This is a genomic window from Candidatus Binatia bacterium, assembly GCA_029248525.1.
GTDB lineage: Bacteria > Desulfobacterota > Binatia > UBA12015 > UBA12015 > UBA12015.
Map to the genome: position 1 here is coordinate 1 of JAQWJE010000052.1, position 57,671 is coordinate 57,671.

Sequence of the window (57,671 nt, forward strand, 5' to 3'; positions counted from 1 at the left end):
CCGTCCTCGAGGAAAAAGGCGCGGCTGGTATCGCCGCTTGCGCCGTTGGCCTCAGCCCCGTTACTGGCCACGCTCACGCGTACGGTCGTCCCGGCCTGCAGATCCCGGATAAAGACATCGACTTGTCCGTTAGTGTCGCCCGCGACCAGATTGTCCGCGGCTGAGCGAAACGCCACCAGCTGGCCATCGTCGCTCAGCGCCACCAGATAGCTGTCGTCATGGGCCTGCTCGCCGCCGGTCGAAAAACTGATGCGCTCGGTGATGCCGGTGGTCCGGCTTACGGATGAAAATATCCCGACAACTGCGGCTCCCGCACGTCCAGGTATCGGTGCTATCAAAGTTATAGGCCTCGGAATCAAAGGCGATCCATGCGCCGTCAGGCGTAATGCGAATATTTGAGCTCTCGTCGTTCGCCGCGGCACCATCGGTGCCGACACTGCCTTGTTCGGTGGTGTCCAGAACGAAATCCTTCACCCAGACCTGATTGTTCTCGAAATAGGCCAGATAACGCCCATCCGGGGAAAGTTCCTGAATCAGGGGGTAGTAGCCCTGTCGCGCCTGCGAGACGCGCTCGACCGCATCGGCAGGCGCCGGGCTCGAGAGGTTCAGGAGCGCAAAAATGATGGCGCCGCACAGGGCGGACTTCGGGATTCGAGTGATTTCCATGGGCCTCTCCAGCTTTTGATGTGCAAGGGTGCACGACTTTGGGGAGTGAACTCCGGTCGAGTCGAGCGACGGTGGTCAGTCACAGGTGCTGGGGGCATCATCCTGTCATCTGTTTTTGCCTCTTAAAGGCAAATATAGCCCAGATGTCAAGATATTTCGGTGATTCCCGGAGTGTTTATTCGCTGGGTGACGGCCCTGTGACGGCCCTGTGACAGACCGACAAACTCGCCTATAATAAAAGTATGGCAACAATCTCCAAATCACTGGGCACGGAATTGGACCTGCAACAGGCTCGCGACAGCATCGACACCCTGTGGGAGGACTCGATCCTCCCGCAACTCGTGGAATATATCCGCATTCCGGCGAAATCAGTCGATTTCGACCCGGATTGGAAGGCCCACGGGCATATCGACGCGGCCATCGATCTGGCCGAAAAATGGTCTCGCGCGCACGCGCCGAAAGGCGCCAGCGTCGAGGTCGTACGCACCGGCGAGCGCTCGCCGATCCTGTTGATCGAGGCGCCGGCGACGATGGGACCGCCAGCAGGCGATCCTGCGGCCCCGACCGTCCTTCTCTACGGGCATCTCGACAAGCAACCCGAGATGGAAGGCTGGGAAGAAGACCTCGGCCCCTGGAAACCCGTTTTGCGCGACGGCAAGCTCTATGGTCGTGGCGGCGCGGATGACGGCTACGCGGTCTTTGCTTCGCTGGCCGCATTGCGCGCACTCGATGAGCAAGGCATCCCGCGCGGGCGGGCCGTCGTCCTGATCGAATGCAGCGAAGAAAGCGGCAGCCCGGATCTGCCCGCCTATGTCGAGGACCTGCAGGATCGCATCGGCCAGCCCGATCTGGTCGTCTGCCTCGATTCGGGTTGCGGAGATTACGACCGGCTTTGGCATACGACGTCGTTGCGTGGCGTGATGGTAGGCGAGCTCACCGTCGAGATCCTCCGCGAAGGCGTGCATTCCGGGGATGCCAGCGGCGTTGTGCCGTCGAGCTTCCGGATTGTTCGGGCTCTGCTCGATCGACTCGAAAATAGCGTCACGGGCGAGGTGAAGCCCGAGATCCTGCACGCGGAGATCCCGGCCCAGCGCCGCGAGCAGGCAGCCCGCGCAGCCGAAGTTCTGGGCGACGCGGTTTTTGATAAATTCCCCTGGGTCGACGGCGCAGGCCCGGCCCCGGTCGAGCGCGTGGACCTCGTGCTCGCGCGGACCTGGAAGCCGACGGTCTCGGTGACGGGCGCGTCCGGTTTGCCGCCGAGCAACAACGCGGGCAACGTCCTGCGGCCGCGCACCACGGTGAAGCTATCGCTGCGCCTGCCGCCCACGGTTGATCCGGTCGCGGCAACCCTGGCGGTGAAAGAGATTCTCGAAGCGGATCCGCCCTACGGCGCCAAGGTGAGCTTTACCGCCGGTGGCGAAGGCGGTTGGGAGGCCCCGGCGCTGGCTCCCTGGCTTGGCGAGGCTCTCGATCAGGTCTCGGACGATTGGTTCGGCCAGCCGTCAGTGGCGATGGGCGAGGGTGGTTCGATCCCGTTTATGGGCATGCTCGGTGAGCAGTTCCCCGACGCGCAATTTGTCATCACCGGTGTGCTCGGGCCGCATTCCAATGCGCATGGCCCCAACGAGTTTCTCGAGATTCATACGGCACGCCGGCTGACCGGTTGTGTGGCCCAGCTGTTGTCGATCCACGCCAGCCGCTGAAGATCCAGCGGACTTCCTGAACCCGGGCGAGGAAATCCGGCCTGCTGCGGCAGGCGCGGATTGCTTCCCGGGACCGAGATTTGGAACCTCGGATCGCTCGGGACAGCCTCGGACATCTTCGTGCAGCTTCGTACAGCCGCCGTCGGCTTGGGACAGCCCGTTTGCGCTCTCGCGAATGGATGCGCCCCTGGAGAGGGGAAGCACCGGACCGATCGGGGGCGAACGATCCGGTGCTCCGGAAAGGGATGGGGGTGAGCGAATTCTCGACCCCGCATCCCGGAACCACACGCACCATGTGGTGCAGCGGCGAGATTTCTCCCTCGCCGCTGCGAGCCCGGCCGGTTTACATGGCGGCCGTCTGGGCCCGGATCTGACGGAAGTCCTCAAGTCCGACCGGCGCGGGCTGTGTGACTGCGCGCCTCTGCTCCATCTCGATTCGCTCGAGGCTTTGCATGGCCAGCTTGCTGGGCTTCGTGTGCCCGTTTTCCCAACGATTCACGGTCGAGACCGTGACGCCGAGCTGGTGGGCCAACTCCTCCTGAGTCATGGTCATTTTGCGACGAAATTCTCGGATTTCTTCTCCTGATTTTTCTACCATTGTCTTGCCCTTTTCCTTTCTGCGGCTGAACCGCATGAGCGTGTTGGTCTCTTTCTATTGCAAAGGGCTTGCCAACCTTCGTGCCGTGGAAAGTGCTGTAAATACGGACACCCGACAACGCAGCCGCGCAGCGCACGTGACACAGCCTGTGCTTTCCGCGGAACACCTGTCGCGCCAGTGTGACGCTCAAGGCACAGTTTCACTGGCGGCAGTCGTCCGCACGCCGGACCCATGCCAGGCACGAGCAGTCATGGACGAGTCAGATCTCCATCGGCGGCAAGCGCGTCGCTCAAGCCGGTTGCCTGCGCGTGGGCAGAACTTGTGACCTGATAACCGCCGCAGGGCCCAGCATCGGTTGCGACCGGCGCAGAAAAGGCCGCGACGAGACGTCGCGGCCTTTTGCTCGGAGCCTCTCGCGCGATCGGCGAGAGATGTCGAAAATGCGATCCTCAGGCCGCCAGCAGCGACCGGGCGATCTGCGAGATCTGGATCTCGTCGGTGCCGGCATAGATCTGCAGGACCTTGGCGTCGCGGCAAAGCTGCTCGACATGGAACTCGGCCATATACCCGTTACCGCCGTAGAGCTGGACGGCTTCGAGGGCCACATTCATTGCGGCGCGGGCTGCATACAATTTGCAGGCCGATGCCTCAGCCATGCTCGAGGGCTTGCCGAGTGCGGCGCGCTCGATCTGCGAGAAGACCAGCTGCTGGAGGTTCATGCGTGCGACCTCCATCTCGGCGAGCTTGTTCTGGATCAACTGGAACTGCCCGATCGGTTGGCCGAACTGGACACGAGTCTTGGAGTACTCGATGCAGAGCTCGAGGCAGCGCTCGACGACCCCGAGCGCCATGGCGGCCACGCCGACACGTTCGGTATTGAAAGTCGCCTTGGCGCCGGCACGCCCGGTGCCGGATCCCTCGGTCTCGCCGATCAGGCGGTCACGACCGACGCGCACATCGTCGAGGAAGAGCTGGCCGGTCGGCGAGGAATGCATCCCCATCTTGCGCAGCGGTTTGGATTGCTCAAGCCCGTCCATGCCCTTGTCGAGAATGAAGTTCAGGATCTTGCGCTCCTTGGGGTCGTTGCCTTCATCGAGCTTGCAGATAAAGACCAGCGTATCGGCATAGGGGCCGTTGGTGATAAACGTCTTGGAGCCGTTGAGCACGTAGCCGTCGCCGTCGCGCTTGGCCGTCGATTGCATGCTGCCGAAGGCATCCGACCCCGAGCCCGGCTCGGTGATCGCCCAAGCGCCGACCTTTTCGAAGGTGAGCAACTCGGGCACAAAGCGTTCTTTTTGCTCGATGGTGCCCTTGGCGCGGATGGCACCGGCCGTCAGGCCGACGCTTACGCCCATGGCGGTCACCATGCCCGGGCAATAGCGGCAGAGCTCGATGATCGGCAGCAACTGCATGGCGGCGGAATCAAGCCCCTGCTCGAAGGAGACTTCGCGTTTCTCGCGGGCCTTGGGTTCCTCGCCGCGCTCACGAGCGGCGCGATCTTCCTTCTCGCGAGCCATCTGGCGCTCGAAGCGTTGCACGCCCATATCGCCAATCCCGAAGGTTTTGTACATTTTCCGCAGGACGTCGTAGGGCGGGGTATCGCCGTGTTCGAGTTCCTCGATATTCGGGGCAATCTCGGTTTCGATGAATTTCCGCAGGGCATCCCGCAGGACCAGGTGCTGTTCGTTCCATTCGATCATATCTGCGAGGAAACCGATTCGGGACGCTTTCTGCAATGTTGCGGAATCTGGTAGGTAGGCAGTCACATGGCAAGTGCTCCCCGACGTAAAGCGCGTATCGTTCTTGATGACAGCCTCACCGACTATGCGTATCGGTGCTGGCCCAATGGATGCCCACGGGGCTCGACTTGCTGCACGGGTCTGACCATCGAACTCTCGCGTCGCGAGATCCGCGCGGTCGATACGGTGATGGACGAGGTCGCCGTTCTGGTACCCTCGCTGCGGGCGGAAGAGGGCGGTTATGAAAATGTATTTGTCGATGATCCGCCAGAGATGATCATCGAGGCAGACGAGAACGGCACGTGTCCGTTTCTGCGCCGCACAAAGACCAATTCGCTCTGTTCGATTCATACCGTCGCGCTCGAAACGGGCCGCGACATCCCCAGCGTCAAGCCAGGTGCTTGTCGGCATTGGCCGGTGATGCTCGAGCAGGATGGCCCCGATATCCGTGTCCGCTTGCAGCCGACAGCCGAGAAGATCGGCTGCGTCGCTCCGGTGGCCGACCTGCCGGGTCATCCGACGGTTCTGGAAGCCTATCGCGAGGAAATCGAGGAGATGTGCGGGGACGAGGTCCTGCCCCAGCTCGGGCGCCGGCTGCGTCAGGTGCGCGCCGATAGCTAAACGGCCTTGCTGCGGGAACTAGGCTGCTGGTTCGCTCACAAACAGGACCGAGACCATGGCCCGCAGGCGGTCGCTGCTCCATGCCGCCGTCGGAACCGGGCTCATTCGCAAGCCGACCAGATCTTCGGCCGCGCCGCCATCGACAATACGCTCGACGCAGGCCTCGATCGCCGCGGTTTGGCCGGCGGCTGACGAGCATAGCTGTCGGTTGCGCAGCGTGAAGCCACGCTTTTTGGCGAGCAGGTTTTCAGCAGGCGGGTTGGCGGTGACAACCCGACCGCGCTCGTCGAGCAGAAGCCTGGCGGCGCCGGCCTCTTCGAGAGAGGTCTGCAGCTGGTCGCGTTCCGCCTCGATCAGCGCGTTGCGTTGGTAGAGTCTTGCGGCCCGGCGAAGGTGGTCCACCAGCGTCGCCAGAACCTGGCTTTCGTCCGGGCTGAAGGGCTGGTCTTTGCGGCCGCGGGTCACGCGGAGCGCTGCTTCAAGCCCATCGGGGGTGCGGACATCGAAGCCGAGGACGTGAAACGTATCGCTCGGCTCGAGGAATTCACGGTAAAAGTCGCTCTGCATGAGCGCCTCGCTTTGTACCAGGTCAATGAGGCTGGTGACTTTGCCCTCGGGCAGATCCGAGAAGGGGTCGAGGGCGAAAAAGCGCTCCGCGTAAGGATGCTCCCATCCCCGGAGATTGCCCTCGGTGAAGACCAGAGTTGCGGCGCTCCGTCCCGGAGGGCGCAGGATCAGGGTGGCATTGACCGATGCGACGGCTTCACAAAGGTGGGAGAGGAAGGCGTGAAAAGGGACTTTCTCCAGAGGTCCCTCATAAAGCGCGGCGATCAAAGTCTCCTGGTCGGGCGGATCCGAGGCAATCATGAGCCGATTCTACTGCGCGGAACCCGCTTGCGCCACTGCGACAGAAAGGGCGTGGGTGCCCGCTGGAAGTTCGCCAGAGCCTCGCGCAGGTTCCCGGGGAACTTTTTTTCCGGGGGGTATGAGATCGGTGTGTAGTTGACTCCGGCGACGGGATTGGCCACCCACACAGGAGCATGAAGAAATCTCATATGATCACGGTGATGAGCCTGCTGGCTCTGGCGGGCGTTTTGGTGCTGCTATCCATGCAGATCAGCCAGGTCGAATGTGACGTTTGCATGAACTTCAAGGGACGTCGTAATTGCGCGACCGCAGCAGCCCCGACCGAGGCCGAGGCCATTCGTAGTGGTCGGATGACGGCCTGCGGGACGATCGCGGCCGGAGTCCGTGATTCATTCGCTTGCGACGGCGCCAAGCCTGCTTCCATTACCTGCCGCTAGCGGGTCGCGTCCGTGGGGCCCGCGCCATCGGTTGGCAGATGTTGCCGGATACTGCGGCAAAGTATGCTGTGAGCAGGCGCGCCGCGGGGTCGCGCGACGTGGCGCAGATCAACTGCTTTCGTGAAGAGGCGGTCGGACCGGCAAGTTGATGCGGAAGGTACTGCCGGCACCGAGTTTGCTCTCGGCATCGACCTGCCCGCCAAGTCTTTTGGTCAGTTCCTGCACGATAAAGAGGCCGAGGCCCACGCCACCGCGCGCCCGACCGGTGTCGTTTTGCGTATAGGCGTTGAAGAGGTGCGAGATTTCCTCCGACGTCATTCCGACGCCGCTGTCCTGGACCTGGATGGAGATCCCGCCCACGTTCTGGCTGGCGACGATCCTGATCTCGCCCTTGTCGGTGAATTTGATCGCATTGTTGATCAGGTTGCGGACGACGACCTTGAGTTTGGCGACATCCGTTTCGATGACTGGCAGGTCCGCGGCGACCTCGAGCGAAATTTGCGACTCGCCCGAGTCGCGCAATCGTTGGGCGTCCCGGACCAGACCGCCGAGAAAGGTTTCGACCGCGACCGGTTCAATATGCAGGGCCTCACCTTCGCTCTCCAGCCGGCTCAGGCTGAGTGTGTTGGTGATCAGATCGTGCAGCTCATGGGCGCGCCGTTCGATACGTGTGAGCGGCTCATTGCAGCCCGGGGGGAGTTCGCCAAAGGCCCCCTCCTGCAACAAACCGGCGTAGCCGAGGATTGCATGAAGCGGGGTGCGCAGTTCGTGAGACATCGTGGCGAGGAAGTCCCCGCGCAAGCGACTGGTATCTCCCATCTGTGCGACGACCATTTCCGATAGTCGATCGAGGAAAGGCGACGCCCCCAGAATCTTCGAGACTTCGGCGGCCGCGACCCGGTCTTGCAGGACTTTTTCTCGCTTGGCCTGACGGGTAATTTGAACGGGATCAGGCAAGATCGGCTCGGGGAGGCTGGTTTCAGGGAGGCTGGTTTCCGGGAGCGGCCCTTCCTGAGACTCGACGACCGCCAGCACGCCATGGATCCAGTTGTTTTCGTCGCAGAGCGGGCTCAGGCGAAACAGGATCTTGAGAAGACTGCCATCCGCGCGACGCAGCATGCCCAGTTGTTCGCGAGATTCACCGTCCTGTGCGCGGCGGAGTTCGCGACTGGCATTTTCCTGAAGTCCGGGTGCCGCAAGCGCGGTGACGGCATCGCGGCCGACCAGTTCGGATTGTTTCCATCCGAAGGTCTCTACCGCGGCCCGGTTCATGAACGCGACCCGTCCTTCCTTGTCGATCCCGAAGAGGGGAAGGGGGAGCGATTGCATCGCCAGGTCCATCGAGATGCGGGCCGAATTCTGCTCGGCGGGCGCGGACGATTTTTTCTCGGCTTCAGTCATTGGATGGATGTCGGGAAGGGCGGGATACTTGCGCCGGATCGCCGGATCGCCCGATGCTATCCGGGATGACTTCTGGTGGAAAGAAGAAAGATAGGCCTCTGGAGATAGGGATGAAACCGCTTGCCGCGGGGCTTGCTGCCCATAAAAGACCTTGATTTGCTTGCGGTAGCGGTGGAAATCGCGCCCTCGATGTAGCGTCTGCGTTACTGGAGCAGGTCGGTCGTCTCAAAATAGACGATGCTGTACTCTTCGCATTCGTGGCAGAGGAGCCTTGCGGTTCGATACCGGTGGCCGGCTTCTTCGCGGCTGCCTTCGCCCCGGAGTTCCTGAAATCCGCCACAATGGCAGAACCGTCCCCGGAGGTGGTCGTCCATTTCATCGTAGGACCGGATATAGATGGCGTTTTCGAGACTGGCACCGGCGCGCTCGAGGGCCTCGCTTTTCGCTTGGGATTTTTGCCGGCGTTTCCAACCCATGGCAACGATCGCGGCGGCAATCGCTGCCACAAAAAGAAGATTGATCACGTGGGGGACGACTACCTCGGGTGGGTGTGATAGTCGAGACCTCCATGGCCGACGGCAAGACCGCAGATACCGACTTCAAGAACCTCGAGGATTACCTGCCTTATCTCTACCGGCGGCATCCGTGGCACGGGATTCCCATCGGAGACGAGGCGCCCGAGCGGATTACGGCGTTTATCGAGATCGTTCCGACAGATACGGTGAAATACGAGCTCGACAAGCGGACGGGATTCCTGAAGGTGGATCGGCCGCAGAAGTTCTCCAACGTATATCCGAGCCTCTACGGCTTTATTCCGCAGACATATTGCGGCGATGAAACTGGCGCCTATTGCGCCAGCCGGACCGGGCGCGACCGCGTCGAAGGGGATGGCGATCCTCTCGATATCTGCGTCTTGAGCGAGCGTGATATTTCGCATGGCGATATACTTTGTCAGGCAATTCCGATCGGCGGCCTTCGGATGATCGACGGCAAGGAAGCCGACGACAAGATCATCGCGGTCCTCGAGGGGGACGCGGTCTACGGCCACTGGCTCGATATCGAGGAGAGCCCGCACGAGTTGGTCGAGCGGCTGCAGCATTATTTTCTGACCTACAAGCAGGTGCCCGGGGAGGGCGAGGCGGAGGTCGAAATCACCGACGTCTACGGTCGCGAGGAAGCGCACGAGGTGATCCGTCGCAGCCAGAGGGACTACGAAAATAGCTACGGGCATATCAAGGCGGCCAAGGCCCGCCTCGCGCGCCTCTAGTCTCGAATTCGCAAGGTCCTCGAGATCGTCTGGGCCCTTGGCGTCGCGACGGTCGTGAGCTCTCGGGTGCCGGCCACCCGGCGCTCAGACCTCCAGCTTCGCCCGGATATTCGTGCCGTCGTAGAGGCCTTTGAGCTCCTCGGCCATCGCCTCGAGCGCTTCTCCGTTGGGTGGAAGCGTTGCCTGGAGGTGGACATAGAGATGGCCACGCTCCTTGGTGCCGCGGCGGGTGGCGCCCTTGCCGGGGAGTCGCAGTTTGCCGCCGTTGGCCGAGCCTTTGGGGATTTTCAGAGTCACCGGTCCATCGGGGGTGGGGGTGATCACCTCGGCACCCTGGATCAGTTCATGCAGAGCGACGGGCAGGTCGACGTGCAAATGGTCGCCCTCGCGACGAAAGAACGCGTGCGGTCGCACCTTGAGCTTGAGATAAAGGTCACCGGGAGGACCACCGTTGGCGCCCGGGCTGCCCTTGGCGCGCAGGCGAATCTTGGTGCCCTGGTCGGCTCCGGGCGGGATCGTGACCTGCAGCTCTCCCATGCCCTGCAGCTGCAAGCCGACTTTGCCGCCGCGCACGGCGTCGAGAAAATCAATCGTGACATTGCCTTCGGCATCCGAGCCCCGCGTCGGGCCCTGGCGACCGAAACCGAAACCACCGAAGCCACCACCGCCCCGTCCGGAGAGCCGTCCGAGGAGGTCGTCGAGATCGAAATCGCCGCCGAAATTGGAGAAACCACCGGGTCCGCCTGCAGGGCCGCCGGCGCCGGGATGACCACCGCCCCAACGTTGTTGCGCCCGAGCCTGATCTGGCTTGAAGTTGGGGTCGAGTCCCGCGACACCGAATTCGTCGTAGGTCTTGCGCTTGGCCTGGTCGGAAAGAACCTCATTCGCGAAGGAAATTTCCTTGAACTTGTCAGCCTTTTCCGGGTCGTTCTGGTTCACATCGGGGTGGTATTTCCGCGCCAGCTTGCGGAAGGCTTTGCGGATCGCGTCATCATCGGCGTCGCGCTCGACCCCGAGGGTCGCATAGAGGTCTGCTTTGGCCATCACGTGGGTTGTAACCACGAATCGGTCATCTGCAATGGGAAAGGGGCTTTCTGTGGGGTTTCGGACCATGCGCGGCTCTTGTAGGGAAAGCCGACAAAGCTGCTTTGGAGCGGCACCGGACAGGACCAGGAGAGCAGAGCATGGCAAGACTCGAGGGAAAGAAAGCGGTGGTAACCGGAGCGGCAAGCGGGATCGGTCGGGCGAGCGTCCTGCGGTTTGCGCAGGAGGGCGCCTCGGTTCTGGCGGTCGATGTCGCCGAGGAGGGTCTCCGGGAGACGGTAGCGATGGCGCAGGAGGCCGGCGGTGTGGCCGAGGCGCAGGTTGCCGATGGCGGCTCCGAGACCGACGTGGCCGGTATCGTCGAGCAATGTGTGGCGAAGTTCGGCCGCCTCGATGTCTTCTATGCGAATGCAGGCATCGGGGGCCCGATGAAGCCCTTCTGGGAGATGACGGCCGAGGAGTGGGAGCCCGTCGTGCGGGTCAATCTGATCGGCCCTTTTCTCGCGATCAAATACGCATCTCTCGCGATGCGCGACACCGGTGGTGGGTCGATTATTTGCACGGCATCGGTCGCCGGCTTGCGCTCGGGTGCAGGTCCGACTCCCTATAGCGCGACCAAGGCCGGCGTGATCAACCTGGTGCAGACCACAGCATCCCAACTCACCGGGCTCGGGATTCGGGTCAATGCGATCTGTCCGGGCCTGATCGAGACCGGCATGACCCAGCCGATGTTCGATATGGCTCGCGCGGTGGGCAAAGGCGACCGCATCGGTCAGCTCAACCCCTTGCAGCGAGCGGGAGAGCCCGTCGAGATGGCCAACGTCGCGCTATTCCTGGCCAGCGACGAGGCGAGCTACGTGAATGGCCAGGCCTATGCCGCGGATGCCGGGCTGTCCTGCTCGCATCCCTTCGTGCCGGGGCGTATGGCCTGAGCCCGTCGGGACGAAGCGCAGCTTTCCCCGAAGGGCGCGGGGCCGTGGAGACGGGAGTGCGGGCGAGGGACTGTGGTGCGGGACTGCGGTGCGGGACTGCGGGCGAAGGACCGCGGCCGCATGCCTCAGGAGTAGGGCTGGACTTTGCCGAGCTGTTCCCGAAAGACCTCGGGCGACGACGTGGGAAGCTCGCAGACGCGGTTCTCGCAGACGTAGGCGGTCACCTGCCCCGAGCGAGCGACTTTGCCTCGCAGAAGAGGGACGGTTTCGGCCAACTCATCGAGGTTTGCCCCCTCGGTGGCCCGAATCTGCACAGCATTCGGTTGGAAACTCGCGGCCAGAACCGCGTCGAAGGCGGCCGTGGACGCTTCCCGATCCGGTGCAATCAGAAGGATCTCGCGTGGGGTATCGAGTCGGAAGTCGAGAGCGGCAAGCATGCGCGGCGAGCCTGCGCCTCCTCGATTCAGTGTCACCGAAAAAGCCGCCAGGCTGCGTTCGGCCTCTTCGCGGTAGGCATCCTCGGTGAGAATCGTCGCCAGCCGCAGAAGGTTTTGGATCGTGACGGAATTTCCCGAGGGGCGAGCGCCATCGTAGCTTGGCTTCTTGCGCGTGAGGAGCGATTCACTATCCGAGGCGGTGAAATAATAGCCGCCCGCCGGGTCGAGGAACTTTTGGTCCTGGACTGCCTGTATTTCGACAGCGGCCGTCAGCCAGCGTGGCTCGCCGGTGGTTTCGAAGAGGTCGAGCAGACCGAAGATCAGATAAGCGTAATCGTCGAGGACGGCGACACCGCCGATCTGTCCGTTTCGCCAGCTGCGTCCCAGCGCGCCGCGGTTGACGAGGTTGTCGAGGATGAAGCCTGCTGCGTCGCGGGCACGTTGGGTAAGCTCGGGGTCTTGCAGGATGCGGCCTCCGCGCGCGAGCGCACTGATCATCAAACCGTTCCAGCCCGCCAGAATCTTGTCATCGAGCAGGGGAGCCGGCCGTGTCTGGCGATGGTCGTAGAGCACCTCACGGGCCCGAGCCAGACGGGTGCGCACCTCTTCGGGCGTCAACTCGGTCAGCGCAGCCACGCTCTCGAGTGACAGGGATGTATGGAAAATATTGCGGCCTTCGAAGTTGCCTCCCGCGGTGGTGCCGTAGTGAAGCTCGATCAGGCGCACGTCCTCGGGCGAGAGTAATTCGCCGAGTTCTTCAGGCGTCCAGGTAAAGAAATATCCCTCTTCCTGATGCCCGCCGGGCACCTCGCTGTCGGCATCGGTAGCCGAGAAGAACCCACCATCGATATGAGTCATTTCGCGACCGATATAGTCGAGGATCTCGGTGGCGACGTTGCGGTAGAGGGGTTTGCCCGTCACTTGAAATGCTTCGAGATAGGTTTGGGCCAAAAGCGCGTTGTCATAGAGCATCTTCTCGAAATGAGGGACCAGCCAGCGCTTGTCGACGGAGTAGCGATGAAAGCCCCCGCCGACATGGTCTCGAATCCCGCCCCCGGCCATCTTGTCGAGGGTGCGTGTGGCGGCCGCCAGCGAGTCCGGATCGCCGGTGCGACGATAATGACGCAACAAGAACTCGATATTCGAAGACCTCGGGAATTTGGGTGCACTGCCGAAGCCACCCCAGTCGGCATCGTGACGCGCTTGCAGTTGTTTGGCTGTCCGTTGCAGCGCCGCGGTGTCAGGGACGGCGGCGGGCGGTCGACCGCGCGACTGGGCTTGCAGGTCGGCGGTGATTTTTCGGGCTTCTTGCGCGACACCTGCCGGATCGGATTCATGGCGGTTGGCCAGCTCCAGAAGGATTTCGCGCAGACCGGCGCGACTTCCGCGGTCGCCGCGACGCGCCGGGAAATAGGTGCCGCCAAAAAATGGTTCACCCTCCGGCGTCAAAACCACCGTCATGGGCCAACCCCCGCCGCCCGAGAGCATCCGGACGGCATCCATATGCACCGCATCGATATCAGGCCGTTCTTCGCGGTCGACCTTGATGGGCACAAACCGTTCGTTGAGAATGCGGGCAATCTCCTCGTCCTCGAAAGATTCGCCCTCCATGACATGGCACCAATGACAGGTTGAGTATCCGACCGAGAGAAATACGGGTCGATTGCTTGCCTTGGCCTCCGCGAAGGCTTCCGGTCCCCAGGGATACCAGGACACGGGATTATGTGCGTGCTGCAGCAGGTAGGGGCTCGACGCGGTCATCAGACGGTTGGTGTATTTCGGGCCCCCATCCTTGCGTAAATGATGCGTGCGCGGTTCATAGCCGGCTGGTTGTGCGGCAAGGGCGCGCGTCAGAGCCGCTCGTGTTGTGGGGGCGAAGGAGGAAGCCCCGGGAAGCGCCTGCGGGACGCGCCAATGGAGGCGACGTGCCTGATCGGCCTGATTTACCTGACGCTCCGGATTCTCCTCGGGCTGCCCGGGCTCCCCGGGCGCACAGGCACTGCTCATGCAGGTCAGGCCGATCAGCCCGACAAGCCCGATGAGGATGCGAAAAGATTTCGCCGCGGTCGGGGATTCCCGGCGGATGTATTCAGACGGCATATCATCAGTGCTATCACCTTTTGGGTGACGGGAAATCCATCAAGTGCCAAGCGCAAAATGGCGTGGATTGCCGGCTTCTACTTTGCCGAGGGTTTGCCCTTCGGCATCGTGGTCGACAATCTGCCGGTCTATTTTCGCGTGCACGGGGTATCGCTCGCGGCCATCGGGCTGCTCAGCCTGCTCGGATTGCCGTGGACGCTGAAAGTGCTCTGGGCTCCGTTGGTCGATCGCTTTGGCGAGCGTCGGCATTGGATCACCGGTGCCCTGGTCTCGATGGGGGCGATTCTTCTGGTGCTCCCGTGGTTGGATCCGAGCAGTCCCGGTTTCTGGATATGGTCGCTTCTGTTGCTCTTTACGGTCGCGTCGGCGACGCAGGATGTCGCGATCGACGCCTGGACCATCGGAATCGTCTCCCCGGGCGAGGAGGGGATGGCCAACGGGATTCGAGTATCGGCATACCGCGTCGCCTTGATTCTGGCCGGTGGGGGCTTGGTGGTTCTGGCCGGGCAATTCGGATGGGCGGTCGTATTTCCCCTCGCATCGGCCATATTTTTTCTGCTGGCGCTGGGAGCGTGGCGGAGTCCGCGGCCGGAGATCGCGCCCCGAGAGACGACGCGCGGTTGGTATGCGCCGCTGCTGGCATGGGTGCGCCGGCCGGGCGCGCTCGCGGTGGTCGCCTTTATCCTTCTCTACAAATTGGGCGATGCGGCGATGGGGCCGATGGTCAAGCCGTTCTGGCTGGATCGAGGTCTGACTCTCGAGGAGATCGGCGTGGTCTCGACCGGATTTGGCGTCGGTGCGAGTGTGGCCGGGGCTCTGGCGGGCGGTTGGCTGACCTCACGCTACGGTATCCTCCGCGGGCTGATCTTTCTCGGGGCGCTGCAGGCATTCTCCAATTTGGGATACGCCGCGGTAGCCCTCGGGGACGGGGGCCGCCTGAGTATTTACGCCGCATCACTTTTCGAGAGTTTCACCGGGGGGCTGGGAACTGCGGCATTCCTCGCCTTTTTAATGCATATTTGTGATCCGGAGGAGGCCGCGACAGAATATGCGCTGCTGAGTGCCCTCTTTGGTCTGACGCGGACTCTCGCCGGAAGTATCAGCGGTTTTTCGGCGGCGTTTCTCGGATATGGGCCTTTCTTCGTGCTGACCTTTGTTTTGTCCTTTCCGGCATATCTTCTCTTTCCGCGGGTGCGCCGCTGGATTCATGACGCGCCTCTTGATTAGGTCGAGGAGATGGCATCGGTCACCACAGGAAATCCGGCAGGTCCGCGTTTGCGCGATCGGTTCGCGCCGGTGGACCCGCTCGCACCGCGTCGGCAGGACTATCTCGACAACCTGAGAGTCTGCCTCACGATGCTGGTCATCATGCATCATTGTGCGATTGCCTTTGGCGCGACCGGGGATTGGGTGTTCAAGATTGATCCGCGCGGCGCGAGCCTGAGCGTCCTGGCCATGACTCTTTTCACGGGGATCAATCAGGCATTTTTCATGAGTCTCTTTTTCGGGATTTCGGGTTACTTCACCCCGGCCGCTTTTGATCGCAACGGGTCGACCCGATTTCTGCGCAGTCGGCTCGTGCGGCTCGGGGTTCCCCTTCTCGCATATTTCTTCCTGATCAACCCGACGGTGAATTGGATGGCCTTGCGCTTCGAAGGCGTCACCGACACTTCGTATGCCTTTTTCATGGGTACCTATGGCTTCCGATTCTTCGGGTTGGGAGTGACCTGGTTTCTGTTTGCCCTGCTGCTCTTTGCTTACGGGTACGCCGTGATGCGGCGCCTGCGGGAGGCACCGATTCCGCCGCAACGACCGCGCCCCTTCCCCTCACATCTCGCAATCTTCAGTTTTATTTTCGGGCTGGGCGTTTTCACTTACTTCGTGCGGACCTGGTTCCCGGCGGGGCAAGTCATCCCCTATGTCAATTTGAACGTCGGAGAATTCCCGCTCTATCTCGCTGGTTGGATCGTCGGCATCCAGAGCTGGCGGTATGGCTGGATCGAGATGATTGACTACAGCCGGATGCGGGTCTGGGTGGGCGTGGCGGTCCTGGCGATCGTGCTGATGCCGCCCATGATCATTCTGGGTGTCGATGTCACGATGAATTTCGACGAATTTTTTGGTGGATGGGGCCCTCTCGCCTTCCTCTACAGCCTCTGGCAAACTACCGTTTTTGTCGGGGTGTCTTTGGGGCTGCTCTATTTGTTTCGGGTGCATCTGGCGGGCACAGGTCCGCTCCCACGGGGTCTGACACGCACCGCCTACGCCGCCTATATTGTTCATCCGCTCTTCGTTGTGCCCTTGACCGAGTTGGTCGTGCAATTCCCGACAATTCCACTGATACATTTCATGCTGCTCTTCCCGCTGGCGATTTGTGCAAGCTTTTTCGCCGGGGCCTTGCTCTGCCGCTTGCCCGTCCTGAAGCGAATCCTCTAGCCTTCGCTGTTGTTGCTCGAGAGGGAATCCAATGAACACGAAAATTTTCGATCTGAACGAAGCGGAGGCCTGCGCGGTTCTGCAGATTTTCAAAGCGGTTGCGACCGACGAGGGTAGGTTGCCCTTGCACGAGATTCATCAAAAGACTCTTGCTGCGATTGCCGAGCATGTCTTTCATGCCGATGTGGACTTGAGCGGTTTGCCCGCATCTTTTGCCGGGGCACTGGAATCAATCGTCGACGAAGCTCTGCGCCACGAGGTCGTTCATATGGCCTCGGTTCTGCCCTACCTCGAGACAGACGATCTGGCGGAGCGAGGCGAGGCCCTGGGCCGACTCGCCAAGGCCTGGGAAGTCTCCGACCTGACGGTCAAGGGAGCGCTCTCTCTTGCCAAGGGCCATAAAACACTTCTGTATCTGGACAGCTTCCGGACCAACAAACCCGAACTCGGACAGGGCGTGGCGGCGCTCTCCTGGGGGTTTCTGAAAAGCTCCCTGCATCTCGATGGCGACAAGAAGGAGCTGGCTCGGTACGAAAGTCTTCGCGAATTACCGGCCGATACCTTCGGCCGCACTCTGGTCGCGTATTACGAGGACAATCTCTTCCCGCTGCCCGGCAGCGTGGGTTCTCCGTTTTCGAATAATCTGACGGCGCATGATCGTCATCATGTGCTTGCCGGGTACGACACGACTCCGCTCGGCGAACTTTGCGTATTTTCCTTCGATGGTGCGTTGTCGAGGGCGAATTATAGCGGGGCGATGATCGGCGTCGTAGCGCAATTTCAACTCGGCTACGCCTATGACCCGACAGTGCGAGCCTGGCGTCACCAATTCGATCCGGACAGGGTGTACCGAGCGGCCGAGCGGGGACATGCATGCAAGGTCAATTACCTGGATGAGTCGATCGATCTCGATGCCTTGATGACCAAGCCGCTCAATGAGGTCCGCGAGCATTTCGGTATTCCGCTGGAGGGTGCGCTGGTGCGGGGCCCCGATGATCGCTGGTGTGGCGAGATGGGGCCGGTCGGGGAGCGCGAGAGCCCGGACATTGCCAAAGAAGGACTCCTGAAGTTCGATTGAACGCCAGGCGCTGGTGACCGCGGGTTCGGGCGGTTTGAAGCACTCTCGACAGGATGCCGAACCCCGGATCTGTGCTACTGTGGCCCAGCATGGATCGGGAGAGACTCATCCGTCTGGAGGAATCGGATTCCGGACAACTACAGCTTTGGGTCGGAGGTCAGTGGGCTCTGGCCGATGGTGTGCCTGAACTGGATGAGCTGCAGACGCGGATTGCCGGGGGCCGCCAGGCGGTCCTCAGCATGCATGTCGAGGAGCTCGAGGCGTGGGATTCCAGTCTGGTAGCTTTTCTGGTCGGCGCGGCCTCGCTTGCCGATCAGGGGCAATGCGCGGTCGATTACGACCAGTTGCCCTCGGGCCTGCAGCGCCTGCTCGCTTTGGCGCGTGCCGTTCCCGAGAAAGAAGACGCTCGAACAGCGCCGGTGCCTCCCTCCTTCCTCGAGAAGTTGGGCGACGGCTGGTTGGCCCTGGCCGCCGAGTTCCGCTCCGGCCTTGAGTTTGTCGGTGAAGCCGCATTGAGCCTGGTGCGGCTGGCTCGCGGTCAGGCGCGTTTCCGTCGCTCCGATTTACTCCTCTTGATTGAGGACTGCGGGGTCCGGGCCTTGCCTATCGTCACGCTGATCTCGTTTTTGGTGGGAATGATTCTGGCCTTCGTCGGCGCGATCCAGTTGCAGCAGTTTGGCGCCGAGATTTACGTCGCAAATCTGGTCGGGATCGCGATGCTGCGCGAGATGGGCGCGATGATGGCCGCGATTATCATGGCGGGGCGCACGGGCGCTGCCTTCGCGGCCCAGTTGGGAACCATGCGGGTCACGCAGGAGATTGATGCTCTCACCACGATGGGGATTTCTCCGATGGATTTCGTTGTTTTGCCGCGCATGGTGGCCTTGTGTTTGATGATGCCACTGCTGGCGCTTTTCGCGGACCTCGTGGGCGTTTTGGGCGGGGCCGTTGTCGGCGCCACAATGCTCGACCTTTCACCCTCTCTTTACCTGCGCCAGACGGTCGAGGCGGTCTCATTCTCGGACTTCTCTTCCGGGCTTCTCAAATCAGCTGTCTTCGGGGTGCTGATTGCCGTGGCGGGTTGCCTTCGCGGGATGCAATGCGGCAATAGTTCCTCGGCAGTCGGTGAGGCCGCAACGTCTGCGGTGGTCACCGGGATCGTCCTGATCATCGTAGCGGATGCCACCTTTACCGTCCTTTTCAATATTGTCGGGTTTTAAATGAACGAACCTAAAACAACAGATACGCGTGAGAGCGCCATCGAGGTGCGCGACCTCACAATGGCCTACGGCGATTTCGTGGTGATGCGGGATTTGAATTTCGAGATTCGCTCGGGCGATATCTTTATCATCATGGGCGGAAGTGGGTGCGGGAAGAGCACCTTGCTGCGCCACCTTGTCGGACTTGTCGAGCCGGCCCGCGGCGAAATTCGCTACAGCGGGGCCTCCTTCACCGAAGCGGATGCCGATGGACGAGCCGCATTCCTGCGACGGTTCGGCGTTCTCTACCAGAGCGGTGCTCTATGGAGTTCGATGACGCTCGCCGAAAATATCGGTCTGCCCCTGGGCGAGTACACGGACCTGACCGAGCGAGAGATTCGCGATGTTGCGGGCCTGAAATTATCACTGGTTGGCCTGTCCGGTTTCGAGGACTTCTATCCTTCCGAGATTTCAGGAGGAATGCAGAAACGCGCCGGCCTTGCGCGCGCCATGGCGCTGGACCCCGAGATTCTATTTTTCGACGAGCCGTCGGCGGGCCTCGACCCGCTCTCATCTGCGCGTCTCGACGAATTGATTCTGGAGATTCGCGACAGTCTTGGCTCGACTGTGGTGATCGTTACGCATGAATTGGCCAGTATTTTCGCTATCGGAGATGATTCCGTATACCTGGACCCGGAGACCCGAACGATGAAGGCACGAGGCAATCCCAAGCAGTTGAGGGACCACGGAGAAGACCCCGGTGTCCGCGAATTCCTTTCTCGGGGTCAGATTTCCGGAGGTGGTCGTCATGAGTAAGAAGGCGAACCCGACGAGGATCGGAGGATTTGTCCTTGCGTCGCTCATGCTGGCAGTTCTCGGCGTGGCTCTTTTCGGCTCGGGACGCTTCTTTGAGCGGACCGAGCCTTTTGTCTGTTATTTCGATGGGTCCATCAACGGGCTGGCGGTCGGTTCGAATGTGAAATTCAAAGGGGTGCCGATTGGCTCGGTCTCCGAGATTCTCCTGCGCTTCGATGAGTCCGACGATAGTGCCAGCGTGCGGATTCCAGTGGTGATCCGCATTGACGAGAGCAAGATCGAAAAAGGTGCCGACCGCCCGGTAGACCTGAGCGACCCTAAGGTCCTGCAGTCGCTGATCAGCCGGGGCCTCCGGGCAAGCCTTCAATCCGAAAGCCTCGTGACAGGCCTGCTCTACGTGAACCTCGATTTCTACCCGGACGCACCACCGATTCGATTGGCGGAGGCCGGCGATATGATGGTGATCCCGACACTTCCCTCGACGCTCGAAGCGGTGCAGGAAGTGATGGGTCGGGTGGTTCGCGAATTGGATCAGGTGGACTTCAAGGAAGTCTTTCTCTCGGTCGAGGAAACGATCGAGTCGATTCATGAAATGCTGACCTCCCCCGAGATCCCGTCGACGATGGAGTCCCTCGCCGACACCATGGAGAGTCTGCGGAAATTATCGCATACGCTGAACGAAAAGATCGGCCCCTTCTCGGAAGCGGTGGAAGGCACAGCCCTGCAGGCCGATACGACCTTGCAGGAACTGACCGATGTGATCGCTTCGGTGGGCGTATTGCTCGACCCGGAGTCGCCCTTGGCGTTTCAGGTGGGCCAGACACTGCGCCAGGTTTCGGGCGCCTCGGACTCGGTGCGTGAGTTGGCAAACTTCCTCGAGGAGCATCCGAGCGCTTTGCTCTATGGTCGTGGCGGTGAGCCGGAAGAGGAGAATCCGTGATGGTGAATCGACATTTTCGCAAGACAAGCTTGTTGTTCATGCTGCTCGTCTCGAGTTGCTCGCTTTTGTCCGGTGCCCCGGGTTCGGGTCCGAATCGATATTACGTTCTGACTGAGGGTGCGGAATTGCGTGAGATCGCGCGCCTGCCGAAATTGAGCCTCGGCGTGGGTCCGATCGAGCTGCCGGATTATCTCGATCGGTTTTCCATCGCGACTCGCAGCGAGGCAAACAGGGTCACCTACGCGGAGAATGACCGATGGGCCGAAAGCCTCGGAGGTAATGTCCAGCGCGTTCTCGCGGCCGATCTATCCGTTCTGCTCTACACGGAACGGATCTCGTTGTTTCCCTGGTACCGGACCTCGGCGCCGGATCGGCGGGTCTCGATCAGCATTCAGCGTTTCGAGGTCGACCCCGGAGGGAAGGTTCGCTTGTGGGCTCGTTGGATCCTGCGGGATGAAGACGGGAAACGACTGGTATCAGGGGAGTTTGATGAACGACGAGAAGTCGCCACCGGACCCGATGCCGTGGCTCGGGTGATGAGCGATCTGGTTGGAGACCTCGCGCGCTCCCTGGCGGTCGTAGTCGCAGAATCCGTTTGAGGGTCGGGGCCGCGAATGAGCTCAAGCGGTGCTAGCGCGTCGTCACCGAGACGGTCATATCTGCGTCGGGAACCGGGACATAGGCGCGCAGGATCGCATAAAACGGTTTGCCGGTCGGGATCCCGTTTTTACCGGACCCGTCGGGGCTGAGCGTTACGGTGTAGGTGCCGTCCGCATTGGGCTCGGCAGAATAGGTCGTCTGGTCGTATACTTTTTTATCGTTCGGAATCAGAAAACGATCCTCTGCTCCGTACGCTGTCACCGAGAAATATCCGGAATCCTGGACGATGCCTGCGGGCACCCTGAGTTCGTAGGTTTTCGTGCCGGACAGAGGCTCCCCTCCCTCGTCGACCATGATGGGGAGGTAGCGGACGGTGTCGGAGGGGGTTCCGAGTTGGCCGAGCATCACGGCGCTGGCTGAGGTGATCTCACCAACGTCACCGGACTTCTTGCCGAAAGCTCTGCCTGCATCGAGGTGGGGAATGCTCGCCTCGATCAAGGCGAGCCCGGACTTTTCAATCGCTGATGAAAATCGCTGCACATCGCGATGCATGTCGCCGTCTCCACCGTCGAGACGCATCTTCTGGCCGAGCGCTGTCACCTCGTCCAAATTGTTGACCACGACCATCCGGGTCAGAACCAGTCCCTGATCGGTTTCGAGGATGACGTGATCAAAGTCGCCCGCGGGGGCTTTCTGTCCGGGCCGCATCAAGACGATGGGTTTGCTCGGGTTGACGATGACGGCGGGTACGTTGTGCAGCATGTCGAAAACCGAGACGGAAAAGAACCGGTCGTATTGCGGTGTATGCAGCACGGCCGGGCCGTTGGAGAGGCTGAACCAGGCGTAGCCGTAATCGACGGTTGCTTGCGGTGTGACAACCGTCTTGTCGGTCGGGTCTACCAATCCGGTAAAGCTGAGTTGCCCGGCCTGATTGTCCACCAGCCATTCGTTCATCATGCGAGCCTGCTCCTGATTCGGGTACGCGCGAATATAGGCTTCGATCGTATCCAGAGCGCGAGCGGAGATCGGGAAAAAGAGCAAGCAGGCAAGTGTGATTATGGTTTTTCTTTGCACGAGGAACTCCTCCTGAAATTGGTTGGTCGCCGCGCCCAGTGGGTTGGACCGTCAGGCAGGAGGGGCGTCCTTGCTTTCGGGTGGGCGTAGTCGAGTCATGAAGTTTTCGGCCAGACCTTCGTAGAGAGCCGTCGGACAGACAAGGCGCGATGCCTCGAACGCCATCATGGCGGCAAGCGCCAGAGGCAGGGTCATGAAGCGGGCATCGGTCATTTCGACGAGAATCACAAAAGCAGTGATCGGGCTTTGGACGACTCCGGAGAAATAGCTCACCATGCAAAGGAGAATCACCGCTTTGGGGTCCATGAACTCCAGAAAGGGTGCCACGAGTTGGCCGAGCGCGGCGCCGGTCGCAAGACTGGGATCAAAGAGTCCTCCGGGGATTCCGCTCAGCAGCGCAATCCAGTTCCCCAGAGCAATCGCCCCGAATCCCCAAGTCGGTACTTCGGTCCCTTCCATCAGGATGGCTTCCGCATGAGGGTATCCGCTGCCGTAGCTGAACCCTTCCGAGAGGATCGCCAGGAGAGCCATGGCCGCGCCGAGAGAAGCGGCCGCCATGAGAGGTTGTCGGCGATAGAAGCGACCGTAGGGACGCGTGGTCAGCAGCAGGCTCTGGGCAAAAAGCCCTCCGAGCAAACCGAAGACCACGCCCAGGACCGGGACCACCAACCATTCGAGGGGCTGGTCGAGGCGGGTCTCTATTTTGCCGTAGAACAAATAGTCGCCGAAGCGTGTCATGCAGACGATGCATGCGACCAATACGGTGCGCACGATCGTGCCTGCGTTTTCCTTTTCGAACGAACGGCCAATTTCTTCCAATGCGAAAACAGCACCCGCGATGGGTGTGTTGAAAGCAGCCGCGATCCCGGCAGCGCCTCCTGCGAGGATCAGGCCTCGTTGCACCAACCATGTCTGGAATTTCCCCCAGCGGTTGGAGAGGTACATAAAGCAGGCGCCCGCGTGGACCGAGGGTCCTTCCCGGCCGATGGTCATGCCGGCGAAGAGGCCGATCGCGAGAAGCAGACCTTTACCGACAAGAATGCGCCAGGAAAGAACATGGCTGCGGGCCGGCCCGTCCTCGATCTTCAAGGCGGCGATAGCCTGAGGAATGCCGGTTCCATCGGTGCCCTGAAAGAAACGGTCGCGCAGTTGGCAAATGAGAATCATGCCGAAGAAGAGCATCGCCGGCTGAATCCAGGGCGAGACCGTCTGCAACCATTGCGAAAATAGAACGCTCCAGTCGTCGAGGTATCGAAACAAGGCCGCGACGGCACCGGTTGCTGATGCGGCCAGAATCCACACGGAATGTCGCCGCAGTGCATGCAGAGAGAACAGGCTTTCCTGCCATCGGGATTTCGTGGACATTTCCATCAGGCACGTCGCCATTGCCGGAATCGGCGAATCAGGTTGTTGGTCGAAGTATCGTGCGAGAGGGTCGTCTCTTCGTCCGACTTCAACTCGGGGACGATCTTGTTGGCGAGAACCTTGCCCAATTCGACGCCCCATTGATCAAACGAGTTGATGTTCCAGATCGTCCCCTGGGTGAATATCTTGTGTTCATAGAGGGCGATCAGCTGACCCAGAATATGCGGCGTCAGTTCGCGTTTTACGATAATCGTGGTGGTCGGGTGATTTCCCCGGAAGGTACGATGCGGCACCTCATTTTCGGGTACGCCTTCGGCGCGAACTTCATCTTCCGTTTTTCCGAATGCGAGAGCTTCGGTCTGTGCAAGACAATTGGCCATCAGAAGTTCATGGTGGTCGCGAATATCGTGCGATGGTTTGGCAAAGCCGATGAAGTCGCAGGGAATCAGCTTGGTTCCCTGATGAATCAATTGATAGTAGGCATGCTGGCCATTCGTTCCGGGCTGGCCCCAGACGACGGGCCCGGTTTGGTAGTCGTGGATCGGTCGCCCTTCGCGGTCCGTCGACTTTCCGTCACTCTCCATATCCAGTTGCTGCAGGTAGGCGGTCAGTCGCCAGAGATATTGGTTGTAGGGGAGGATGGATTGCGTCTGTGCGCCAAAGAAGTTGTTGTACCAGATGCCGACGAGGCCCATCAGGACGGGAAGATTCTTTTCGGGGGGCGTTGTCCGGAAATGCTCATCCATGGCGTGGAAGCCGGCGAGCATCTCCCGGAAACCGTCCGGGCCGATCGCGACCATGAGGCTGAGTCCGATGGCGGAATCAAACGAATAACGCCCGCCCACCCAGTCCCAGAAGGCGAACATATTGGCGGTATCAATGCCGAAGGCCGCCACCTCTTTTGCGTTCGTGGAAACCGCGACAAAATGACGGGCCACGGCAGCTTCGTCGCCGAGAGCGTCCAGCATCCAACGGCGTGCGCTGTGTGCGTTGGCGAGCGTTTCCAGTGTGGTGAAGGTCTTGGAGCAGACGATGAAAAGAGTTTCCGCCGGGTCTTTGCCCTCGACCGCCTCGGCGAACGCGGTGGCATCGACGTTGGAGACAAAGTCGAAGCTGATCGAACGGTCACTGAAGGATTTCAGAGCCTCGTAGGCCATCGCCGGCCCGAGGTCGGACCCTCCGATGCCGATATTGACCACATGGCGAATTTTCTTGCCGGTATGGCCGGTCCAGCTCCCGCTGCGAATTTTTTCCGCGAAGCCGGCCATTTGGTCCAGTACCGCATGGACCTCCGGCACGACGTTCTTGCCCTCGACTTCGATGACGGCGTCTCGGGGCGCTCGCAGTGCCACGTGCAGTACGGCGCGATTCTCCGTGATATTGATTTTCTCTCCGGAAAACATCGCCTCGATGCGTTTGCTCAGGTTCATGCGCCCGGCCAGCGCCTGCAATAAACCGAGAGTTTCCGTGGTAAGTCTGTTTTTTGAAAAATCGACGAAGAGGTCGAGGGCCTCGAGGCTGAGTGCTTCGCTACGGCCCGGATCGTCGGCAAACATCTCTCGGAGGTGAGCATCGGCCAGCTCTTGCTGGTGATTTTGGAGAGCTTTCCACTCGTCTGTTTCGGTGGGGCGCGGGGATTGAGACATTTTCCGAATTCCTTTCCTGGAGAAGGGACAGCGTGACCTCGGCGGGACAATATCTTCTGCGAGTGGATAGACAAGGGGTGTGCTCTGGCGGTTGCCCCGGGATTCCGATTGATTAAGAAGCATGCGCGAGCGAGACGCACAGAAAATTGCCCTGATTCGGGCAGTTGAGGAAGCAGACCCCGAGGGGCTTCTACTGCGCGTGCGCGCGCGTCGGGCCGCCACCGAGGAGGCTCTCGCCGCAGGTGGCCCGCCTGCAGCACTGGCTGCGCATCGCGCCCGAGCCTTGCTTGCGCTGTTGATGGAGCGAGTATCGGGGATTTCCGGCGTTCTGCGCCTGACCCGGGTTTCGCAGGCGAGCTTTCTGCCGGTTGGCGTTTTGGCTCTTCTCTCCGGCTTGATGACCAATGTGGCGGGGCCGGAGCGTTATATCAGCCTTCTCGCCTTTCCTCTGCTGGGCCTGATTCTCTGGAATTTCTTCGCGTATCTCGTGCTGATTTTTTCGGTGTTTCGGGGCGAGGGCGCGCCAGAATCGGTCGCGGAGCCGAGATTCGGGCCCGGTCGAGCCTCGGCGTTCTACGCCTGGGCGGGGGAATGGGCGTGTGCACGACTCAACGCTCCCGACCCTGATGAGACAGCGATTGTGGCCCGCGCACTCCCTGCCTATCTGCGTTCCTGGACCGCGGAATTTGCTCCCATCGCGGGATTGCGGATTCGCGCTCTCCTCCACGCCGGTGCGGGGTTGGCCGTTGGTGGTGCTGTGCTGGGGATGTACCTGCGCGGCCTGGCACTGGAGTATCAGGCGACGTGGGAGAGCACCTTCCTCGACCCGGAAACCGTCCAGCTTTTGCTCCAGGTAACGCTCGGGCCGGCGGCCTGGATGCTGGGCATCGCGTTGCCGGACGTCGCCGCTCTCGAGCAGATGCGTCAGCCGGGAGGGGCCGTGATGGCCGCTCCCTGGATTCATCTCTGGGCGCTGACCGCGGGACTCACGGTTTTGCTGCCGCGGACGGTTCTGCTGCTGGGCTGTCTTTTGGTGGCCCACCGACGCGGGCAGGATTTGCCTGTGGATCCCCTGTCCGGATCTTTTCGGGTGCTCCGGGGTTCGCGTGAGGGCAGCGGGTTCTTCGCGGAGATCCTTCCCTACAGCTACACCTTGCCCCAAAAAGAGAGGGATACGGCCTTGGAACTGGCCCTCGAGGTTGCCGGCCACGGTGTTTCCGCCCGGCTGGGGGAACCTCTTGTCTACGGCGCCGGGACTTCCTTGAGGACCGATGGCCCGGTCCCGGACCTGGTCATTGTTGTTTTCTCCCTGGCGCAATCTCCCGAACGGGAGGTCCACGGGGAGTTTTTGACCCATTTGCTCTCGCTTTCGGAGGGGAGGGCGGTGCTTGCGGTGGTGGATCGATCGCCGTGGCGTGCGCGCTTCGATAGGACCGAGGACGCTCGTGCGCTAGAAAGAGAGAGGACTTGGGACCGAGTGATCCGTGAAATTGGCCTGACCGCGGTTCATCTGGATCTGGGTACTGAATTACGACCGGAAGACGTGGCGGCTGCCGAGCAAGCCTCTGTCACGGATGATCGAGGGGCATGAGCAAGCGATGAGTACCGTAACCCTGAGCCTGATCTCACACACCAACGTGGGGAAAACGACGTTGGCGCGGACGATTCTGCGCCGTGATATCGGAGAGGTCCTCGATCAGGCCCACGTGACCGAGGAGTCGGAAGGCTTTGATCTGGTAGCGCATGGCGACGATGCCTTGCGCCTCTGGGATACCCCCGGCCTGGGCGACTCCGCGCGTTTGATGGACCGGTTAAAGCACCAAGGCAATCCCCTTGGTTGGTTCCTGCATCAAATCTGGGACCGCTATCGTGACCGCCCGCTCTATTCGAGCCAGCAGGCTGTGCGAAACATTCGAGCTGAGGCAGACGTGATCCTCTATCTGGTGAACGCGTCGGAGGATCCCGGTGACGCGGGCTATGTTGCTTACGAGATGGAGCTTCTTGGTTGGATGGAAAAACCGGTCATGGTTCTTCTCAACCAGACAGGTGTCGGCAAGGAAGAGGAGCGTGTCGAGGTCTGGCGTCAGGCGCTGGCCAAATGGCCCATCGTGCAGGACTTCCTCCCGCTGGATGCGTTCACGCGATGCTGGGTCCAGGAAGGGATTCTCCTCGAGCGGGTCTCGAAACTGCTCTCCGATGCGCGCCAGCCTGTGATGCATGGATTGCAGAACGTCTGGCAGGAAAGAAATCTTGGTGTTTTCGAGAGTTCGTCGAAAGCTGTGAGCGACTATTTGCTGCGTGCCAGCGGCGACCTCGAGGTTCTGGATGGGCAGTCCCCCGGCAAGACCGAGGAGCGGCGTGCCACGCGCGTGCTTTCCCAGAGGTTGGATGAGGCGACGACTCTGCTGATGGATCAGCTGATCGAAGAGCATGGCCTCGAAGGTCGTTTTCAGACGGTGGCTCGGGACCGATTGCGCGAGGATTTCGATCTGCCCGGGGCCGCCGCTCTCTCGGCTTCAAGGACCACGATCTTGGGGGCAGCGATGGGCGGTGCGGCCGGTGGTTTGGTTGCTGACGTCGCTGTGGGTGGATTGACTTTCGGGGGTGGCGCCGTGGCCGGCGCTCTTCTGGGTGCCGCCGGCGCCGCGGGCCTGCGCAAAGGGTACCAATTCGTTCGGGGTGAGGATGTGCAGCAGGTTCGCTGGAGTGACGAGTTCCTGAAAAATCTCTACCGCCAGTCAATCCTCCGCTATCTGGCGGTCGCTCATTTCGGTCGGGGACGCGGCGCCTGGCGGGAAACCGGGAACCCGGAGCGTTGGAGCGGCCTGGTCGAGGGGGCCCTCGAGGGGCGTCAGGAAACCCTGTCTTCGGCGGTCGATCAGGCTCGGGATGGCGAAGATTCGTCTGTTTTCCCGGACCTTACGAAATCCACTCTTCTCGATATCCTCTCGGAAGGTTATCCTGAGGCGGCTCATTTCCTCGGTCGGGATTTGCAGCCGACGACGGATTCCACAGAGCCTCGGGAAAACCCTGAATGACACCACTTGGAGAATTTTGTGCGGCCATCGAGCAACGCCTCCGACCTTTGTCGAAGCCGTTGGACAGCATGGTAGAGTCGATCCGGAGATTGCCGGAAGAGACTTCGGGGCGTGATACAGGTATCGCGGCCCTCACGGATATTCGCAGCCGTCTCGACTTGATTCTGGACAAGGCGGCAGCCCAACAGGCGTTCATGATCGTTTTCGGCCCGCTGAAAAGCGGCAAATCAACCTTGATGAATGCTCTGGCGGGGGCTTACGTGAGCGAGGTCTCGAGTTTGCCCGCGTACCCCTGCATGGTTTTTGTCGGCGATGCCGGGGAGCGCCGCCTCGAGGTGACCCATTACGACGGGACCTCGCTTGCTTTTGATGATCTCGCGCCGATGAAAAGTCTTCTGGACGAAGCGCATCGCGAGTTGGCGAAAACCCTGCGCGATGCGGAGGAGGTCGGGCGCGATATCCAGCCGGAAGCCGACCTTCCCCGCGCGATCCGCCGCATCGATGTGCGGATGCCGGCGGGGCCGCTGGCCGAGTCGGGGGCGATGCTCGTCGATACGCCCGGCCTCTACAGCCGAATGAAGTTCGGGTATGACGCGATGGCTCGCGAATTCAGAGACAAGGCCGCGAGCGCTATTTTTGTTGTCAAAACCGAGAACCTCTTTCTGGAGCAGATTTTCGATGAGTTCTCGGATTTGCTTCGCCTCTTCAGCCGGATTTTTCTGGTGGTAAATCTGGATACCTCCAAACGAGATTTGGGACCGGCAGGCGAGTTGGCGCCCAGTCTCGAACAGATGGCCCCGGACAGGATTGTCGAAGCCTTCGAGAGCCTGGCGATGAATGCAGAGCTGCGACGAGCATGGGAAGAAAAACGCTTGCAGATCTATCCGGTCGATCTGCAGCAAGCGGCGAGTCGTCGACTGAATCCCGCCCGCGCGGCCGTCCCGTCCCTGATGCCCGATGGTTTCGAGGTTTTCGAGAAAGATTTGCAGGACTATCTGGCTGGACATGAGTTCCTGCAGGCCTTCATGCGCGATACGACCCGACAGGCAACAAGTCTGATGGAGGACCTTGCCGATATCCTGCGCACCGGAGCGATCGCGGAGATGCGGAAGGCCGCGATTCTGCTGGAGGAAGACCGCAGTGCTGCCGAAGTCCGCGAGAAGATCGCGGATGAATTGGTCGGTCACGATTGGGAGAAAGCCTTCGCGGACGTTCGTGAGGAAGTCAGGCGCCTCGTGGGTGAGCAGACCGGGTCGATTGGCCCGCGTGCCGTCAGCAAGGCTGAAGGCGCGGTGTCGCGTTGGTTTGAAAGCGATCAAAGTCTGGCGGATCTGATGCGCCTCGAGATATCCCAGGTCGTCGCGGATTCTCGCAAGCAGACCGTTTCGATTGCGGCGGAGGTGAGCCGCACGGTGGTGGGTAGCGATGTATCTGGAGCGTTGCTGCGGGCGGATTGTCGTCAGGAGACCGACGCCCTGAATCTTCCGGTGGCTGCGGTCGCGCGCGAGGCCCTGAGCCAGGTGGTCGAACCCGCCGTCGCGATTGATCTGACGCCCTGGATTCCTCTGGGGATTCTTCCCGTGAAACGCTCGGTCTGGGATTGGTTATTCTTGCGGCGGAACGCGTCTGTCCGCCGAAGCCTCTTCGGTCCCGAGGATCTGCCGTCTCGTCCGATTCCTGCGGCCACCAAGCAGCGCCGTCTCTCGGAGGCTCGCCCGGTCCTGATGCAGGCAATGCGCCAGCGAATTCTCTGTATCGCGGAAGAATCGTTGGGCAGAGCGACCAACGAAGTCTTTGGTCGACATGTGGCGGCGGTATGTCGCGCGCTCCGGGACCATTTGCAGGAGCGCGGCCGGAAGGAAAAGAAAGCCGCTGCCGCGGCAGCCGTGCAGTTGTCCGGATTGCTGGAAGTTCTGGTCGAGGCGGATGCCCTTGCGGCCCTCTCGCAGGAAATCTCGCCGCTTCTCGCTGAGGTCGGCGTTGCCTACGAAACTTCGGTCGTCGACTAGTCGGCCTTCTCTCGTGGGCCGCTCAATCCGGCTCCCGCTTGCAGGGTCACCTGGGTCGTTCCCAGTGGCTGATCCATGCTGTCCTCGAAGTTCACGCTCACCAGGTAGTTTCCGGCGGGTAGATGCGGGATGTCGAGTTCGATGCCGCGTCCCATCTCGCTTCGGGGCCCCATCGCTAGCGGGAGGAAGGCCGTGCTCGTGCCCTTGGCCAGAACCTTGCCGCGCATAGTTCTCCAGGTGATGGCGACCTGGCGGGGCTCGATCGGCTCGGGGTGTCGGAAGACGGAATCCGACTCATTGGTCATATAGATGGGAACCCATTGCTTTTGGCGCGTGATCGGGTGCGCGTAGGTGGTGGTGCGTGTGGCCTGCAGGTGATTCAAGTCCTCTGAAATATCGACGGATCCCTTGAGCTTGTAGAGATGAACGTCTTCGGTTTTCTCGATCAACTCGAGCCGATCCGGATCGGCTACCAGCGGGCGCAGGCGACGATTTTCGTTTATGCCGCCTCGGTTCTGATGAATCGCAAGGGTACGGAACCCGAGAGCGTAGAGTGCATCCGAGGCATTTTTTGCAGGGAGGTTTTTGGCCAATTCCTGAATGCCGTCCTGGACGTAGGTCGAAAAAGAATTATAGCAAGCGGCCGTGGGCTGCCCGTGAAAGCCCGCAGCGGAAAGGTAGATCGGCCCGTCAGCAACTTTTCTCCAGGGCCCGAAGTAGGCGGGGAGATCGAGCACCGAGCCTTCGGGAATTTTCCGGTAGCTCTCTTGCATCTCTGTGGTGAGCCCTGCTGCGCGGGAGTCGATCTGTGCCGAGCGGCCCAGAGACAAGGCCGAGATCCGCGGGTGCGTCACTTCGATCAAGGCCAGAGCCAGAATGGCCGTGGCCATAAAGGGACGTATTTTTCGCGGCAACCATTCGAGAAGCACCAGAATTCCATAGGCCGCGAGAAAATCAGCGACGAGAAAAACGCCTACCGCGATGCTGCGAAGCACCCGGATGCCGTCCATGCCGGGAAGGATCTCCCGCAAGGCGAAAATGGGGCTCGGAATCCCGAGCCCCGGTACCGTCGGGATGCAACAGAGAAAGATAGCGAAGCCTCCCGCCAGAAGCGGGAGGCGGGGGTCCACGCCATTGCGCCGCCGTGGTTTACGGATGCGGTCGGCCAGACCCACGAGCAATAGCAGCAGGGTAAGCCAGCCGATGCTCGCGTCGCCGCCGGGGAGAAAGTCGGTCGGTTGGAGCAGGACTGTAGAGGCACGCCCTTGCAAGATGCCCCAGGTTTCGCGGGCGTGCAGGTAGGGAGCAAAAAGCCACCAGGCAAATACTCCGGTGGTGCCACTGAATACGGCAATCTGAGGAATGCGATTTTTCAGGCGGTCCCGGTACTGCCAGAGGAGATCTGCGCCATAGACCCCGCCGAGGAGGAACAAACCAAAGGCCTGATAAAAACTCTCCAGAAGTTGCAGAATCAGAAGCGCGGTGAGGGCGAAGGTGTCTCGCCAGCGGCCACCATAGATGACCCGATGCGCAGCGAGCAGCGCCAATGGCGTCCATATATTTCCAGTGGTGAACAGATGTGCCGGGTTTGTGGTGCGCAGCGGGTGCAGGGCGAAGAGAATGGCGGCAAAGAGGGCCGCCGGAACGCTGCGCGTCCAAAAAAAAGCGAGCGTGTACATCGAGAGCCCGGCGATCCACAGGTGCAGAATTGTGACGATATTGAAGGTGGTGACCGGATTGCGCGAGAGAGCATGCGGGATCACGCCCAGCGCTGCTTCCCCGAACATATGCTCACCGAGGGTGTAGGGGGCGGTCAGCGGGAAGCAACTGCTTTTGGCGGCAAAATGGAGAGGATCCGCCAACATCCGAGACGCCTTCAGCCCGATCATGCCCGAGACCGCTACCTGATCGGCGTGGTAGACCAATTTCGCCTGGCGAGTTTCATGCCGGGCCGGTTCCGGCAGGCGGTTGCTGATATCGGGTAGAATGGACCGATAGACGAAGAGGGTGGCCAGAAGGAGCAGCAGTCCTGCGGCTACGTGTCTCAGTCTTTGGTCCATGATCTCTTTTCGGCCTCTTTCCTCGCTGGCTGAATGCCGGCGAAGCTAGCATATTTATGAGATCGAAGTGCGGATATGAAGCCTATTTTTTGAAGTTCGTCGAGGGCGTGAAGGGTAGATCCAGCGTGCTGACCAGCCCGGGCGCTTGGCGGCAGACTTCCGGGATCGCGTTGACCATCCGCAGAGCTCCCGCCTGAACACCGCCTTTGACGTGGTCGCCCTCACCGCTCGACATATGAGATTCGAGGACCACCGTGGGGTTGCCGGTGACCGTGCAGCGGTGAATGCCCTGGCGCCCCTCGGGCGGCATGGGCCAGTGTGGCGCAATATCATCGCGCAGCCGATTGACGTGCTCGGTCACGATGACCGGACGACCGTAGGCCATGCCTTCGACCCGGAAGTGTACCGCGGCGCATGCGTCCTTGGGAACATGCATCATCGGGGTATCGAAGGCTTCGGGGGTATAAGCCCGCTCGAAGGTCTCCTCGATATCGTCCAACTTGATCCCGACTCGGTCGGCGATCAGCTGCACCATCTGGCCCCAGCCCGTTTTCAGGATGCCGGGAATGCCGAGAGGCGCGTCGAAGGAGGCGGGTTCTCCGAACCCGAAGGCGAACCCGGCAAGCCCGGGGTCTTCGTAAGTAGCGTAGTTGAAGATTTCCTGGACCAGAACCTGCTCGATCTGATCACTGACCTGAAGAGCCGCCAGCGGAAGCACATCGCCCGAGAATCCGGGGTCGATGCCATTTACAAAGAGCGTCGATTGGCCCTCCTGGCAGGCGGCGGCGAGCGGGTCGCGAATCGCGGGGTCGGCCGATGGGGGGTGAATCAACCAGACCAGTGCCGTCGAAAGGACATTGATGCCGCGTCGGAGAACGGCTGACATCTCGGCAACGGTTTCCATCGGTCGCGGTTCGCCGTTGGCCATGTAGAGGACACAATCCGGTTTGAGGTCGAGGAGGGCGTCGATATCGTTGCTGCCGATCACGCCGGTTTTGGTGGGAAGGCCGGCAATTTCACCAGCGTCCTTGCCGACTTTTTCCGGGCTGAAGGTATGCAGACCGACCAACTCGAAGTCGGGGTGCCGAATCACATGCCGAAGGCTTTCATTACCGATGTTTCCGCTGCCCCACTGAACCACTCGATATGTCATCTTCTCTTGTCTCCTGCGATGGCGGATTCGGGTGCCGATGACCCCCCGATTTACTTGCTCTCGAACCTGTCAGAGGTCCCGTGCCTCCTGAATAGGGGAAAGCCGCGACGATGAAAAGGCAATGCGTGCTGCGGTGTCGACTTGCTTCGGCGCAGGCTTTCCGGTTCTTCCGTATCCATGACAAATCAGGAATATCTCCATCTGGCGGATGCCTGTCTCGATCGAGTGGCCAACTGGTTGGAAGGTTTGGACCCCGAAGAGGTCGATTATTCGACCACGGACGGGATGGTTTCCCTCGATTTTCCGGACGGGAAGAAATTTGTTCTGAATCGCCAGTCGGGGAACTCCCAGATGTGGTTGGCCGCGGGCGTTCGCGCCTGGCACTATAATTGGTCTCCCGAAAGCCAAGCTTGGTTGGACGACAAGGATCAGCACGAACTTTATGCTCGCATCGCTGAAGTTGTCGGGGAAAAAATCGGCCGGACAGTCACTCTCTAGGGTTCCGGGAGCCGCCTATGCCATTTTCTGACAGCTATGCTCCAGCCCCGGCGTGGCAGAGCCTCGGCGAAGGCTTTTCCGATGAAGTCGCCCCCGCCGAATTCCCTGAACATCGCCTTCGCTTTCGGCATCAGGAATGGGCATCGGCCATTGGCTTGGGTGACCTCACGCCCGATGAGTGGACGAATCATTTTGCCAAGTTCCAACCGCTGCCCGAGAATCTCCTCAAACCAGCTGCCGTGCGCTATCATGGTCATCAGTTTCGCTCCTACAATCCCGACTTGGGCGATGGGCGCGGCTTTATCTTTGCCCAATTGCGCGACGGCGAGGGTCGACTTCTCGATCTCGCAACCAAAGGGAGTGGACAGACCCCGTGGTCGAGGCAGGGGGATGGACGCCTGACACTCAAGGGAGGCGTCCGGGAGGTGCTGGCGACCGAGATGCTCGAGGCTCTGGGCGTCTATACATCCAAGAGCATTTCTCTTTTTGAAACAGGCGAGTCCTTGTGGCGCGGTGATGAGCCCTCGCCGACACGTTCGGCGGTTCTGGTTCGTCTCGGACATTCGCATGTGCGATTTGGGTGTTTTCAGCGATTGGCCGCTTTACAGGAAAAAGAAAAACTCGCCCAATTGCTGGACTATGCCATTGCGCATTACGCCCCCGAGACCGCGGCATCACCGGATGCGCCGTCAGCTTTCTTGCGCGTCGTTGTGGAGCGCAGCGCGCGACTTTGCGCGTCCTGGATGGCCGCGGGATTTGTTCATGGGGTTTTGAACACGGACAATATGAACGTGACAGGCGAAAGCTTCGATTATGGTCCGTGGCGCTTTGTACCCACCTATGAAATGGGATTCACCGCGGCATATTTCGATCATCAGGGTCTCTACGCCTACGGGCGCCAGCCGGATGCGGTTTTCTGGAATCTGCAGAGGTTGGCCGAAACCCTGATCGATCTATCTGCAGAGGAGCCCATACGTAAAGCACTGGATTCTTTTGCCGAGACTTTTTTCCGCGCCTATCGCGAAGCGATGCTGCGCCGCCTGGGACTCCGGGCTTGCGGAGACGATCGGGATGCGGACATCCTCTCTTTGCTGCGGGCCTTCCTGGAGAAGAGTGGCGTCGGCTACGAGAATTTTCTCTTCGATTGGTGGGGTGGAGAGGCGAGCGCAGGCCGGGCTGCGGCGGGTCCATCGGCCGAGTTTTATGAACACTCGACTTTTGCCCCCCTGCGGCAATCATTGGGGACCTTCGAGCCTCTAGATGCGGGACGGCTGAGCGATGACTATTTTGCGGCAACCCGTCCTTGCACGATGCTGGTCGAGGAAGTCGAGTCGTTGTGGGATCCGATCGCCGAAAACGACGATTGGACCGGCTTCGACACGAAAGTAGCCGAGATCCGAAGGATGGGTGCCATCCTGCAGCTCGGGAATCCTTCGGAGGGAGTGGCGACCGAATGACTGGTCGCCGCCTCGGAGCTGGCTCCCGAACGATATATGCTCTCGGCGATACCAGCACCAACACCGCGCTGACGGCGCTGACGATGATCTACGCGACGTTTTTTCTGACCCAGGTGGCCGGGCTCAGGCCGGTTCTGGCCGGCGCGGTCCCGCTTGTAGGGCGATTTGTCGACGCGATCAGCGACCCTCTGATCGGACGCCTTTCTGACCGAACCAATTTCGGCGGCGCGCGCCGCCGTCCCTATTTCCTGATCGGAGCGATTCCGTTCGGCCTCAGTTTCGCGATGCTCTGGATCGTTCCTGATGTCGAAAGTCAGCTCACTTTATTTCTTATTATTCGTTCATGTATTCCTTGGTCAGCATCACCTCGACCGTCTGCTCGGTCCCTTATCTTGCTTTGATTCCCGAGATGGCAACGGATTACGACGATCGTACGTCCCTCAATACCTATCGTTCTGTAGGCGCGACCGTGGGCATTTTTTGCGCCATAGGCATGCGGGGGTTTGCCGACTCGCTTGGCGGAGGACCTGAGGGCTGGGGGCTGGCTGCGGCGATCTACGGGGGCGGTTTGGCACTCCCCTGGTTTTGGGTCTACCGCGTCAGCTTCGAGCGACCGGAGTTCCGACGCGAGGAGGTTCAATCGCCGCCTTTGATCACCAGTCTGCTGTCGGCCTTGCGCAACCGGACGTTCGCTCGGCTGGTGTCCCTCTATGTCTGTGGTCGTCTGGCCATGGATCTCGTCGGGGCGATGCTGATCCTCTACTTTACATATTGGCTGGGTCGTACCGAGGATTTTGAGGTCGCAATGCTGGTATTCCTGCTGGCGGCGGTGTTCGGGCTTCCCTTCTGGTTCTGGGTCAGCAAGCGAGTCGATAAAAAGCGCACCTTCATGATGGGGGCGCTACTTTGGACGACGACGCAATTATCATTGTTCCTCGTGTCGCCGGATTGGCCCCGTTGGGTAGGCTTTGCCGGCATTCTTTTCGCCGGCTTTGGTTTTGCGGCGGTCGATATCATGCCCTGGTCGATGGTCGGAGATGTCATCGACGAAGATGACCTGGAAACTGGCGAGCGGCGCGAGGGGCTCTATAATGGACTCCTGATGTTCCTTCGTAAATTGGCAGGTGCGGTGGCTGTGTTTCTGGCACTCGCGCTGCTGGATTTCGCCGGCTTTCAAGATGGCCAGGAACAATCCCCCTCGGTACTTCTGATGATTCGACTATTGGCCAGTCTCGGTCCGGCGCTTTTCCTTTTTCTCGGCTTTCTCGCTGCGATCCGGTACCCGCTCACACGAGAGCGGCATGCGGAAGTTCTGGCCGCGCTCGAGTCGCGTGTCGGAAGGCAGTGAGATGAACCTTTCGCCGAGCCAGCAAAGGTTTGCTCGTTTCGCCTGGGGAACTCTCTGGGCGACAGTGTTGGTCATCTTGTGGGGCGCGGTTGTGCGCGCGACCGGGTCGGGTGCTGGATGCGGAAGTCATTGGCCGCTCTGCAACGGAGAGGTCGTGCCGCTCTCCCCGGGTTGGGAAACCCTGATCGAGTTTGGGCACCGAGCGACCAGTGGAGTCGACCTCCTTCTGGTTGTCGGGCTGGTTTGGGGCGCGCGCCGCGTTTATCCGGCGGGCTCACCAGTGCGCGGCGCGGCATGGGCATCTCTGGTGGTGATGCTGCTTGAAGCCCTGCTGGGCGCCGGATTGGTTCTTCTGGAATACGTGGCTGACAACAAGGAATTGGCGCGCGGCTGGTGGGTAGGTGGCCACCTTCTCAACACCTACGTCCTGCTGCTGGTTTTGACGTGGACTGCCTATCTGGCTTCAGGCGGGAAATCATTCAGCTTCCGCAGCCGTCTGGGGCTCCGTCTGGGTTTTGTTCTGTTCTGGGTGGCCGCACTTGGCATGACGGGAGCGCTGACGGCTCTCGGCGACACGCTTTTCCCGGCCGAGGACCTCGCTTCAGGGACAGCGATGACCTTCTCGCCGGATTCCCACCTTTTTGTGCGCTTGCGGGTCTGGCATCCGATCATGGCACTGGCCACCGGCGTTCTGCTCCTCGCGACGATCTGGCCCACGACCATGGCGGTGAATACACCCCGCGCATCTCGCTGGGCTTCTTACCTGCTGGCGCTTTTTTTCGGCCAGATGGCACTGGGGCTTTTGAACCTATGGCTGCTTGCTCCGGTATGGCTGCAGGTGATTCACCTTCTCATGGCGGATCTGATCTGGATTGTGCTGATTCTGTTTGCCGCCGAAGCATTGTCGCGGCAGGTACCTCAACCCGCGGCTCAGCCCGCGTCCTGAGGGCCGACCAGGCTCTCGAGTGCCGAGCGCATGCGTTCGGTGGCTGCATGTCCCTCCATGATGGCCTCGCGCGCATGGTCGAAATCGAGCAGCCGTATTCCTTCGAGGCGCGGTTCGATCAGGATGTCAGCGGGGTCACCGGCCATGCGGCTTCGGGTAACGCGATCCTGCATGATGTTGATCGAGCCGGCGATTACATCGAAAAAACTCGGAGCCTTTTCCTTCTCCGACGATCGCGGAGAGAGGAAGAAACGAGCCGGGCCCTCGATTCGATCGCGCAGGGCGGGTGGGAGTCGTGCAAGCGTATCCTCGAGCGCGAGCGGATCGTCGCCAAAGAAGGAAGCCGGTTGGGTCAGCTGGGTATTGCGGTTGGCGAGGTCACCACTGAGGTTGACGCCAATGACCTGATCCGCGCCGAGTGCTCGACATACCGAAATAGGGACCGGGTTGACGAGACCGCCATCAACCAACCAGGCGCCATCATAGGAGAAAGGGGAGAACAGGCCGGGCACCGAGATGGATGCCCGCACGGCGTCGTGCAGCGATCCATCCTGCAGCCAGATCTCGCGCCCTGTTTCGAAGTCGGTTGCCACTGCGGTAAAGGCCTTGGGAAGTTCTTCTATTTCTACGTCCCTGGCAATTCGACGAAACGCATCGAAGAGGCGCGAACCCGAGATCACACCACCCCGGGCTGGTGCAATGTCCATCATGCGAACCACGTCGAGTTTGCCAATCGATCGTGCCCACGTTTCCAATGCATCCAATTGTCCGGAAACGTAGGAGCCGCCGACGAGCGCGCCGGCCGAGGTGCCCACCACGATATCGGGAGAAATGCCCATCTCGTGCAGGGCCCGCAGGACTCCTATATGAGCCCATCCGCGAGCGGAGCCGCTGCCCAGAGCGATGCCCAGACGCATTCTCTTGCGATGTTTCGATCGAGAGCCTGAAAGTTTATCGTTTGCAGCCATAGGCGCGCGTCCCCAGAATGCCTTCAGGGCGGGGGGCGATGCAACGAAGTTCGTCGATTTATGATACTTCTGTAACCATGGAGCCGCTGGATATCCTGCTGGGCCTTGCCGGCTTTGGTGCTTTTTTTGCTGTGCTCGAGCGACTGCAGCCAGCGGTCGCGGGCCAGCGCGGTTTTCGGAAAGGCTTTCGAACCGATGCGATCTACTGGTTTTTCACGCCTCTGGTGACCAAGCCGCTGACCTCTGTCGTGATCGGATGCTGCGTTGTGGTTGCCGCTCTGGCTGCGGGAGTGCACCCCTCTGCCGAGCATCTCGAGGCCTTCCTGAACTCCCGCGGGTTCGTCGATACTCTACCCGTATGGCTTCAGGTTCTTTCCTTTTTCCTGCTGGCCGATCTTCTCGGTTATCTCGCGCACCGGCTGCTGCATGCGCCAGGACTCTGGCCGATCCATGCGGTCCATCATTCCTCAGAGGATGTGGACTGGTTATCAGCCGTGCGCGTGCACCCGCTGAACGATCTTTTTGCCCGTCTTTTGCAGGCTGTTCCTCTGGTGCTGTTCGGGTTCAGCCCGCTCTTGCTCGCGGCATGGGTGCCACTGCTGGTCTTCTACTCGCTGCTCCAGCATGCCAACGTTCCGTGGACTTTCGGCCCGCTGCGTTACGTTCTGGTGAGTCCGGCTTTCCATCGTTGGCATCATGCGGTGGCGGATGGGGAGGCCTGTAACTTCGCCTCGATCTTCCCGCTCTGGGATCTTCTTTTTGGCACTTTCTATCTGCCGGAAGGCAAGGGCCCACCAGCCTACGGGACGCCCGAGGAGGCCGTGCCGGAGGGACTGCTGGGCCAGATGGTCTTTCCCTTCCGTCGCTGGCGCCGCGGAAGGGAAGAACGGTTGTGAAGCTGGCTCAGAACTGAGCCTGAATCTTGTCCCCGTTCTTCAGCTGGCATTCGCCGACGCCGCCACCGGGCATGCCTTCTTCCGGGTTCGCGAGTTGGAACCGGCAGCGCATGACGGCACCTTGATTGCCGAAGAGGGTGGAGATGACTTTGCCGCTGTAATTTTGCAGGAAGGTCGAGTAGCCGCCGCCACCCATCCACGGACCGCCATAGGGACCCCAATCTGACCAATAAGGTCCCCAACCGCCCCAGCCACCGAAGCCGGTGCCGAGAGTGTCCGCGGTGCTTGTGGATGTGATTTGCAGGTAGCGGCCGGTAAACAACTCGCCACTTGGAAGGGATACCGCCAGCTTGCCGGAGTTGTCGAAGGTATCTTCCTGCCACTCCATGGAAACGGGTTCGGTGCCGGTGCTGCCCGGGACTTCGAGGCGCCCCTTGATCGCGCCTTTCTGGGTGCACGCGACCAGGGTCAGGACGGCGATGGCGGCAAAAAGTGTGTGGCTCCATGTGCGGTACATTTCGACTCCTCTTGTTGTGTGGTTCCCTGCCGTAGTATGGCGTGGGTCAGGGACATGCAAATTCATCGGAAGATTTTGGTAGCCTGCTTGTTTTTGAGCGGATTTCTCGTGGGATGTGCGGGGGTGGTTTCCGGCCCCGCCGGTGGGTCGTCGTCGAACTCTGCGGCGGGGAAAGCCGATGCGCTCTCATGTGCCGTCGGGAAGGAAGTCCGGGTCGCGCTTCCGGCAAATCCGTCGACTGGATTTTCGTGGGGTTTGGCATCCAAGCCGGACCCCTCCATCCTCAAATCCGAGGGGGCGGATCTCGTTCCGGCGCCCTCCGCGACACCCGGGGCTGTTGGCACCGGCGGAGACGCGGTCTGGACGTTTCGCTGTCTGTCGCCGGGGACCACGACCTTCAGGCTCGTGTATCGCCGCGTCTGGGAAGTCGGTGTCCCCCCCGCGCAGAGCAAGCTCTACGAGGTCCGGGTCGAGCCATCCTTCTGAAGAGTTGTTTCCCGAGGCTTAGATGCGGATTCGGGCCCAGCGTCCGGAGCGAAAGCGCCAGGTCTTCAAGGCGGCACGGACGAAGTAGTCGCCGATCAGCGTCGCCCAGAGCCAGGGAAGGCTGAGGTCGAAGACGAAAACGACCAGCGCCGACAAGCCGAGCCGTACGACGTAGAACGCGACCACCACCGTCCACAGAGGGAAACGGGTGTCCCCCGCACCGCGCAAGGCTCCACCGAGGGTGAAATCGATCGCCATGAAGGGCTGCGAAATCCCCAACATATAGATAAACCAGACGGTGTTATTGATGACTTCCGGGTCGTCGACAAAGAGGCTGGCGATGCGTTCGGCAGAGACTGCAATGAGGATGCCCCCGGCGGTCATCAGCAAAACGGAAAGTCCGGTGGCAATCCAACCGGCGTTGGCCGATTCCTCCGGGCGTTTGGCGCCGAGGTTCTGACCGACCAGCGCGCTGGCGGCCGCACCGAAGCCAAAACCTGGCAGGAACGACAGCGACAGGATGCGGACTCCGATGAAATAGGCGGCGACGGCGGCTGTGCCGTAGCGCACGGCGAAGATCAGATAGACGAGGAACCCCACCTGCATCAAGGCTTGCTCCAGAGCCGCAGGATAGCCGATCCACAGGACTCGTTTGATGGTGGCTGTATGCAGTCGGAGATCACGCAAGCGCACGGAAACACGAAGACGGCCTGCCAGGGCCAAGGCGCTGGCGAGGCTGCCACCGACCGCGAAGGCAATGATGGTGGCGATGGCGGAGCCTTCCACACCCAGTGCCGGCGCATTCAGATTGCCGAAGATCAGAACCCAGTTCAGAAAGACGTTCAGGATGTTGATGACAATGCCGATCCATAGCGGGGTCCGGGTGTCGCCGGCCGCGCGTTGCGCCGCTCCGATGACAAAGACGGTCGCCGCAAAAGGAATCGACAGCATCACGATGCGGGTGTAGGAGGCGCCAAGGGTGGCCACACCCGGCTCTACGCCGAAGAGAGCGATGAGTGGGCCGGCGAAGAAAATGATGGGCGCGATAATCCCCAGTGCACCCAGAAGCCCGACCAGAATCGACTGCCCATGGACCAGTTCAGCTTCGTCGGGTTCGCCCGCCCCGATATGTCTGGCGACCAGTGCCATTGTGCCCGTGCCAACGGCCGTCATCGTGACCATCGCTGCGCTGACGATCTGACCACCTGTTCCTACCGCTGCCACGGCGGTCGCGCCAAGTTGGGCTACCATCAGCATATCGGCCAGACCCACCAGAGACTCCGAGAGCATCGCGATCGTGACCGGCCAGGCCAGAGCCCAAACAGAGCGCAGTCCGGTCGGTAGCGCTCCGGGCGCTCCATCCGCAGGCGAGCCTGAAGGACTCGCGCGGTCAGGGAGGGAAGATTCCGGCACAATCATGATGGAACGCCACAGGACCTCGAACCGCAACTCCGAGGCGCAAATCTAGGTGAGATCGCGGGTGCCGGGGAAGAGTTTCAGGACCTTTTTTCGATCGGTGTCCCGCCCGAGCTTGCCCAGCGCATCGGCGAGAGCCTCTCTCCAAAGATCGTTCTGGGCGTCACTGCCGCCGATCCGGGGGATTTCCCGGGCCGCCGGGAGCAAGGCCTCGACCACGCCTTCGGGATCGTCGTGGCCGGCAGCGACACTAGCGGCAAAGGCGGGTAGGCCCGCCTCACGCCAGACACTTCTCCGGAGGTCAGTTCCCTGCCTGGCCTCTCTTTCGAGGGCGCTTTGCAAGGTCTCGAGTTCAGCCGTTCGTCCAGCCCGCGCCAGCGCATAGCCCCGATGGGCGGTGACGAAGGGGCTCTGGGCCTCGTCGGCGGTATCCATGCAAGCCTCGGCGAGGGTCTCCCAACGCCTGGCGGGTACTGTTTCTCCCTGAAGTTCCATTCGCCAGAGCAGGGAGATGGCATCGGCCTGTTCTCCCTTGGACGTCGGCATATGACCCCAGACGTGGCTTTCGTAAAGTTCCCGGCAGCCCTCAGGGTCTCCGGCCTGAAGGCGCAGAACGGCCAAGTGCCATGCATTATGACCGTGAATGCTGGGCCCGGGGTTGTTCCACGTCGGGAGGAAATCTTCCTGCTCCTGCAGGCCGCGACCGAGGTCTCCGGTGACCAGCGCCAGATGCGATAGCGCATGGTGTGCCCACGGTGTGGCGAACCGTAGTTCGACGGCTTTCTCGCCGCACTGGCGGGCCTTGTCGTAGTTGCCGGAAAGCTCGTGTGCAAAGGCGTACATCGCCTGCAGGTCGGGGTCCGTAGAATTCGCGCCGATCAGGCGCTCCATATGGCTGAGGAAGCGCGCTGCCTGAAAATGCTGTCCGGTGAGATAGTAGTTGAATTCACACGCCTTGGCCGCGACGGTATCCCGCGGATATTTCCTGGTGATTTCCTCCAGAAGATCGATGGTTCCTTCGGGATCATTGACCTGCCAGCGGCGACAGGCCTCCAGTAGTGATTTTTCTCGGGCGTTGGCGTCCGCGATGGAGCCCTCGGCCCCTTGGATCCATTTTTCGGCTTCGATATTCCCGGCCCGCGTTCCGGCGTATAGCCAAAAGATGGCCGCGTAGAGTTGCAGCAGGGGGCATTGCGGGGCGGCCTCGGCCGCGTCCAGAATGCCCTCATTCCCGCCAGCCATCCGCATCAGGTGGTCGCGAAAACTGTGGACGGCCGCAATGGATGCGTCATCGGCGCCTGTGGTCGGAAGTCCGTGGCTGCACAGCATCGACTCGATACTTTCGGATGCTCAGATCGAAGGCAATGCCTGTGGCATCGCCAAGGCTTGCGACATCATTCGGTGTCGTAGGCCAGGTTCGGGCGCAGGGCGGATTCGATACGCCGTCGAGGGTCGCCCTTGCGACGCGCATAGTCTTCGATTTGGTCGATTTCGACGCGTCCAAGCTGGAAGTACTTTGCCTTGGGATGTCCGATGTAGATGCCGCTGACCGAAGCCGCCGGCGTCATTGCCCAGCTTTCCGTCAGAGCGAGGCCTGCCTGATCGGCCTGCAGCAGCTCGAATAATTTATCCTTCTCCGAGTGGTCCGGACACGCAGGGTATCCATAAGCGGGACGTATCCCGCGATACTTTTCTCCGACGAGATCCGCATGGCTCAGAACCGGACCAGTCTCATAGCCCCATTCGCGGCGCACTTGCTGATGGAGGTATTCGGCGAAGGCTTCGGCCAGACGATCGGCGAGCGCCTTGGCCATAATCGACTGATAGTCATCGCCTTCTTCTTCGAAGGAGCGCGCGAGGGCTTCGGCACCCAGCCCGGCGGTGACGGCGAAGGCCCCCATATGGTCCTGCAGTCCGGTCTCGATCGGTGCGACAAAATCGGAGAGTGCGAGGTAATTCTTCTGATTTTCGACCTTGGTCTCCTGCTGCCGCAGCATCGGGAAGCGATAGATTTCGCGCCCGCGATCATCTTCATCAAAAAGAACCACATCATCGCCATCGGAGGCGGCTGGCCAGAAACCATAGACCCCGCTCGCACGAAGAAGCTTTTCATCGAGGATACGTTGCAGCAGGACTTGCGCATTGTCGTAGAGGTCTCGCGCAGCCGCGCCCTTTTGGGGGTCCTCGAAAATGGCCGGGTATTTCCCGTTCAGTGCCCATGTCGAGAAGAAAAACGTCCAGTCGATATAATCGACGAGCGTTTCCAGAGGCAGGTCCTCGATGACTCGTCTGCCGAGAAAAGATGGTGTGCTGACGTCTTCCGCCCTCCACTCGATGTCGGCCTTGCGCAGGCGTGCCTGGTCAATCGAGACCAGCGGTGTCTTCCGCCGTTGCTCGTACATCTCTCGCAATTGCGCCTGTGTTTCGCGGTTCTTCAGCTCGTAGGCTTCGCGCCGGTCCTTGTTGAGCAAGCTGCTGATCACGCCTACGGTTCGCGATGCGTCGAGAACGTGCACGGTCGGTTGTTTGTAGCCCGGCGCTACCTTGACGGCGGTATGAGCACGACTGGTTGTGGCCCCGCCGATGAGCAGCGGTTGGCTGAAGTTGCGTCGCTCCATTTCGGCAGCCACATGGACCATCTCATCAAGCGATGGTGTGATCAGGCCGGAGAGTCCAACGATGTCAGCCCCGATCTCGTTTGCCCTGTCGAGGATTGTCTCGGCAGGCACCATCACGCCCATATCCTCGATCTGGTAGCCATTGCAGGCGAGCACGACTCCTACGATATTCTTTCCGATATCATGGACATCGCCTTTGACAGTGGCCAGCAGGACCTTGCCCTGGCTGGTGGCTTCACCGCTATCTTTTTCCGCGTCCATGAAGGGCTCGAGGTAGGCAACCGCCCTTTTCATCACACGCGCGCTTTTCACCACCTGCGGCAGGAACATCTGCCCGGACCCGAAGAGGTCGCCGACGATCTTCATGCCATCCATCAGCGGGCCTTCGATAACCAGCAGCGGGCGCTCGAGTTTTGCGCGGGCTTCTTCGGTATCCTCCTCGATAAAGTCGACGAGGCCTTTCACGAGGGCATGGGAGAGTCGTTCCTCGACCGGTGCTTCCCGCCACGTCAGGTCTTCGACTCGTTCGGTTCCCTTGCCATGGACCGTCTCGGCCAGCTTGACGAGGCGCTCGGTGGCATCCGGTCTACGGTTGAGGATGGCATCCTCGACGTGTTCGAGGAGCTCGGCCGGGATATCCTTGTAGACAGCCAGTTGGCCCGCATTGACGATGCCCATATCCATTCCGGCCCGCATGGCGTGGAAAAGAAAGGCAGAATGCATCGCCTCTCGGATGGTGTCGTTACCGCGGAAGGAAAAAGAGAGGTTGCTCACGCCGCCGGAGATATGAACGCCGGGGCAGCGGCGCTTGATCTGCCGAGTTGCCTCAATAAAGGCGACGGCGTAGTCGTCGTGCTCCTCGATGCCTGTGGCGATCGCGAGAATGTTCGGATCGAAGATGATGTCCTCGGGTTGGAAGCCGACGTGCTCGGTGAGAATTTTGTAGGCACGTTCGCAGATCGAGACCTTATGATCGGCATCGACCGCCTGTCCATTTTCGTCAAACGCCATGACGACGACGGCAGCACCATAACTGCGGACCTTTTTGGCGCTCGCAATGAAGGCCTCTTCGCCTTCTTTGAGCGAGATGGAATTGACGATGGATTTACCCTGAACACATTTCAGTCCCGCTTCGATCACTTCCCATTTCGAGCTGTCGATCATGATCGGGACGCGCGCGATCTCGGGTTCCGTGGCGACCAGATTGAGGAAATTGGTCATGGCTTCGGCGGAATCCAGAAGGTCCGCGTCCATATTGACGTCAATAATATTGGCCCCGCCGCGGACCTGATCGGCGGCGACTTCGAGAGCGGTTTCGAAATCGTTGGTGTTGATCAGCCTCTTGAAGCGCAACGAGCCCGTGACGTTGGTTCGCTCTCCGACCATCATGAATCCGGTTTCGGGTCGGATATCGAGTGCTTCCAAACCACTCAGGTGTGTAAGCCCGTCGCTCTTGGTCAGGCGGTGCGGCGCGAGTCCCTCCAGCGATTCGGCGATGGCCTTGATATGGGAGGGCTGCGTGCCGCAGCACCCTCCGGCAATATTCAACCACCCAGCTTCGCCGAAGCTTCGCACGGTTGAAGCCATCTTTTCGGGAGTTTCGTCGTATTCTCCCATGGCGTTGGGCAATCCTGCATTGGGATATACGCAGATATAGGTGGAGGATGTCGCCGCAATGGCCTCGACATAGGGCCGCATGAGATCGGCGCCAAGCGCGCAGTTCAGGCCGACCGTCAGCGGGTTGGCGTGAGCTACGGAGTGCCAGAAGGCCTCGATGGTCTGACCCGAGAGGGTGCGACCACTTTGGTCGGTGATCGTCGCCGAGAGCATCAAGGGGACTCGGGCACCCCGTTTTTCAAAGACGTCTTCGATTGCGCAGATCGCGGCTTTGATATTCAGCGTGTCGAAACTGGTTTCGGCCATCAGGATATCGACGCCGCCGTCGAGCAAGGCCTCTGCTTGGTCGATGTAGGCGTCGCGGAGCTGGTCGAATGTCACATCACGTTTGATGGCATTCTCGACATCCGGAGAAATCGACAGCGTCCGGTTGGTCGGGCCCATCGCGCCTACGACAAATCTCGGTCGTTCAGCCGTGGTGAATTCGTCGGCGACACGACGCGCGACACGAGCCGAAGCGACATTGATGTCCCGCACGGATGCCTCCAGGCCGTAGTCAGCCTGAGCGATCCAGGTGCCGCTGAACGAGTTGGTTCCGATCAGGTCGGCGCCGGCTTCGAGAAACTCCCGGTGGATCTTTTCGATGATATCCGGGCGAGTAATACAGAGCAGGTCATTATTGCCCTTGAGGTCATGGGAGTGGTCCCGGAACTCTTCGCCCCGAAAATCTTCTTCGGTGAGCGGGTAGGTCTGGATCATCGAGCCCATCGCACCGTCGTAGATGAGGATGCGCTCGTCGAGAATTTCCCTCAGAATTGTTTCAGTATCTCGCTCGGCCACGGATGGAACCCTTCCTCCGGGTTATTTCCCGGGCTCTCCCAATATAGCGAATTCGAGCGCGACTTCCATCGGTCGTATTTCTCCGTTCATGGGATGTTTTCAGGCGCCCAGAGAGGCATATACGGCGTCGATCAGAGATTCTGTCCGCGGCGATTGCCAGCGATCGCCCGGGCGGTTCATGAGGTATCCAAACGAGACGCCGCTGTCGGGATCGGCAAAGCCCAGCGAACCGCCGTAGCCGAAATGTCCGAAAGCCTGCGCGCTGGGGCCGATCGGGCGTTGCTTTTCCGGAAGTTGGAATCCGAGGCCGAATCGAGTGTTTCTCCCGAGAATACTGTCCATGCCCTCTGCCTGCGGCAGGCAGGCTTCGGCGAGAAGACTTTCGGGGAAGAGGCCGCCGCTGAGGGCTTCGGCATAGAGGCTCGCGACCCCGCGTGCGGTCCCGTGACCATTCGTGGACGGGATTTCGATCGAACGCCACCAACTGGAATTGACGACACCGATCCCGCTGAAAGCGGCCGGGTTACTGTAGGTTTTGCGGAGCATTTCCCGGTGTTCGGGTGGAGTGGTGGGTGGGACCAGGAAGCTCTCCATGATTTGGGGATCAATCGGTTGCGTGACGTCCCCGATGATATCGGCGCAGAGGCGATGCGCGAACATGGGCAGGCCCACGTGGAATTCTGCCTCGGCTGGCTGGCAGAGAACTTCTTGCAGGGCGCGTCGAAAAGAGGAAGCGCCGGCGGCCCGCCGTGCGATCTCCCCTGCAAGAAACCCGAAGGTGTTCACATGGTAGCCGTGCGCGTGACCGGGCTCCCACCAGGGCTCTTGCTGCGCCAGAGCTTCGGTCATCCCGGCCCAGTTGCCGAGATCGCTGTTTTCCAGAGGGGCGCGAATCGCCGGCAGGCCCGCTTGGTGGGAAAGGACCTCGCGGAGGGTAATCGACGCCTTACCGGCCGTGCCGAACTCCGGCCAGACATCGGCGACCTTCTGATCCAGCGCGAGACGTTGCTGGCCCACCAGTGCGAGAACCAGCAAGGAGGTGATCCCCTTGCCCACGGAATAGGCGTTGACGATGGTGGAGCCGGCCCACGGCTTGCGGCGCGCGGCGTCGCGCCAGCCACCCCAGAGATCGACGACGGTTCGACGGCCGACACAGACCGCGACACTGGCACCGATTTCGTCGTGAGCATCGAAGTTGTGAGCAAAGGCCGCCCGGACCCGTTCGAAGGCCGGATCGCAAAACCCTTCCGTGGTTTGGGTGGTGGTACCCATCGACCCGAAGGCTAACGGTTGGTAAGATGAAACCCCATGGTGCAGAAGAATTCCCCGCTGGCGAACGTTTCGGACCGCTCTTTTTACGTTTTTAACGCGGTGGTCTCCTCGGCCGCACTCTCGTTCCTGGCTTATATCCTGATTTTCCGGGAAGCCGGTCCTTCAGGACTCGACCTGAGTTTTTTACCGGCCGTGAATGCGAGCCTGAACGCAACGGCCGCGCTGCTGCTGACGGCCGGGTGGATCGCGATCCGGCGCCGCGAACTCCGTCTCCACAAGCGGCTGGTGGTCGCGGCCTTCGCCGCGTCAGCCCTCTTTCTGGTCTGTTACCTTGTTTATCATTGGTCCCATGGCGATACGCGCTATCAGGGCGAGGGTCTCCTGCGGGTCTTCTACTTCACCATTCTGATCAGCCACATTCTTCTCTCGGTGGTGGTCGTGCCCGGAGCTCTGGCGGCTTTCTTCTTCGCCTACAAGAGGGAATTCGACAAGCACAAGAAGGTCACCAAAATTCTGATGCCCGTCTGGTTGTACGTGTCGGTCACGGGGGTAGTGATTTACTTCATGCTCCGCGGGGCCTGAATTCGGAAAAGCGAATCGGCGCTAACTCGCGTTGTCTACATTGGTGGGGAGTCCCCGGGGTGCCAACAGGGAGGTTCCGGGGACTCACGCCAACCGATGATGGAGTTTAGAGGCTGCGTTTGTTGCGGCGCAGGTTGCGACGGCTGCCTTTGGGTTTGCTCGGTGGAATATTTCCCCCGCCAAAACCGCCGCCGAAATTATCATCACCGCCGCCGAAGCCGCCACCAAAGCCGCCGCCGAAGCCGCCGCTATTGTTGTTGTCGTAGCCGCCACCGCCGCCACCCGGGCCGCCACGTCCGCCGTAACCGCCGCCACCACCGGGACCGCCGCGTCCACCGCCGCCGCCGCCGCGACCAGCGTAACCGCCACCGCCACCGCCGCCGCCGGGTCCACCACGACCACCGTAGCCGCCGCCGGGTCCGCGAGCGCCCGAAGGAGGGCCGCCCGGTCCGGGTCCGCGTCGTCTTTCGTCAGCTTCGTTTACCCGCAGGTTGCGTCCGCCGAGTTCCAGGCCGTCGAACTTGGTGACGGCCTCGGATGCCGAAGAGGGTTCCGCGTATTCCACAAAGGCGAATCCGCGGGGACGTCCAGTCTCCCGATCCTTAGGAAGAAAGCAGTCTACGATCTGCCCCACTTCCGAGAAAACTTCTTCCAACTCCTCCTTCGTAGTGTCGAAGTTGAGGTTCCCCACAAACAATTTGGCGCCGATGATGTTCTCCTTCAAACAGGACGACCGCGGCATGCGCTCGCCCTTCCTCTTCGTCTGTTTCAGCTGAAACAGTTGTTTTCGCGTGTCTGATTGGCCCGGATTGGACCACGATAAAGATACGATTCTTTACCTGATTCGTAGCGCACCCAGCGGGTCTCTGCATCCCCCCCATTTTGCCTTCGCCAGCCCTCTCGGCGGCACGTCATGCGGGGGATTGGCAATCTTCGCTTTAATATGGCTGAATCAAGGCGGAGAAACGGCTCTGTTGTCAGGCAGAGTTTCGCGGGTTGGGAGATCCAAACACGCCAATCGAGGGGTTTGAAATGAAAAAGTTGCTTATTTCTTTTGGTTTTTCGATCATCATCCTATGTGCGGGTGGTGATGTGGCCGAGGCGCAATCGGATTGCCGGGATACCTGTATGGATTCCAAGCAGGTATGTCGGGACAGCGCGCGCACCGCAGTCCGCGGATGTCGCATGACCTGTAAATCCGGGGATCCGGCCGAACGACGGGAGTGCCGTCGAACCTGTCGGGCAGCTCATAAAGAGTCTCGCTCGACTTGTCGGGGTGCGATTGAGCAATGCCACGATGCATGCGTAGCCGAGGTTGTCCTGCCTACCTTGCCGGAAGGATCCACTACGGGAATCGATCCGCATATCTGCGTCGCTGATTGCAAGCAGGATCTCCGCCAATGCTCGCGCCAGGTCCTTGAAGCCGGTCAGGAATGCAGCGTTGCCTGCTTCGAGTTGCGTCGCGAAGATGCGCGGGATTGCCGTGGGTCGGCCAACCCGCTGGCTTGTCTGCTCCACTCCTTTGGCGGCTTTGGACGATGTCTTTCCGGATGTGCTCAGGACACTCATGCCGCGGGACGTGCTTGTTTGGACGCCTTCCAAGATTGCCGCGGCGATTGTGAAAACCCCAATCCCTATGGTTCGGCCAGCCAGGCTTTCTTCCGGCAGCCGATGGGTTTGCTGGACTGAAAACCTTGCGATCGGAAGTTCTTTCTCGAGGAGAAGCAGGGCGGGCCATGATGAAATGGCCCGCCCTTTTTCTTTGCTGCGGGCCGCGGTAGAAGGTCGGCATCATGGACTATCTGGATGTCGAAGAGGCGCGGTCGCGTCGAGAACCGATGCTGGTACTGACCGAGGGTGTCGCCGGGCCATGGGGAGAGGCGGCCAAGGCGATCCTGAATTGGAAGGGCATTGCGTGGACGGCAGTGCGCCAGACAGCGGCGGCACCCAATGAAGCCCTCACGGCGTGGACCGGGCAGAATAGCGCCCCAGTTCTGGTATACCCTGATGAGGCGCCGCATCTGACCTTGCGGCAAATTCTTTTTGCCGCCGAACGTCGAGCGCCGGATAAGCCATTGCTGCCCACCGACTTTGAGCAGCGGGCCCAGTTGCTCGGGCTTTGCGGCGAACTTCATCTCGAGATGGGGTTGGGCTGGTGTCGCCGGTTGATGATGCTCGATACCTTTCTCGGGGGAAAGCTTACGGGCGATCCAGCGATGGAGGGTTTGGAGCGCCTCGCTCTCAAATATGGATATTTTCCCGATTGCCTGCCGATGGCACGCCAACGAGTGATCGAGATTTTACGAGCCCTCTCGGCCCGCAGAATTGATCAGGAAGCTGCGGGCTCGGCCTGGCTTTTTGGTGATTCGCTGACGGCGTTGGATTTGATTTGGGCGACTTTTTCAAATCTCGTACAGCCTCTCGATCATGAGGATTGCCCGATGCCGGATCACCAGAGGATGGCCTACGCGCACGGGGATGAGGAGATCCTTGCCGCGATGGCCCCGGCCCTGTTGGAGCATCGGGATCGGGTTTTGCGAGAAGTCGTCGGACTGCCTCTCCAGTTTTAACGAGGCAATCGGACCCGAAAGGAGGCGCCACCTTCGGGGGAACTGCCCGCCGTCAATTCCCCGGAATGACTCTGCACGGCTCCGTAGGCAATGCTCAAGCCGAGTCCCGTGCCTTCCCCGATATCCTTGGTTGTGACAAAGGGCTCGAAGATCTTTTCGGCGACTTCAGGGTCGATGCCCGTTCCATTATCTTCGATCGAGATTTGGATTTGTCCGGAATCGACGTCTTCGATGCTGAGTCGGATGCGGGGCTCGGGTATGTCGCGCACGGCATCCAGCGCATTCGTGATCAGGTTGATCCAGACTTGCCCGAGGGCAGCTGAATCAGCCTCGATCTCGGCAACTTCGGCGAAGCTGGTTTCGAGAGTCACATTTTGCTCGCGGATTCTCGGGTCGAGCATTCGGAGGGCCGAGGCGAGACTTTCGGCAATCGACGTCGGTGCACGATCGCCACGGTCTTTCCGAATGAAAATCTTCAACTCGCTCACGGTTCGCTCGATCCGTTCGGCGCCCTCATTGCAGATGCGAAGAAGTTCGGGAGTTTCGCGGAGAAGGTCTTCCAGGTTTCGACCGGAGCTCGCTCTTGCGAGGCGGTCCTGAAGCGTTTCATCCGTGATCGGGATTTCCTTGTAGACGGTGAAGACCTCGCGCAAGACCTCGAGAAATTCGGTGAGAATCTGCAAGCTGCCGCGGACAAAGCTGGCCGGGTTGTTGAGCTCATGAGCGATTCCGGCAACGAATTCGCCGAGCGAGCTCAGTTTTTCGGACTGAACCAGTTGGGCCTGCGCCTGCTTGAGTTCATCGTAAGCGCCCGCCAACTGCGTGGTCCGTTCCTGGACTTTGAAGTCGAGGTCGCGGTTGAGCAGTTCCAGTTCTTCGTAGGAGCGCGCATTCTGAAGTGCGATAGCCGCCTGGTGGCTGAGTGTGCGCAGGAGAAGTATTTCTTCACTGGAGATTTCGCGGCCCGAACGTTTCGGACCCAACGCAAGCACGCCGATGCTTTCCCCACGCACGACGAGCGGGAAGGCGAGTCGCGCTTTCAATTTCTCGAGGGCGTCGGCCGCTTCGGGTGCCTTCTCGCGGACTGCGGGTATCAATCTTTCGGTGTCGAAGCTGGCGATTCCCTTCGCGAGATAATCGCAGGCGGCGCCCAGATCCGGCGAGCCGTCCTCGCAGCCGAGCGTGTCCTCTTCGGCCCGCATCTGCCAGAGAGTTCCGCCTTCGTCGTTCCCGAGGAAAAGGCCTGCGGATTCCAGCTCGAGAGTTCGAGTGGCCAGAGACGCCACGCCCTCGACGATTTCTTGCCGATCGAGCATGGTGGTCAGCTCTTCGCTCAGCGAGGAGATCGTTTGTCGATCATCGATCGAGCTGCGGAAGAATGCTCGATCGATGGTGATCTGGACTCCTCGACGGAGCGGATCAAATAGAAAGGCGAGGAGCAGCACGAAGACTCCGGCGGTAATCTCCTGGCGTCCTGCGATCGTCGTCGGGAGCAGCCGTGCCGGGAGGAGGATAGCGAGCGCATAGCCACCCAGAATGATCGTGCTCATCAGGCCGTAAACAAAGCTCTGGCGGATTACCCGATCGATGCCGAAGAGTTCATGACGGGTGATCGAATAACCAACGCTGCCGTAGAATATCAGAGTAGCGACAAGCGGTAATTGAATGGGAATATTGCCCCCCGCGATCGCATTATTGAGGAAGGCAAAGAGCATGGCTGTGGTCCCGAGAACCAGGCCTGGTAGCAATGCGGCAATGCGGGCACGGACCATCCGTTCTGCGTTCTCGAACCAGGCCCAGACCATGAAGGTAATGAAGAGAAAAATGCTTGCGGCGGTATAGATGTAGGTGAGTCGCAGCGGGGTCAAATTCGGCGGGTCACTGAAATACCCTGCCAGGCCGGCCACGATCAGCAGAAAGCTGGGGAGATAGGGGAGGGCGTAGCGGCGCCGGCGGTGCGGCCCGCGATAGCGATCGACGGGGAAGACCATGGCCAGATGAATGAAGGTGGCTGGAAAGAGGCTCTCCATGGCGAGGCAAAGCGAACTTAACCAGACACTATCGGCCTGATGCAGAAAGACTCCGGTGAGTGCGTAAATTCCGCCCGTGAAGGCCATCAGTTGGAAAACTCGGGCTTGATGGCTTGCCGGCTGCAGGGAGGCGACCAGCAACCCGACAAGGATCGTAATGACCCCGAAGCCCGAAGTGATGGCCCAGGTCTGCAGGTAGTCGCTCAGAGTCCAGGTGCGCGAGCGGATATTCTTTCCGAAAGTTTCCTCGCCCTTTCGGAACTCGTATCGGAACTTTGTCCCGACAGGCTGTTCGCGGACCAGCGCATAGATCTCGGCCCCGCTCCGCACGGGTTGTCCGTCTACCGACACGACTTGCGCATGGAAGAGCGCTGTCTTGTCGCGGGGCCAATCGACCCCGCTGACGCTTGGAACGACGGCACTGGCGCCGGCAAAGAAGCCCGGGAATGGCTTGTCGAGCCAGCCGACACCTCGGGAAATGGATAAGATAGCGATAGGGAGAGCGATCGCTACAAGAATCAGCGAGACGAGGTGGGGCCGAAGTTTCTCGGGAAGTGTTCGAGAATTCGTCATAGAGCCACCGCGGTTGAATTGGTTGGAAGCGCAGGGCAGGATCCCTCTCGCGCCATTCCGCCGATTCCCGTACAAGGACAGCAACCGGATACCTCATGGAAACCAACGAAGCCAAACCGACAGTGCTGATTGTCGATGACGAAAAGGCGAGCACCGAGCTCCTGCGCATTGGTCTCGCGCACCTCTATCCAGTTCTTACGGCGAATTCCGGCGAAGCTGCGTTGGAAGTACTGGCGGCCCACCCCGAGGTCGCCGTGGCGATTATCGACCAGCGGATGCCCGGGATGTCGGGGTCCGAGTTGATTGCGCGCACCGCTGAACTCTATCCGGACCTCGTCCGGATTATTCTGACCGGGTACACCGATATCCAGAGCTTGATCGATGCGATCAATGCGGGAAGCGTCTACCGCTACTTGACCAAGCCGTGGAATGCCGGAGAACTTCGGGGGGTAGTCGACGCCGCGATGCAGTTGCACCTCATACGCGCGGAGAATCAACAACTTCAGGCGAAGCTGGAAGCCAGCAACGTTGTGCTGCGCGAGCAGAACGTCGAGTGGAAACGTGAGGCCCAGGGGCGCTCGCGCATGGGGGATATTCTGGGTTCGAGCCCGGCTCTGCAGCAGACGCTCGAGTTTGTGGAGAAGGTGGTTCGGACAGAGGATAGTGTTCTGGTGCAGGGACCTACCGGAACCGGCAAGGAATTGATGGCGCGCGCGATCCATTATAACGGCCCGCGAAGCGACGGTCCTTTTGTCCCCGAGAATTGCGGAGCACTTTCCCCGGAACTTCTTGCGAGCGAGCTTTTTGGTCATTGCAAAGGCGCCTTCACGGGAGCCAACGCGGACCGCAAGGGACTGTTCCAGACGGCGGATGGCGGGACGCTCTTCCTCGATGAAATCGGGGAATGCCCGCCGGAGCTGCAGGTGAAGCTGTTGCGGGCTCTGGACCAACGGGAGATCCGGCGGATTGGCGACGATGTGACCATTCCCGTCGATGTCCGAATTATTGCCGCCACCCATCGCGATCTCGAGGCGGAGGTTGCCAAAGGCAATTTCCGCGAGGATTTGTACTATCGCCTCGCTGTATTCACCGTTCCGGTTCCTTCGCTGCAGGAGCGTCAGGAGGATATTCCGATGCTGGCTGAACATTTTCTTGAGGTCGCGGCCGCAGAACGTGGTCGTTCCATCCCCGGATTTGGGGCGGACGCTCTGGCCGCCCTGCAAGGCTACGCGTTTCCCGGTAATATCCGCGAGCTTCAAAATGAGGTTCGACGGGCAGTGGCTCTCGTCGAGGATGGATGTTTTATCACGCACGATCTTCTCTCCCCCCGATTGCAATCTTCGGGCCTGCAACCCTCAGCAGCCGCAGCCGAGGGCTCACCGACAAGTCTGAAGGCGTCTCTCGAGCAATATGAGCGCCAGGTTCTGGAAGAAGCGCTTCGGGCGAACGGTGGAAATCAGACAAAAACAGCCGATTCTCTTGGCGTTTCCAGACGCACTCTGGTGGAGCGGATCGCGCGCTATCACCTGCGCTGAGGCGAACGCGCCCTTGCTGTCTGCTCCGCGGATGGCTGGCTGATTCGCGCAGAACTTCGCTCGATCGGGGGAACGTCTGCGCAGATCCTCGCTCGGTCCTCCCTTTCCGGGTTGTTTTTGCGGGGTTTTTTTCTGGCATGGGAACTGCAACTCTCTCTGAGCCTGCGGTTCCGAAAATTCCCTCGCCATCGGAGGTCTCATGACCCAATTTCTTGCCCGAAACCTGATTCGACCAACCAAAATCTGCGTTTTTCCGACAGCCGAGCGTCCTAGCCACTGCGCGCGGCGCTGTTTTACGCCTCGGTGCTTGCACCATAATGCCGTATTGACCGCCGGGCCTCGGGCTGATGATCTGGAGATCGCAGAAAGGAACGCTCCTTTTCCGCGCCTCTCCCGATGCTGATTCGATCCCAAATACGAATGCTGGTCCTGACCAGCCTCTTTTTCTGGATGAGTGGTGTCGTCCCGGCGAGTGCGTCATGCGACCTCTTCCCCGGGGTCGAGCGGACGTATTCCTCGGCGCTGGGGTCCGCCAATCGGCCGTGGGCGGCTCCCGGAGAATCCATCGAAGTGCGCCATCGGGCTTGCGACACTGAGGGGGCGCCTCCGGCCCTCGAGGGTCGGGATAATTTGGTGACCGTCGCCTTTCTCGATCCGGAACTGACCGGAGCGTCACTGGTGATCGTGTCCGATCAATGCGACGCCGCTCTCGAAGATCGCGTATCTCGATGTCAGGCGGCCAAGGGCGTGGATGAGGCCGTTTGCGTCGAAGTCCCCGGGGGGGCTCTGGAGAACCTGGGCGGTGGCGAGTTTCGCTTTCCGTTCCCGGATACCGCCGAAATTACCGGAGGCGCAGGCTGGGCCGGTCCGGCACGGATTGCCGTAACCGACCGTAGCGCGGATTTGCCATGCAAGCTGGCTCGCTTGTCCTGCGACCGGATGGAGGGAACCTCGATCTGCGTTGACCAGTTTTTCGAGGATGACGGTGCTTGCGATGCATCCACCGCCGCGACGACGTTCAATCATTTCACAGCACTGCCCCGTCCGAATTCGTTCAGTGCGGGTTGTTTCCAGAGCGAGGAAATTTGTGAGGCCAGTGAGCCCGTCCTGCGGCTGGCCGCCGACCCCCAGGGCAACCTCTTTCTCCCGGTCGATTGGTCGGGTGTTCTAGCCGAACAAGACGATTTTCCGGTTCCCCGGATTGTCCGCGCGGCAATTCATTCACCGATTCCATTCTCGATCCCGGATGAGATTTTTGTCGGTTCCTTCACCGCGGATGGCGGACGCTTGCCGCCTATTTTCACGCCGCTCTTTGATGCCTCCGGTTTGGATCCGACCGACAAGGTTGTCTTTTTTGGTTCCGCGGACGCGCCCTATACAATCTTGAGATTTGCGCGTCGCTTCGGTTCATGCCGGGGTGGTTCCGATGAGGAGCGCCTTTGCGAAATGGATATCGATTGCCCGGGGCGTGGCGCCATTTGTGAATTGGCCTGCTTGCAAGACTCCTCGGAGCTCTGTTCGCGCGATAGCGATTGTGGCGCCGCTGGCCCGTGCGGCGCGTTATTCGATCCTGCCGCACTGAGAGAGGGGCTGGCGGGTCTGGAGATGCCCAGGCACCCGCTCGCGATTCCCATGCCTCCTTCCGGCGTCTGCCAGTTTGCTCAGGATCAGAAGTGTCGCACGGATGCGGAGTGCACCGCTCTCGGAAACCCGGCGGACCTCTGTGTGCACTGGGCGTTGGAGGCTGGCGACGCGGTGCCGCTCGACGGAATTTTGGAAACTGAGGAGCTATGGGCATTTACCTTCGAGGAGTGGCTCGACGAGGTGGACCGAAACGGGGATGGCGATAATGCTGATACCGTCGTCACCATTCGCTCACGTTCGACCGGGGTTCTACATGATCTGGGATTACACCCGGCTTGTCCGGGACCATCGGGCGGAGGTCGTGCGACGCTGCGCTTGATGCGTGGGGGCTTTGATTTCCCCGCGGTCGTTGTCGAGGGGCATCAGATGGCTTTTCTGGAACCTGAGTCCGGTTATGGCGTCGGTTGCGATATGGATTTGGTGCCAGACGGAGACAGGGACGGGGTGCTTGTCTCGGTAGCGCAGTTGGGAACAGAAGAAGTGTTTTTATCGCGCTGGGCAGCTGCCGATTTGAATATGGAGATTGACGGCAACGCCTTGGCGCTCTCGCCGATCGAGGGCATGGGGCAGGCGATTGCCTTTGCTCGTTTCGATGAGACCGAGGCGAGCAGCGACCTTTATCCGGACGGGGT

General features: G+C 60.6%; 49 protein-coding genes (1 of these 49 running past the window's edge). 27 read left to right on the forward strand and 22 right to left on the reverse strand.

All coding sequences use genetic code 11. The annotated features are described in order from the left end of the window. Positions 1–203, reverse strand: a 203-nt coding sequence (locus P8K07_16905) for a hypothetical protein (protein ID MDG1960201.1), incomplete at its 3' end; no start/stop codon positions are given. Positions 204–216: 13 nt separating this feature from the next. Then, on the reverse strand, positions 217–666 hold the full coding sequence (locus P8K07_16910; protein ID MDG1960202.1) for a hypothetical protein: 450 nt from the start codon (positions 664–666) through the stop codon (positions 217–219). A gap of 242 nt (positions 667–908) precedes the next feature. Between P8K07_16910 and P8K07_16915 the strand changes: the two genes are divergently transcribed. Beyond that, positions 909–2,369 (forward strand): M20 family metallopeptidase, encoded by a 1,461-nt coding sequence (locus P8K07_16915; protein ID MDG1960203.1) that lies wholly within the window; start codon positions 909–911, stop codon positions 2,367–2,369. Positions 2,370–2,712: 343 nt separating this feature from the next. Here the strand turns inward: P8K07_16915 and P8K07_16920 are convergent, their stop codons facing one another. Continuing rightward, entirely contained in the window at positions 2,713–2,967 is a 255-nt protein-coding gene (locus P8K07_16920; protein ID MDG1960204.1) for a helix-turn-helix transcriptional regulator, read from the reverse strand. A 449-nt stretch (positions 2,968–3,416) separates the two neighbouring features. Then, positions 3,417–4,667: an acyl-CoA dehydrogenase family protein gene (locus P8K07_16925; protein MDG1960205.1), complete on the reverse strand. Its 1,251-nt coding sequence runs from the start codon at positions 4,665–4,667 to the stop codon at positions 3,417–3,419. Between the two features lie 66 nt (positions 4,668–4,733). On the opposite strand from P8K07_16925, the gene P8K07_16930 reads away from it, so the two are divergent. Next, positions 4,734–5,327: a hypothetical protein gene (locus P8K07_16930; protein ID MDG1960206.1), complete on the forward strand. Its 594-nt coding sequence runs from the start codon at positions 4,734–4,736 to the stop codon at positions 5,325–5,327. Positions 5,328–5,345: 18 nt separating this feature from the next. Here P8K07_16930 and P8K07_16935 read toward each other — a convergent pair whose 3' ends face one another. Continuing rightward, positions 5,346–6,194: a hypothetical protein gene (locus P8K07_16935; GenBank protein MDG1960207.1), complete on the reverse strand. Its 849-nt coding sequence runs from the start codon at positions 6,192–6,194 to the stop codon at positions 5,346–5,348. 173 nt (positions 6,195–6,367) lie between these two features. Here P8K07_16935 and P8K07_16940 point away from each other — a divergent pair, with 173 nt between their 5' ends. Further along, positions 6,368–6,631: a hypothetical protein gene (locus tag P8K07_16940; protein ID MDG1960208.1), complete on the forward strand. Its 264-nt coding sequence runs from the start codon at positions 6,368–6,370 to the stop codon at positions 6,629–6,631. Positions 6,632–6,739: 108 nt separating this feature from the next. Here P8K07_16940 and P8K07_16945 read toward each other — a convergent pair whose 3' ends face one another. Next, the gene (locus P8K07_16945) at positions 6,740–8,032 is read right to left on the reverse strand and encodes an ATP-binding protein (GenBank protein MDG1960209.1); all 1,293 of its coding nucleotides are present in this window, start codon (positions 8,030–8,032) and stop codon (positions 6,740–6,742) included. 203 nt (positions 8,033–8,235) lie between these two features. Beyond that, positions 8,236–8,556, reverse strand: a complete 321-nt coding sequence (locus P8K07_16950; protein ID MDG1960210.1) for a hypothetical protein — start codon at positions 8,554–8,556, stop codon at positions 8,236–8,238. 95 nt (positions 8,557–8,651) lie between these two features. Between P8K07_16950 and P8K07_16955 the strand changes: the two genes are divergently transcribed. Beyond that, positions 8,652–9,299: an inorganic pyrophosphatase gene (locus P8K07_16955; protein MDG1960211.1), complete on the forward strand. Its 648-nt coding sequence runs from the start codon at positions 8,652–8,654 to the stop codon at positions 9,297–9,299. A gap of 84 nt (positions 9,300–9,383) precedes the next feature. Here P8K07_16955 and P8K07_16960 read toward each other — a convergent pair whose 3' ends face one another. Continuing rightward, complete coding sequence (locus tag P8K07_16960; protein MDG1960212.1) at positions 9,384–10,343, reverse strand: J domain-containing protein; 960 nt, start codon at positions 10,341–10,343, stop codon at positions 9,384–9,386. Between the two features lie 140 nt (positions 10,344–10,483). On the opposite strand from P8K07_16960, the gene P8K07_16965 reads away from it, so the two are divergent. Further along, positions 10,484–11,275 (forward strand): SDR family NAD(P)-dependent oxidoreductase, encoded by a 792-nt coding sequence (locus P8K07_16965; protein MDG1960213.1) that lies wholly within the window; start codon positions 10,484–10,486, stop codon positions 11,273–11,275. A gap of 125 nt (positions 11,276–11,400) precedes the next feature. On the opposite strand, the gene P8K07_16970 is transcribed toward P8K07_16965, so the two are convergent. Continuing rightward, a complete protein-coding gene (locus P8K07_16970) occupies positions 11,401–13,812 on the reverse strand; it encodes a thioredoxin domain-containing protein (protein MDG1960214.1) in 2,412 nt (803 codons plus the stop codon). A 24-nt stretch (positions 13,813–13,836) separates the two neighbouring features. Between P8K07_16970 and P8K07_16975 the strand changes: the two genes are divergently transcribed. The 7 genes from P8K07_16975 to P8K07_17005 all read left to right on the forward strand — a co-directional run bounded on the left by P8K07_16975 (position 13,837) and on the right by P8K07_17005 (position 20,880). Next, positions 13,837–15,039, forward strand: coding sequence for an MFS transporter (locus P8K07_16975; GenBank protein ID MDG1960215.1), 1,203 nt, complete (start codon positions 13,837–13,839; stop codon positions 15,037–15,039). Between the two features lie 9 nt (positions 15,040–15,048). Beyond that, the gene (locus P8K07_16980) at positions 15,049–16,248 is read left to right on the forward strand and encodes an acyltransferase family protein (GenBank protein MDG1960216.1); all 1,200 of its coding nucleotides are present in this window, start codon (positions 15,049–15,051) and stop codon (positions 16,246–16,248) included. Between the two features lie 31 nt (positions 16,249–16,279). Then, positions 16,280–17,326 (forward strand): hypothetical protein, encoded by a 1,047-nt coding sequence (locus P8K07_16985; GenBank protein MDG1960217.1) that lies wholly within the window; start codon positions 16,280–16,282, stop codon positions 17,324–17,326. Positions 17,327–17,415: 89 nt separating this feature from the next. Further along, on the forward strand, positions 17,416–18,546 hold the full coding sequence (locus P8K07_16990; protein MDG1960218.1) for an ABC transporter permease: 1,131 nt from the start codon (positions 17,416–17,418) through the stop codon (positions 18,544–18,546). Beyond that, the gene (locus P8K07_16995) at positions 18,547–19,341 is read left to right on the forward strand and encodes an ATP-binding cassette domain-containing protein (GenBank protein ID MDG1960219.1); all 795 of its coding nucleotides are present in this window, start codon (positions 18,547–18,549) and stop codon (positions 19,339–19,341) included. Continuing rightward, the gene (locus P8K07_17000) at positions 19,334–20,281 is read left to right on the forward strand and encodes an MlaD family protein (GenBank protein ID MDG1960220.1); all 948 of its coding nucleotides are present in this window, start codon (positions 19,334–19,336) and stop codon (positions 20,279–20,281) included. The genes P8K07_16995 and P8K07_17000 overlap by 8 nt, the downstream gene beginning before the upstream one ends. Next, positions 20,281–20,880 carry a PqiC family protein gene (locus tag P8K07_17005; protein MDG1960221.1) on the forward strand — a complete coding sequence of 200 codons (600 nt, stop codon included), beginning with the start codon at positions 20,281–20,283 and terminating at the stop codon, positions 20,878–20,880. Before P8K07_17000 ends, P8K07_17005 begins: the two co-directional genes overlap by 1 nt. Positions 20,881–20,911: 31 nt before the next feature. Here P8K07_17005 and P8K07_17010 read toward each other — a convergent pair whose 3' ends face one another. From P8K07_17010 to pgi, 3 genes are read right to left on the reverse strand one after another with little or no spacing between them, the layout of a single operon-like run. Further along, entirely contained in the window at positions 20,912–21,955 is a 1,044-nt protein-coding gene (locus P8K07_17010) for a DUF1254 domain-containing protein (protein MDG1960222.1), read from the reverse strand. Positions 21,956–22,006: 51 nt separating this feature from the next. After that, positions 22,007–23,326, reverse strand: a complete 1,320-nt coding sequence (locus P8K07_17015; GenBank protein MDG1960223.1) for a chloride channel protein — start codon at positions 23,324–23,326, stop codon at positions 22,007–22,009. Beyond that, positions 23,326–24,966 carry a glucose-6-phosphate isomerase gene (gene pgi / locus P8K07_17020; protein ID MDG1960224.1) on the reverse strand — a complete coding sequence of 547 codons (1,641 nt, stop codon included), beginning with the start codon at positions 24,964–24,966 and terminating at the stop codon, positions 23,326–23,328. The genes P8K07_17015 and pgi overlap by 1 nt, the downstream gene beginning before the upstream one ends. Before the next feature lie 121 nt (positions 24,967–25,087). Here pgi and P8K07_17025 point away from each other — a divergent pair, with 121 nt between their 5' ends. The 3 genes from P8K07_17025 to P8K07_17035 are packed head-to-tail and all read left to right on the forward strand — an operon-like array spanning position 25,088 to position 30,013. After that, positions 25,088–26,557 carry a DUF2868 domain-containing protein gene (locus P8K07_17025; GenBank protein ID MDG1960225.1) on the forward strand — a complete coding sequence of 490 codons (1,470 nt, stop codon included), beginning with the start codon at positions 25,088–25,090 and terminating at the stop codon, positions 26,555–26,557. Beyond that, the gene (locus P8K07_17030; protein ID MDG1960226.1) at positions 26,541–28,004 is read left to right on the forward strand and encodes a DUF3482 domain-containing protein; all 1,464 of its coding nucleotides are present in this window, start codon (positions 26,541–26,543) and stop codon (positions 28,002–28,004) included. Before P8K07_17025 ends, P8K07_17030 begins: the two co-directional genes overlap by 17 nt. After that, the gene (locus P8K07_17035; protein MDG1960227.1) at positions 28,001–30,013 is read left to right on the forward strand and encodes a dynamin family protein; all 2,013 of its coding nucleotides are present in this window, start codon (positions 28,001–28,003) and stop codon (positions 30,011–30,013) included. Before P8K07_17030 ends, P8K07_17035 begins: the two co-directional genes overlap by 4 nt. Here the strand turns inward: P8K07_17035 and P8K07_17040 are convergent. Both P8K07_17040 and P8K07_17045 read right to left on the reverse strand, forming a co-directional pair. Further along, complete coding sequence (locus tag P8K07_17040) at positions 30,010–32,073, reverse strand: hypothetical protein (GenBank protein ID MDG1960228.1); 2,064 nt, start codon at positions 32,071–32,073, stop codon at positions 30,010–30,012. The two genes, P8K07_17035 and P8K07_17040, sit on opposite strands and share 4 nt — an antisense overlap. Before the next feature lie 82 nt (positions 32,074–32,155). Beyond that, the gene (locus P8K07_17045; protein ID MDG1960229.1) at positions 32,156–33,226 is read right to left on the reverse strand and encodes a dihydrodipicolinate reductase; all 1,071 of its coding nucleotides are present in this window, start codon (positions 33,224–33,226) and stop codon (positions 32,156–32,158) included. A 177-nt stretch (positions 33,227–33,403) separates the two neighbouring features. Here P8K07_17045 and cyaY point away from each other — a divergent pair, with 177 nt between their 5' ends. Genes cyaY through P8K07_17070 form a run of 5 tightly spaced genes read left to right on the forward strand, consistent with a single transcriptional unit; the run spans position 33,404 to position 37,475 of the window. Beyond that, a complete protein-coding gene (cyaY, locus tag P8K07_17050; GenBank protein MDG1960230.1) occupies positions 33,404–33,724 on the forward strand; it encodes an iron donor protein CyaY in 321 nt (106 codons plus the stop codon). 17 nt (positions 33,725–33,741) lie between these two features. Continuing rightward, positions 33,742–35,181: a YdiU family protein gene (locus tag P8K07_17055; protein ID MDG1960231.1), complete on the forward strand. Its 1,440-nt coding sequence runs from the start codon at positions 33,742–33,744 to the stop codon at positions 35,179–35,181. Continuing rightward, positions 35,178–35,582 (forward strand): MFS transporter, encoded by a 405-nt coding sequence (locus tag P8K07_17060; GenBank protein MDG1960232.1) that lies wholly within the window; start codon positions 35,178–35,180, stop codon positions 35,580–35,582. Before P8K07_17055 ends, P8K07_17060 begins: the two co-directional genes overlap by 4 nt. Beyond that, entirely contained in the window at positions 35,525–36,529 is a 1,005-nt protein-coding gene (locus P8K07_17065; GenBank protein ID MDG1960233.1) for an MFS transporter, read from the forward strand. The genes P8K07_17060 and P8K07_17065 overlap by 58 nt, the downstream gene beginning before the upstream one ends. 1 nt (position 36,530) lies before the next feature. Further along, positions 36,531–37,475 carry a COX15/CtaA family protein gene (locus tag P8K07_17070; GenBank protein MDG1960234.1) on the forward strand — a complete coding sequence of 315 codons (945 nt, stop codon included), beginning with the start codon at positions 36,531–36,533 and terminating at the stop codon, positions 37,473–37,475. Here P8K07_17070 and rssA read toward each other — a convergent pair. Beyond that, positions 37,460–38,392 carry a patatin-like phospholipase RssA gene (gene rssA / locus P8K07_17075; protein MDG1960235.1) on the reverse strand — a complete coding sequence of 311 codons (933 nt, stop codon included), beginning with the start codon at positions 38,390–38,392 and terminating at the stop codon, positions 37,460–37,462. The genes P8K07_17070 and rssA overlap by 16 nt on opposite strands. 89 nt (positions 38,393–38,481) lie before the next feature. Between rssA and P8K07_17080 the strand changes: the two genes are divergently transcribed. Then, the gene (locus P8K07_17080; protein ID MDG1960236.1) at positions 38,482–39,339 is read left to right on the forward strand and encodes a sterol desaturase family protein; all 858 of its coding nucleotides are present in this window, start codon (positions 38,482–38,484) and stop codon (positions 39,337–39,339) included. A gap of 7 nt (positions 39,340–39,346) precedes the next feature. On the opposite strand, the gene P8K07_17085 is transcribed toward P8K07_17080, so the two are convergent. Next, positions 39,347–39,856 carry a hypothetical protein gene (locus P8K07_17085; protein ID MDG1960237.1) on the reverse strand — a complete coding sequence of 170 codons (510 nt, stop codon included), beginning with the start codon at positions 39,854–39,856 and terminating at the stop codon, positions 39,347–39,349. 93 nt (positions 39,857–39,949) lie between these two features. On the opposite strand from P8K07_17085, the gene P8K07_17090 reads away from it, so the two are divergent. Continuing rightward, positions 39,950–40,342 (forward strand): protease inhibitor I42 family protein, encoded by a 393-nt coding sequence (locus P8K07_17090; protein ID MDG1960238.1) that lies wholly within the window; start codon positions 39,950–39,952, stop codon positions 40,340–40,342. Between the two features lie 18 nt (positions 40,343–40,360). On the opposite strand, the gene P8K07_17095 is transcribed toward P8K07_17090, so the two are convergent. The 4 genes from P8K07_17095 to P8K07_17110 all read right to left on the reverse strand — a co-directional run bounded on the left by P8K07_17095 (position 40,361) and on the right by P8K07_17110 (position 48,105). Further along, entirely contained in the window at positions 40,361–41,761 is a 1,401-nt protein-coding gene (locus tag P8K07_17095; GenBank protein MDG1960239.1) for an MATE family efflux transporter, read from the reverse strand. A gap of 45 nt (positions 41,762–41,806) precedes the next feature. After that, the gene (locus P8K07_17100) at positions 41,807–43,087 is read right to left on the reverse strand and encodes a hypothetical protein (protein ID MDG1960240.1); all 1,281 of its coding nucleotides are present in this window, start codon (positions 43,085–43,087) and stop codon (positions 41,807–41,809) included. A 65-nt stretch (positions 43,088–43,152) separates the two neighbouring features. Further along, a complete protein-coding gene (gene metH / locus P8K07_17105) occupies positions 43,153–46,833 on the reverse strand; it encodes a methionine synthase (GenBank protein MDG1960241.1) in 3,681 nt (1,226 codons plus the stop codon). A 99-nt stretch (positions 46,834–46,932) separates the two neighbouring features. Continuing rightward, positions 46,933–48,105: a serine hydrolase gene (locus P8K07_17110; GenBank protein MDG1960242.1), complete on the reverse strand. Its 1,173-nt coding sequence runs from the start codon at positions 48,103–48,105 to the stop codon at positions 46,933–46,935. A gap of 36 nt (positions 48,106–48,141) precedes the next feature. Between P8K07_17110 and P8K07_17115 the strand changes: the two genes are divergently transcribed. Further along, positions 48,142–48,687 carry a DUF420 domain-containing protein gene (locus P8K07_17115; GenBank protein MDG1960243.1) on the forward strand — a complete coding sequence of 182 codons (546 nt, stop codon included), beginning with the start codon at positions 48,142–48,144 and terminating at the stop codon, positions 48,685–48,687. A gap of 106 nt (positions 48,688–48,793) precedes the next feature. Here P8K07_17115 and P8K07_17120 read toward each other — a convergent pair whose 3' ends face one another. Further along, positions 48,794–49,429 (reverse strand): RNA-binding protein, encoded by a 636-nt coding sequence (locus P8K07_17120; protein ID MDG1960244.1) that lies wholly within the window; start codon positions 49,427–49,429, stop codon positions 48,794–48,796. A 290-nt stretch (positions 49,430–49,719) separates the two neighbouring features. On the opposite strand from P8K07_17120, the gene P8K07_17125 reads away from it, so the two are divergent. Continuing rightward, on the forward strand, positions 49,720–50,376 hold the full coding sequence (locus P8K07_17125) for a hypothetical protein (protein ID MDG1960245.1): 657 nt from the start codon (positions 49,720–49,722) through the stop codon (positions 50,374–50,376). Positions 50,377–50,480: 104 nt separating this feature from the next. Continuing rightward, a complete protein-coding gene (locus tag P8K07_17130; protein ID MDG1960246.1) occupies positions 50,481–51,257 on the forward strand; it encodes a hypothetical protein in 777 nt (258 codons plus the stop codon). On the opposite strand, the gene P8K07_17135 is transcribed toward P8K07_17130, so the two are convergent. Further along, the gene (locus tag P8K07_17135; protein ID MDG1960247.1) at positions 51,254–53,860 is read right to left on the reverse strand and encodes an ATP-binding protein; all 2,607 of its coding nucleotides are present in this window, start codon (positions 53,858–53,860) and stop codon (positions 51,254–51,256) included. The genes P8K07_17130 and P8K07_17135 overlap by 4 nt on opposite strands. Positions 53,861–53,955: 95 nt before the next feature. Between P8K07_17135 and P8K07_17140 the strand changes: the two genes are divergently transcribed. Then, positions 53,956–55,395, forward strand: a complete 1,440-nt coding sequence (locus P8K07_17140) for a sigma-54 dependent transcriptional regulator (protein ID MDG1960248.1) — start codon at positions 53,956–53,958, stop codon at positions 55,393–55,395. A gap of 396 nt (positions 55,396–55,791) precedes the next feature. Further along, positions 55,792–57,671, forward strand: the 5' portion of a protein-coding gene (locus P8K07_17145) for a hypothetical protein (protein MDG1960249.1). The gene runs 2,026 nt beyond the window's last position; the window shows 1,880 of its 3,906 coding nt (coding positions 1–1,880); its start codon is at positions 55,792–55,794; its stop codon lies off the right edge, out of view.

Bases quoted from the DNA above. Each gene is read 5' to 3' on its own strand.
- P8K07_16910 (MDG1960202.1), bottom strand. From the start codon at position 666: ATGGAAATCACTCGAATCCCGAAGTCCGCCCTGTGCGGCGCCATCATT.
- P8K07_16915 (MDG1960203.1), top strand. From the start codon at position 909: ATGGCAACAATCTCCAAATCACTGGGCACGGAATTGGACCTGCAACAG.
- P8K07_16920 (MDG1960204.1), bottom strand. From the start codon at position 2,967: ATGGTAGAAAAATCAGGAGAAGAAATCCGAGAATTTCGTCGCAAAATG.
- P8K07_16925 (MDG1960205.1), bottom strand. From the start codon at position 4,667: ATGATCGAATGGAACGAACAGCACCTGGTCCTGCGGGATGCCCTGCGG.
- P8K07_16930 (MDG1960206.1), top strand. From the start codon at position 4,734: ATGGCAAGTGCTCCCCGACGTAAAGCGCGTATCGTTCTTGATGACAGC.
- P8K07_16935 (MDG1960207.1), bottom strand. From the start codon at position 6,194: ATGATTGCCTCGGATCCGCCCGACCAGGAGACTTTGATCGCCGCGCTT.
- P8K07_16940 (MDG1960208.1), top strand. From the start codon at position 6,368: ATGAAGAAATCTCATATGATCACGGTGATGAGCCTGCTGGCTCTGGCG.
- P8K07_16945 (MDG1960209.1), bottom strand. From the start codon at position 8,032: ATGACTGAAGCCGAGAAAAAATCGTCCGCGCCCGCCGAGCAGAATTCG.
- P8K07_16960 (MDG1960212.1), bottom strand. From the start codon at position 10,343: ATGGCCAAAGCAGACCTCTATGCGACCCTCGGGGTCGAGCGCGACGCC.
- P8K07_16965 (MDG1960213.1), top strand. From the start codon at position 10,484: ATGGCAAGACTCGAGGGAAAGAAAGCGGTGGTAACCGGAGCGGCAAGC.
- P8K07_16970 (MDG1960214.1), bottom strand. From the start codon at position 13,812: ATGCCGTCTGAATACATCCGCCGGGAATCCCCGACCGCGGCGAAATCT.
- P8K07_16980 (MDG1960216.1), top strand. From the start codon at position 15,049: ATGGCATCGGTCACCACAGGAAATCCGGCAGGTCCGCGTTTGCGCGAT.
- P8K07_16985 (MDG1960217.1), top strand. From the start codon at position 16,280: ATGAACACGAAAATTTTCGATCTGAACGAAGCGGAGGCCTGCGCGGTT.
- P8K07_16990 (MDG1960218.1), top strand. From the start codon at position 17,416: ATGGATCGGGAGAGACTCATCCGTCTGGAGGAATCGGATTCCGGACAA.
- P8K07_16995 (MDG1960219.1), top strand. From the start codon at position 18,547: ATGAACGAACCTAAAACAACAGATACGCGTGAGAGCGCCATCGAGGTG.
- P8K07_17000 (MDG1960220.1), top strand. From the start codon at position 19,334: ATGAGTAAGAAGGCGAACCCGACGAGGATCGGAGGATTTGTCCTTGCG.
- P8K07_17005 (MDG1960221.1), top strand. From the start codon at position 20,281: ATGGTGAATCGACATTTTCGCAAGACAAGCTTGTTGTTCATGCTGCTC.
- P8K07_17015 (MDG1960223.1), bottom strand. From the start codon at position 23,326: ATGGAAATGTCCACGAAATCCCGATGGCAGGAAAGCCTGTTCTCTCTG.
- pgi (MDG1960224.1), bottom strand. From the start codon at position 24,966: ATGTCTCAATCCCCGCGCCCCACCGAAACAGACGAGTGGAAAGCTCTC.
- P8K07_17025 (MDG1960225.1), top strand. From the start codon at position 25,088: ATGCGCGAGCGAGACGCACAGAAAATTGCCCTGATTCGGGCAGTTGAG.
- P8K07_17030 (MDG1960226.1), top strand. From the start codon at position 26,541: ATGATCGAGGGGCATGAGCAAGCGATGAGTACCGTAACCCTGAGCCTG.
- P8K07_17035 (MDG1960227.1), top strand. From the start codon at position 28,001: ATGACACCACTTGGAGAATTTTGTGCGGCCATCGAGCAACGCCTCCGA.
- P8K07_17040 (MDG1960228.1), bottom strand. From the start codon at position 32,073: ATGGACCAAAGACTGAGACACGTAGCCGCAGGACTGCTGCTCCTTCTG.
- P8K07_17045 (MDG1960229.1), bottom strand. From the start codon at position 33,226: ATGACATATCGAGTGGTTCAGTGGGGCAGCGGAAACATCGGTAATGAA.
- cyaY (MDG1960230.1), top strand. From the start codon at position 33,404: ATGACAAATCAGGAATATCTCCATCTGGCGGATGCCTGTCTCGATCGA.
- P8K07_17055 (MDG1960231.1), top strand. From the start codon at position 33,742: ATGCCATTTTCTGACAGCTATGCTCCAGCCCCGGCGTGGCAGAGCCTC.
- P8K07_17060 (MDG1960232.1), top strand. From the start codon at position 35,178: ATGACTGGTCGCCGCCTCGGAGCTGGCTCCCGAACGATATATGCTCTC.
- P8K07_17065 (MDG1960233.1), top strand. From the start codon at position 35,525: ATGTATTCCTTGGTCAGCATCACCTCGACCGTCTGCTCGGTCCCTTAT.
- P8K07_17070 (MDG1960234.1), top strand. From the start codon at position 36,531: ATGAACCTTTCGCCGAGCCAGCAAAGGTTTGCTCGTTTCGCCTGGGGA.
- rssA (MDG1960235.1), bottom strand. From the start codon at position 38,392: ATGCGTCTGGGCATCGCTCTGGGCAGCGGCTCCGCTCGCGGATGGGCT.
- P8K07_17080 (MDG1960236.1), top strand. From the start codon at position 38,482: ATGCAACGAAGTTCGTCGATTTATGATACTTCTGTAACCATGGAGCCG.
- P8K07_17085 (MDG1960237.1), bottom strand. From the start codon at position 39,856: ATGTACCGCACATGGAGCCACACACTTTTTGCCGCCATCGCCGTCCTG.
- P8K07_17095 (MDG1960239.1), bottom strand. From the start codon at position 41,761: ATGATTGTGCCGGAATCTTCCCTCCCTGACCGCGCGAGTCCTTCAGGC.
- P8K07_17100 (MDG1960240.1), bottom strand. From the start codon at position 43,087: ATGCTGTGCAGCCACGGACTTCCGACCACAGGCGCCGATGACGCATCC.
- P8K07_17110 (MDG1960242.1), bottom strand. From the start codon at position 48,105: ATGGGTACCACCACCCAAACCACGGAAGGGTTTTGCGATCCGGCCTTC.
- P8K07_17115 (MDG1960243.1), top strand. From the start codon at position 48,142: ATGGTGCAGAAGAATTCCCCGCTGGCGAACGTTTCGGACCGCTCTTTT.
- P8K07_17120 (MDG1960244.1), bottom strand. From the start codon at position 49,429: ATGCCGCGGTCGTCCTGTTTGAAGGAGAACATCATCGGCGCCAAATTG.
- P8K07_17125 (MDG1960245.1), top strand. From the start codon at position 49,720: ATGAAAAAGTTGCTTATTTCTTTTGGTTTTTCGATCATCATCCTATGT.
- P8K07_17130 (MDG1960246.1), top strand. From the start codon at position 50,481: ATGGACTATCTGGATGTCGAAGAGGCGCGGTCGCGTCGAGAACCGATG.
- P8K07_17135 (MDG1960247.1), bottom strand. From the start codon at position 53,860: ATGACGAATTCTCGAACACTTCCCGAGAAACTTCGGCCCCACCTCGTC.
- P8K07_17140 (MDG1960248.1), top strand. From the start codon at position 53,956: ATGGAAACCAACGAAGCCAAACCGACAGTGCTGATTGTCGATGACGAA.